Genomic DNA, 57,289 nt, shown 5'->3' on the forward strand with positions numbered 1-57,289 from the left:
GCTACCACACCCCCCGCGAAATGTTCGCTACCCTCCTCATCGACGACCTACACCGCGTTGCGACCACCCCCTGATCTCGCCGGCCGACATCCTCCCCACTTCGGGTCGAGGGGGTCAGCGGGCGGGGAGTTGGCCTTGGGTCAGGGGGGTGAGGGCGTGGGCGGTGGCGCCGAGGGGAGTGGCGGTGTGCGGGAAGGTCGACGCGGCGATGGTGCAGCCGCCGGCGTCGGGGGCGATGGTGGCCTCGCGGAGTGCCTTGTCGATGGCCGGCTGGAGGTGGCCGGCGAGGAGCCGCTGCAGATGGTGCTCCGGACGTACATCGTCCAGCAGCAGCCGCTGCCGACCGGCGCCGGTGGAGTGGCGAGCGGCGTCGGCCTGGGCATGGCTCCCGCGCCCGGTCTGGCCATCAAGATGGCGATCGTGGTGATCGCGATCGTGCCGGTCCTCCTGGTCTACCCGTTCATTCAGCGGCACTTCACGAAGGGCGTCATCATCGGCGCAGTGAAAGGCTGAGCTCATGACGCGACTTTGGTACGGCGGCGACTACAACCCGGAGCAGTGGGATCCGGCGGTGTGGAAGGAGGACGTCGACCTGATGCGTCAGGCCGGCGTGAACCTGGTGACCGTCGGGGTGTTCTCCTGGTCGAGCCTGGAACCGTCCCCGGGCCGATACGAGTTCAGCTGGCTCGACCGCGTACTCGACGTGCTGCACGACGGCGGTGTGAGCGTGGATCTGGCCACACCCACCGCGTCGCCACCGCCGTGGTTCAGCCGGCTCCATCCGGAGGCGTTGCCGGTCACGGCTGACGGCGTACGACTGACGCATGGCAGCCGGGACACGTACTGCGCCTGTGCGCCGGCGTATCGGGAGGCTGCTCGGGGAATCACGCGGGCGCTGGCCGAGCGGTATCACGATCACCCGGCCCTGGCGATGTGGCATGTGCACAACGAATACGGAACGACGTGTCACTGCTCGCTGGCCGCGGAGCGTTTCCGCACGTGGTTGCGCGAGCGGTACGGCTCGCTCGACCGGTTGAACGAGGCGTGGACGACGGCGTTCTGGAGTCAGGGGTACGCCGAGTGGGAGGACATCCAGCCGCCGCGGAAGACGCAGTACCTGGTGAATCCGACGCAGTTCCTCGACTACCGGCGGTTCTGGTCCGACGAGTTGCTGGCGGCGTATCTCGAGCAGAAGGCCGAGCTGCGGAAGGTCTCGGAGTTGCCCGTCACGACGAACTTCGTCTTCGGCGGCTGGGTGCCGGTGAACCATGCGCGGTGGGCGGCGGAGGTCGATGTCGTTGCCATCGACCACTATCCGGATCAGGTCGGACTCGGCGCGGAGGAGCAGACCGCGTTCGGCGCCGATCTGGCCCGATCCTGGGCCGGCGGGAAGCCGTGGCTGCTGATGGAGCAGGCGGCGGGGACGCTCAACGACGGGCATCGGCTGCACCCGAAGGAGCCTGGGCGGATGGCGCGGCACAGCCTGTCCCATATCGCCCGTGGTTCGCAGGGTGCGCTGTCCTTCCAGTGGCGGGCGTCTCGCGGCGGGGCGGAGATGTACCACTCGGCGATGGTTCCGCATGCCGGTGCGGACAGCAGGATGTTCCGGGAGGTCGTGGAGCTCGGATCGGTGCTGCCTCGGCTTACCGAAGCGGCTCAGAGTGAGGTCGTCGCGGACGTCGCGATCCTGTGGGATGTCGAGTGCTGGTGGGCGATGCAAGGAACGCATCTGCCGTCGTCGTCGCTCGACTACCTGACCGCGGTGCGGACTGCACACCGGCAGTTCTGGCGCGCCGGGGTGACGGTCGATTTCGCGTCACCTGCCGCGGATCTCTCGTCCTACAAGATGGTTGTCGTCCCCACTCTGTACGTGGTGAGTGACGAGGCGGCAGCGAATCTGGCCGCGTATGCGGAGCGTGGCGGCCGGCTGGTCGTCGGGTACTTCAGCGGGATCGTGGATCCGGATCTGCGGGTCCGGCTCGGCGGGTATCCGGGCGCGTTCACGGAACTGCTCGGAGTGCGGGTCGAGGAGTTCCATCCGTTGCCGGCCGACGGCGAGGTCGCGTTGTCGTCCGGCGGGCGCGGGCGGCTCTGGAGCGAGGACGTGCAGGCGGTATCGGCCGAGGTGGTCGATCGGTACGCCGGCGGAGTCCTGGACGGGAAGCCGGCGGTCACGCGTCGCGACGTCGGCGCGGGATCGGCCTGGTACGTGTCGACCGAGCTGGATGACGAGACCGCCGCGAGATTGCTGGGCTTGTCGGAGTCGCCGGTGGAGATCGTTCGGAGACGGTCCGGCGACACCACGTGGAGCTTCCTGTTCAACCACGGTGACACGGAGGTCGTCGTACCGGCTGATGGGAGCGAGCTGGTCGTCGGCGAGCTGCCGCTGCGGCCTGGTGGTTATGCGGTCGTGCGGTCGGTCTGACGGGCCGGGCAGGTGCTCCCGCGCGCGGTGAGCGTGGGCGGGAGCAGGGTCAGCTCGGGTACGTCGCCGCCCGCGAGCTTGGTGATCAGCGACTCGACCGCCTGATCGCCGATCCGCTCCGCCGGAATGGTGACCGACGACAGCTGCGGTACCTGTCGCTCGGCCACGTCGTCCGCGCAGATCGCCACCAGCGACATGTCCTCGGGCACCCGGCGGCCGAGCCGGCGCAGGACGTCGAGGAGCGGGCCGATGATCGGCTCGTTCTGGACCACGAGTCCGGTGATGTCCGGGTGGTCGTGGAGGAGCTGCTCGACCGTGTGGAGGACCGCGTCGAAGGTGTGCTCACAGGGCGTCTCGACCCCGAACACCCCGCGCCGCTCGGCCGCCTCCGCGAACCCGGTCAGCGTGCGTTGCGCGAAGCCGGTCTGCCGTTCGTACACGGCGGACGGCGTCCCGAGCAGCGCCAGCGACCGGTGGCCGAGGTCGGCGAGATGCTCGACGCAATGCGCGCCCGCGGCAACGAAGTCCAGGTCGATGCAGGTCAGCCCGTCGGCGTCGTCCGGGTAGCCGATCAGCACCGAGGGCATCGGCAACTCACGCAGCACCTGGACGCGCTCGTCGTGCAACTCGACGTCCATCACCACGAGGGCGTCCACGAGCGAACTCTGCGCGACCCGATCGAGTCCGTCCGGACCCTCGTCGGCGGTGAGCAGCAGTACGTCGTGGTCGTACCGGCGGGCCGTGGTCACGACCGCGGTGGCGAACTGCATCATCACCGGGACATGCATCCCGGTGCGCAGCGGGATCACCAGGGCGAGCACGTTGGACCGTTGGCTGGCCAGCGCCCGGGCGCTCGCGTTCGGCCGGTAGCCGAGCGCTCGGACGCTGCGCTGTACGCGGTCGCGGGTGTCGGTCGAGATCGACCGCTTCCCGCTGAGCACATAGGAGACCGTGCTGGTCGCGACCCCGGCATGGCGGGCGACGTCCGCGATCGTGACCATCGTCGTTCCCTTCGTGTGGTTCCCCCTTTCTACCGCAGTCGAAGCGCTTCGACTAGCCCGCGCTTTCGACACGCACGAGGCGTTTCACACCTAGCCCAGCCGGATGATCCGCGCCGACGGCTCGGGCAGGCCGGTTCCGACCGTGAGCTTGTCGCCGGACCAGGTGTAGGCCCAGCCGTCGGTAGCGCTCGGGAAGAGCGGCGTGATGGATGCCTCGGGGAGGGAGAGGGTGATCTCGGCCGGGCCGGCGACGCGATGCCACAGGCCGATGTAGTTGCCGAGTCCGAGGACGACCCATTCGTCCTCCCAGTCCGGCAACCCGAGCGGCCAGTGCGGGACGAGGGTTTCGAGATCGTCGAGTACGACGCGATGCGCGGCGACCGCGGATCGGACCAGCTCGCGCTCGGAGTCCGTCATCTGGTTGAGGTGGCCGGAGAGGTAGAGGCGGCCGAGGATGCCGTTCGCCAGGGCGAGCGTGAACTCCTCCCGCGTGGTGCCAGTGATCGGGTAGGCCCAGTGGCCGGCCTGTTCAGGCAGGACGGCGGCCGGCGCGGCCGCGGTGATCGTTGGGTAGAGCAACGGGTGTTGCTGGTCCGAGGTGGATTGCAGGTGCAGCCGGGACAGCATCGCGTAGTCCATCCGCATCGCGCCGGACGCGCAGTTCTCGATCAACAGGTCGGGGTGCCGGGTCTGGACCGCGTCGAGCCAGTCGAGCAGTGCCCGTTGGTGTTCGAGAAGTCCGTGGCCGAGCGACGTACCGCCTTTGTCCGTGCCAGGGCCGGTCATCGTGTTGTTGTCGAACTTGAAGAAGCCGACGCCGAAGTCGGTGATCAGCCGGTCGACCGTGTCGTCGAGGTGCTGGCGGGCCAGTGGGTTGCGCAGGTCGAGCAGGTAGCGGCCGTGTTCGGCGACGCGGATGCCGTGCCGGGTGAGGAACGCGTCGTCCGGGAGTTCACGGGCGATCGGTGCGTCGACGCCGATCACCTCCGGCTCGAGCCAGAGGCCGGGCACCATGCCGCGCTGGTGGATCCGCTCGATCACCTCGCCGAACCCGTTGGGGAAGCGCGTGGTCGACGGCTGCCAGGCGCCGACCGTGCTCCACCAGTCGCCCTCGGCGTACCAGCCGGCGTCGATACAGAAGTAGTCCGCGCCGACCTCGGCCGCCGCGTCGATGAGCGGGAGCAACTTCTCCGTCGTCGGGTCGCCCATCAAGGTGTTCATGTAGTCGTTGAAGATGACCGGCATCCGGTCGTCGACCGGCCGCCGCTTCCGCAGCGCGCGACGCTGGCGGGTGAGTGCGGCGAACGTACTGTCGCGATCGGTCCCGGCGACGAGCGAGACCGGCACCGTCGTGAACGGCTCGTCCGCGGTCAGTCGCACGTTCCACTGGTGCTCTTGGTCGGTCGGGCCGCTCAGCAGCAGGTAGCCGCCGCGCCGGTTCTCGCCGAGCTCGTAGTGCCACGGGCCGTTGTGCTCGATCTGCCAGCCGAGCGCGTACGACGTCCCGACCAGGACCCCCACGGGCAGTCGCTCACCACTCGACCACGACCCGGTGCTGGTCACGGCGTGCCGGCTCTTCGAGACGGGGTAATGCGGGTCGCGAACGATCTGCGGTACGCCGCCCGAGCGTAAGGACCGCACAGACCAGCGGTTCTCGGCCATCCAGTCGTGGGCCGCGGAATAGAGGTCGGCGTCGACGGACTCCAGGCCGACGACCAGGGACGACAGGAAGTCCAGCACAAGTTCGCCCGGTCGGGTCAGCGAGGCCTCGGACCACGCGCGGACCCCGGCTCGTGCCTCGAAGACGCTGGTCACGCGGAGCCCGGTGTCGGCGTCCTCCTGCACGATGCGCAGCGTGGAGCCGGTGTCCTCGTGGCTCACATACCGGAGGCGTTTGCCGAGGATCGTGTCGACATGGCGGTTGGTGCCGGGGGAGCGCCCGTACCCGATGGCCGAGACCTCCACCAGCGGTTGCGGTGTCTCAGCTGAGGCTCCGGTGGTCAGCCGCACCGGTCCGTCGTCGATGGTGAACGTCAGGGTCAGCTCGGGCGTGCTCCACTCGAGGTGCATCGATAAACCTTAGCTGGCTGGCCGCGATCCCGAGTAGCACCAGCCCGAGTCCGACCACCTGTCGGACAGTGAGCACCTCGCCCGACACGAGGACGCCGAGCAGTACGCCGGTCACCGGGTTGAGCAGCCCGATCAGCCCCACGGTCGCGGCGCTCAGGTGACGCAGGCCGGTGAACCACGCCGTGAACGCGAGCGCGGTCGCGACCAGTCCGACGTACGCGAAACCGGCGAGCGCCGGTCCGTCCAGGCTCGGCGGGGTTCCCTCGAAGATGACCGCGAACGGGACGAGCACCAGACCGCCCGCGATCAGTTGCCAGGACGTTGTCGCGAGCGGACCGTCGGCCCGGCCCCACTTCTTCGCCAGGACGTATCCGCAGGAAGACATCGTCAAAGCGGCGACCGAAGCCGCGACTCCGCGCAGATCGACCGCCTGCGATCCCGCACCGAGCAGGAGGCAGACGCCGGCGATCCCGGCCGCGGCCCCGGTGAGCACCTGCATGGTCGGTCGCTCGGAGAGCAGTCCCCAGGCGAACAACGCCATGGTCAGCGGCGACGCGGACATGATCGTCGACGCCAGGCTGACCGGCAGCAGTTGTGAGGCGAGGTAGATGAGCGCGAAGAACGCGCCCATATTGCAGACGCCGAGCAGCAGGGACCGCCACCACCACACTCCGCGCGGAAGGCGCCGGGCCAGGCAGAGCAGAAGTACGCCGGCGGGCAGTGCGCGCAACACGGCGCCGTACAGCGGATAGCCGGTCGGCAGGTACTCGTGGGTGACGAAGTAGTTCGTGCCCCAGGCCACCGGTGCGATCGCGGTGACGAGTGCCCAGCGGAAGGTATTTTCCATGGAAACTACTATATCTTCCCAGGAAGATATAGTGAACGGCGTGACCGATGATCATGTGGCGAGGATCCAGGCGGAGTGGCGGAGCGAGCGGCCGGATGTCGACACCGGCCCGCAAGGCGTGATCGGCCGGCTGCACCGGATCGCGAACCACCTGACCGGTGAGCTGACCCTGCTCTATGCGAAGTACGGACTCTCGGAAGGCGAGTTCGACGTCCTCGCGGCGCTGCGTCGCGCAGGTGCGCCGTACGAGCGGGCTCCGGGGGAGATCGCGCTGCACACGATGGTGACCACCGGCGCGGTCACCAAGCGCGTCGACCGGCTCGAGCAGGCCGGGCTGGTCCAGCGGCGCCGCAGCGATGCGGATGGCCGGGGTCGCGTCGTCCGCCTCACCCCGGCCGGACGTCGGTTGTTCGACCAGGCCTTCACCGCCCACATGGCCAACGAGGAACGCCTGCTGGCCCCGCTCGACCCGGCCCAACGTGCTCAGCTCGAGGAGCTTCTCACCACGTGGCTCGGGGACCTCGAGCCGCCGAGCTGAGGAGTTCCGCTCCGGTTGTTCGGAGAGTCGTCGCCGCCTTACGGTCCGATCCGAACAGGCGCGATTTTGTGGTCTAGATAACAATTCTGGCTGGCGATGCAACCTCTGCGGCGGTTCGGGACATCTATGGAGTAGCTGGGGGGTGCTTGCCGGGCAAGCGATCCAGCCGAACACAGGGCTGCCGGTCGCGGTGGTCTGCCGACCGAGGGGAAATGACTGACGTGCAGGACTTTTCCGGCACCGACATCGCGGTGATCGTGCCGTGTTACAACGAGGCCGCAGCGGTCGGGAAGGTCGTGTCCGAACTCCAGGCGTCGTTGCCGACGGCCAATATCTACGTCTACGACAACAACTCCACGGACAACACCGCCACGATCGCGGCGGCGGCCGGCGCGATCGTTCGGCACGTGGCGCGCAAGGGGAAGGGCAACGTGGTCCGCCGGGCCTTCGCCGACGTCGAGGCCGATGTCTACCTGCTGATCGACGGGGACGACACCTACGAGGCGGCGCGGGCGGCCGAGCTCGTCCGCGTCCTGCTGTCCGGTCCGTACGACCAGGTCATCGGCGTCCGGAAGCACTCGAACGTCGCCGCCTACCGGCCCGGCCACACCCTCGGCAATCGCGTGCTGACCGGTGCCGCCGGCGCGTTGTTCGGCCGGGAGATCACCGACATGCTGAGCGGTTATCGCGCGTTCTCGCGCCGGTACGTGAAGTCGTTCCCGGCGCTGTCGCAGGAGTTCGAGATCGAGACCGAGCTGACCATCCACTCGCTGCACCTGCGGGTGCCGGTGGCCGAGATCCCGGTCGGCTACAAGGAACGGCCCAGCGGCGGGGAGAGCAAGCTCCGCACCTACCGCGACGGCGTGCGCATCCTCCGGTGGATCCTCAGCTTGACCCGGCTCGAGCGGCCCACGCTGTTCCACGGCGCGCTGGCCACACTGCTCGGCGTGGTGGCGCTGATCCTCGGCGTGCCCGTCGTACTGGAGTATCTCGACACCGGCCTGGTGCCGAGGTTCCCGACCGCCATCCTGGCCTCGTCGATCGGGCTGGTCGCCATCCTGATGCTGGTGCTCGGCTATCTGCTCGACGCGGTCGGCCGCAGCCGGCAGGAGGCCGCCCGGCTGACCTACCTCAGGCACCCGGCGCCGGCCGTCACCGCAGAGGTACGACTGCCGATCGAGTCGCCACAGGTTGTTCGCCGATGAGGCTTGCCCCGACTTTCGGCCGTCGGCACTGGCCGGTCCCGGTCGCCGCCGCGGCAGCCGGAGCGACATTCGTGGCGAGCGGAATCATCCGCGGCACGTACCCGTTCGGCGAAGGTCACCGGAGCACCAACGACCTCGGTCAGCAGTTCGTGCCGATGTACGCACACTTTCGCGACATCGTCACCGGTCAGGCGCCCGGCGATCTGCTCTTCAACTGGTCGAGCGGCTTCGGCGTGCCGTTCCTCGGCGACCTGATGGCGTACGTCGGTTCGACGCTGTCCTGGATCGCACTCGTGCTGCCCCGCGATCGGATCGACCTGGCGCTGTTCCTGGTCGCCGTGGCCGCGATCGCGCTCGGCGCCGGCGCGATGACGGCGTACCTGCGCCGGCTGCGTCCGACCGGACCTGCCTGGCTGGCCGTAGCGGGCGGCGTCTCGTACGGCGCTTGTGCCTGGTCGATCGACGACGCGGCGTACATGACGGTGTGGCTGAACGGCATGGTCGCGTTCCCGGTGATCTGCCTGCTCTGCGAATGGATCCTGCGGCGCCGGTCGGCCACGTCGTTGCTGGTGACGCCGTTCGTCGTCGCGCTGCTGTGGACGTCGCACTTCTACACGGTGTACATGGCAACCATCGGCGCGGGCATCGTCGTCGTGGCCCGCATCCTGTCGTACGACGCTTTGGTGTCCTGGCGCGATCGTCTGATCGCCGCAGTGCGCTGCATAGTTGCCGTGGGCCTCGGTATCGGGCTGGCGGCTCCGTTGCTGGTGCCCACGTTCCAGGCGATCCGCGCCGCCCGGCCGAGCCCGAAGACAACGTTCCAACCGCACGACGCGGTCGAGTTCCTGTCCCGGCTGCTCCCTGGTAGCGAGGGCGTCGGAAGCAGCCCGGGACTCGCAGTCGGCACGCTGATGCTGCTGCTCGCGCTGAGCTTCCCGCTCAACCGGGCGATCGCGGTCCGCGAGCGGGCCGTGTGGTCCGTACTGGTGGCGTTGACGCTGCTCAGCATGCAGGTCCGGTTCACCCACGAGGTCTGGCACGGATTCGACTCGCCGAACGGTAGCCCGTTCCGCCAGGCGTTCGTCGTCGCCGGGATGCTGGTGATCATCGGCTGGATGTCGGCCGCGTCCGGACTGCGATCCGTGGTGAGCGTCGCCGTACCGGTCGGGCTTGTCCTGGTCTTGTACGCCGTGACCTGGAACGTCCGCTACATCACCGGCACCACGCACATCGCCGTACCGATCCTGACTGCCGTTGCCGTGCTGGCGTGGCTGGCGACCCGCCGGCCGGCGCCGGACTGGGTCCGTCGCGGGGCGGTGGCGTTGCTGGTTGGCGCCGTACTGGTCGAGGTGACTATGTCGGCGGTCGCGATCGACGTGGCGCGCGGGAAGATCCTGAGTGCGGCCGCGCCCTGGGGGGAGGAGCACGACGGGCTTCGCTCGCTGGTGATGTCCGCCGACGACTGGCCGCTGCATCGGGCGGCGCCCGGGGCGGAGGTGTCGGTGAACGATCCCATGTTGATCGGCGGCCAGGGACCGCAGTACTACTCGAGCACCATCCCGGACGACATCTCGCGGGAGCTGGTCGGACTCGGGTTCGGGTACAGCTCCTACGGGCGAGCCACGGTGGATCCGCAGAACCCGGTGGTCGACGCGGTGTTCTCCGTCCACGCCCGCGTGGTGGTCGACTCCGGGGTGGACGACGCCGCGAGGCCGCCACGACTCGCGACGAACGATGGTGTGGCGCCGCTGGTCACCGTGCGGTCGATCAAGGCGTGGACTTCGTCGGACCCGGCGCCGTACGGGTTGCAGGAGAGCGCGCTCGGTGCCGACGTCTACACCGTCCCGGCGCTGAAGCCCCAGCAAGTGCCGGGAGTGAGTGTGTCCGACCGGCAGGGGAACCTGTTGATCGTTCCGGTTGCCGGAGCCGCGAAGCCGGTCGAGGCGCGATTCGTCGCCACGTGCCGTCCCGGGGCGGAGGCCTATCTCGCGGCGCCTACCTTCGTCGGTGAAGTGCTCGTCGACGGGTCCGGCTGGCAGACGGTGCTGGATCCGAAGGCGAAGCGGCCGGGGGTGTACTCCGGTGCACCGATGCGACGGCTCGGGACGGTCGGCGCGGACGGCGTCGTCGAGTTGGCGGTGCGGGTCCGGGGACCGGCACGGCTGCCGGCTTCGGCCGTCGGTTGCCTGGATCATGGGCTGCTCACCGCGGCCGTGGGGCGACTGAACGCGAGTAAGCCGGCCGCGGTGAGCGTCGGCGGCCACAGTCTCGACATCCGCCTGAATCCGGGAGCCGCCGGGACGGTGGTGATCGGTGTGATCCGTATTCAGGGGTGGCGATGCTCGGTCGACGGCGGGGCTGCTCGCTCACCGAGCGTGCGCGCCGGCCTGATGGCGGTGCCGGTCGGTGCAGGCGCTTCGGACGTGTCGTGCGTCTACCGGCCGGTCGGCACACGCATGGGCCTGGCCGTGGGTGCGATCGCTCTCATGGGCCTGGTCCTGATCGCGGGTGCACTGCTGCTCACTCGCCGCCGCGCGGGTGGGCGGATCGCGGCCCACGGATGACGGCGCGCGGGGGCTGCTTCCGGACTGGTCCAGCAACGGGTGGGTAACCTCTCCTGGTCGCCAGGTGAGCCGATAGGAGATGATGCCCACCGTGACCGGACCACGTACCCAGGACGCGCAGGACCGGCAGACGCCATCGGAGGTCGATCCGGCCGTCGCCGGGCTGACCGTTGGGCTCGGTGGGCCGATCGGGCGGTTCGCCCGGCTCAGTTCGTCCTGGTGGACGCCGCTGCGGATCGCGCTCGCGGTGTGCACGATCACCTTCGGTCTCGGCGTACTGCAGAAGGCGCCGTGCATGGAGGCCGGGTGGGACCGGCAGAGCTGGCGGCCGTTCAAGGCGCTGTGCTATTCCGACATCGGGTTCCTCTACCAGGAGCGCGGGTTCGCCGAGGGCAACCGGCCGTTCCTGGACACCGGCAACTACCCCGTGCTCGAGTACCCGGTGCTCACCGGCGGATTCATGGAGGTCGCGGCGCAGCTCACCTGGCTGATCACCGGTGACCCGAAGAAGGACCTGACCGTCGAGCAGAAGCGCGACACGGCCGGCGTGTTCTTCGTGGTGAACGTGGTGCTGTTGTTCCTCTGTGCGCTGCTCGTCGTCGGCCTGACGGTCGCCACTGCACGTGGGGTCGAGTCGCGTCCGGGTGCGGCGCGTGGCCAGCCGCTGGACGCCCTGTACGTCGCCGCCGCGCCGGTACTGGCGTTGACGTCGACGATCAACTGGGACTTGTTCGCGGTCGCACTCACGGCCGGGGCGATGTACGCGTGGTCACGCGGCAGACCGATCTGGTTCGGCATCTTGCTCGGGCTCGGGACGGCGGCGAAGTTCTACCCGTTCCTGCTGCTCGGGCCACTGCTGATCGTGTGCATCCGGGGCCGCAAGCTGTGGCCGTGGTTCCAGGCAGCGGTGGCCGCGGCGGTCGCGTGGGGTCTGGTGAACGCGCCGATCTACCTGCTGGCGAAGAACGAGTGGATGTCGTTCTGGACGTTCAACGACCAGCGGGAGAGCGACTACGGCTCGATCTGGTACGTGCTGAAGCTGGCCAAGCACGAGGTCGCGGACGTCAACCAGCTGAACATCGTGATCTTCGCCGGACTCTGCCTGTCGATCGCGATCCTCGGGTTGATGGCGCCGCGCCCACCGCGCTTCGCGCAGTTGGCGTTCCTCGTGGTCGCGGCGTTCCTGCTGATCAACAAGGTGTACTCACCGCAGTACGTGTTGTGGCTGCTGCCGCTGGTGGCGCTCGCGCGTCCACGGTTGCGGGACTGGCTGATCTGGCAGGCGTGCGAGTGCTTCTACTGGATGCTGGTCTGGATGCATCTGGCCCAATTCCTGGCACCGGGCAATCCGGAGATCCCGGACCGGATCTACTGGTTCTCGGTGATCGTGCGGATGGCCGGCACACTCTGGCTGATGCTGATGGTCGCGCGCGACATCCTGCTGCCGGAGAACGATCCGGTCCGCCAGGGTGATCTGGTCGACGATCCGAGTGACGGGGTCAGCCCCGGCGCCCGGGCCCGGCTCGCGCCTGCCTAGAGCATCAGCTTCGCGACATCCAGGTTGCCGCCGCTGACGACAGCGGCGGTGACGCCTTCCGGTCGAAGGCCCTGGATGAGTGCGGCGAAGGGTGCGGCGGCCGCCGGTTCGAGGGCGAGCTTGGTGCGCGACATGACCAGTCGCGTCGCCTCCAGCAGCGCGTCCTCACTCACGCGTAGGACGCTGTCGACGTACTGCTGGATGAGCGGGAAGTTGCGCGTGCCGCAGACCGGCGCGGCGAGCCCATCGGCGATCGATCGGGCCGTCGGGAGCTTCTGCGGTGACCCGGCCGCGAGGCTGCGGCTGACCACGTCGGCCTGCTCGGGCTCGATGCCGATCACGCGGATCTCCGGCTTCACCAGCTTGACCGCCAGCGCGACGCCTGAGATCAGCCCGCCGCCTCCCACAGGGACGAGCACGGTGTCGATGTCGGGGCGATCCTCCAGCAGCTCCAGCCCGAGGCTGCCGTGGCCGGTGATCACGTCCTCGTCGTCGAACGGGTGGACGCCGGTCAGCTTCCGCTCGTCCCGGATCCGCTCGTACTGGGCCATCAGGTCGCCCTCGACCAGCTCGACAGTGGCGCCGTACCCGCGGGCCGCGTCGATCTTGGCCGGTACGGCGGTCCTGGCCATCACCACGGTCGCCGGGACACCGGCGTCCCGCGCGGCCCACGCAAGCGCGCCGGCCGCGTTCCCCGCCGAGACGGTGATCACCCCGCGCTGCCGCTCCTCGGCACTCAACCGGAGCAGCTTGGTCAGCAAGCCGCGCACCTTGAAGCTGCCGGTCTTCTGGAACAGCTCGGCCTTCAGCACGAACTCGCCGCCGAAGCGTTCGTCCAGCGCGGTCGAGGTGAGGACCGGCGTCCGGTGAATCCGGCCCTTCAGCTGGTCAGCGGCCTGGCGAATGTCCTCGAGGGTCGGCATACCGCCGACCCTATCGGTCGCTCAGATCCGGGCAGCCACCGCGGAAGCGAGCTTGTGAGTGGCTTCGGGGGACTGGGGGAAGAACAGGTAGGGCTCGATGAGTTCGAGCTCCATCAGGAGGAAACGGCCGTTCACGACCAGGCCGTCGACGCGGGCGTAGAGCGGGTGGACGCCGGCCGTGGTGAGGACCGTGCGCGCACTCTCCAGCACGGCGGGCGGCGGGTCGGCCGGGGTCGCGACGCCGCCGAACATCAGCTGGACCCGGTAGTCGCCGGCCACCGGGCGCTGCACGACCGCGTGGCTGAACTCACCGTCGATGAAGACCAGGGACCACTCGCCGTCGGTCTGGACCTCGGGCTGGAACGGCTGGACCAGGTAGACGGTGTCCGGAAGCTCGTCGATCGCCTGGTCGAGCTCAGCAGACCCGGCGATGCCGCGGATCGTGTGCGTGGCGCCCGCGCCCACGGTCGGCTTGACGACGATCTCCTGGCCGTTGAGGCCGGTGACGACCTCGCGCAGGCCCGCGCCGGCGCCGATCTGGGACGGCACGATCGCCACGCCACGCTCGCGCAGTTCGAGCAGGTAGCGCTTGTCGCCGTTCCAGCGGACCAGGTCGGAGTCGTTGAACACCGGTACGCCGGCCTTGTCGAGCTGGGCGAGCCACTCGGTGAAGTCGTCGTACCGCTGGTGGTAGTCCCACACCGAGCGCAGCAGGATCGCGTCGTACGCGGACCAGTCGACCGACGGGTCCGTCCAGACCTCGGCCACCGGGTCGAGGCCCGCGGCGCGGAGGGCGTCGACGAGCGGGAGGTCGTGTTCGTGCAATTCAGCCTGTTCGGCCGACGTCGCGAGGGCGATGCGTTTCGTCACGCCGATCAGTGTTGGCAGGCAGTGGGCGCGGCGTCAAACGGCTTTGGTGATCAGCCCGATGACGGAGCGTGATGGCGGTGACAACGATGACGGCGGCGATGAGGTGAATCAGGCCCTGCCGGGTGTCGTGCCCGAAGCTCGCATAGGCCAGGTACGACGCCAGCGGTACGGCGATCCACTCGGGCCGGCGGGCGAGCACCGCCAGCGCGATCAGGGGGAGGCCGTACCACGGGTAGGTGGGGGTGGCGACGAGGAGTGCGGCGCCGTACAGCCAGCAGCAGGTCACGGCGATCGGCTCGTGTTTGGACCGTTGGAAGGCGAGTACAGCGAGGGCGACCGCGAGTACCGCCGCGGCGAGCTGACGGACCTCAGGAGGCAACAGGAGCGCGAGAATCGCCGATCGGGAGCTGCCGTCGTCGAAGCCTTCCTGGGTCAGATAGCCGGGCAGGAAGCCGAGCACCAAGGTGCCGGCGGCAACCAGGTAGGGGACGTACGAAGCGACGAAGGTGCCAACGGCAACTACCGGGCGCCGGTTGCGGAATGCGGGAAGCAGGAGGAGGGGGAGGAGCTTGACGCTCGCGGCGGCGCCGAGGAGAACCGCGGCCAGCTTCGGCCTTCGGTTCGTGGCGATGACGGCGGCTGCGATCAGGAGGGCGGCGAGGACGTCGACGTGTGCGGCGTTGCCGGCTTCGAGGGCGACGATCGGTGACCAACCCCACAATGCGGCCGAGCGGGGATTGTCTACTGCCAGTAGCCAGGTGAGTACGACGGCGAGCAATGCGGCGGCGATTTGCAGGCCGAGGGCGCCCCCGGACCACGGCGTGACCAGCGCGACCGCGGCGAAGTACGCCTGCGCGACCGGCGGATAGATGGTCGGCACCCGCGGCCGGTTGATCCGTGTCCTCGGGTCGTCGGCCGACAACGCTGTGAGCGCAGCCGGATCCTTCGGGACCCGGGGCGGCCCCGTCACTCCCGACCGCTCGTCCGGCGACAACCCCGGGAACAACACGGGATCCCGGAGCCGCGCCAACGCGTCATCCAACGGCACATGCGAGTACGGCGAACTGCCGGACAACTGCACGCGCCCGTCCCACGCGTACCGGTAGGCGTCCGTGCTGGTGATCGGCGCCTGCATCAGCCCAGGCACCTGGCAGATAGCCGCAACCACCACGACGCCGAGCACAGTCAGCCTCTTGGCCCACCACACCACCCCCACCACGAGCAGGCTGCCCACCACCAACACCACATTCGGCCAGTGGCCCCTCGCCGCCGCGATCACAGCCCAGCAGCTACCGATCGCCACGCCAGCCCCCAAGACCGTCCGCCCCCACCGCCCCGTCCGCCCCCACCGCCCGTACGCCCCCGCTGACCCGTCCGCCCCCACCGCCCGCTCCGCCGACCCGTCCGCCCCCGCTGACCCGTCCGCCCCCACCGCCCGCTGCGCCGACCCGTCCGCCCCCGCTGACCCGTCCGCCCCCACCTCCGCTTCGGCCCCTGCCCTCCGCGAATCTCATCGGATATCCCCTGAGTTTGCCGGTTCTCCCCTCGTATACCGGGGGGAGAACCGGCCATTCGAGGGGATGACCCCTCGAATGGCCGGGAGGCGGGCCGGGTGCGGCGGGCGTCGGTGCGACGGGGGGCGGTGCGACGGGGGTCGGTGCGACGGGGGTCGGCGCGGCGAAGTGTGAAGCGGCGGTGGATGGCGCGGCCAAGGGTGAAGCGGCGAGGGGTGGTTGGGCGTTGCATCAGGTGGTCCGGGCGGGGGTGGTGCGGCGGAGGGTCAGGAAGGCTCGGTGGCCGGCTCGCCAGTCCTCGGTGGCTTGGAGGTGGGCGGCGGAGGCGTGCCGGAGGACGGCGTGCGTACCAACTCTTGCCCAGGGCAACGGTATGGAACGGCGGTCGGTGGAGCTGCGCAGGATGATCGGGGCGGAGTCGTCGAGGTCGTCGTCCGGGTCGACCTCGACCAGCACCAGCCCGTCGGGGCGGACGAGCTCGGCACAACGCCGGAGGAGGTCGGCCGGATCGCCGCCGATGCCGATGTTGCCGTCCATCAGCAGCACACTGCCCCACCGCCCCTCGCCCGGCAGGCGATCCTGCACCGGCCGCCGGAGCGCCGCCGCACCACGAGCAGTGGTCAGCGACACCGCCCGCGGCGAGACATCCACGCCGAGCGCCGGAATCCCTCGCTCAGCCAACGCGGTCACGATCCGTCCCGGTCCACAGCCCACGTCGAGGACGGGCCCTTCGCACCGGCTCAGCGCAAGTCGGTCGATCTCGTCTGCCGGCGACTGCCACCGATCCAGTTCCGACAGCGACGGCACGGTCCGCCCATCGATGCCGGTAGCAACGACTCTCGCCGTACCCCCGAGCGCCTCCTCGAACAGCAGTCCCGGATGGGCCGCGTGCTGCAACCGCCGATAGAGCCTCGAGACTCGCAACGACGGATACGCGGCCGCGAGGTGCGCCGCGTCGTGCGGCGTGTCCATGTCTCGCAAGGTCGGCAACAGCAACACCCGCAGCCCGAGCATCCTGAGCCGCCGCAGCTGGTCGATACCGGTGTGATCGGTCGACATCGGTACGCCGATCAACGCACGCCGATCGGGCACCCGCAACCCGAGGCACCAATACCCGCCGTCATCGGTCAGCCCGAGTACGGCGTCATGCCCGGACCACCGGAATCCCAGCAGCCCCGGCGTGACCTGCGGCGTGTCCATGCCGACCAGCAGCATCGGCGTACCGTCGAAGGCGTCCTCGAACGCGGCCGCCAGCCGCTCGTCCAGCCCGCCCCCGCGCTGCCCGATCACCACGAAACCGTCTGGAAGCCATGGCCCAGGATCGCCCTCGAGCGCGAGAACCCGGCGTGACGCCGGCGCCGAGCGAACGGCGCTCAGCGTGTCCACCAGCGACGCCCGCGCCAGCGCGGCAGCCTCCCCGGCGGTGAACTCGGTCTGAAGCGGCGTCTTCACCCGGCCCGGCACCGGCTCCTTCGCGATGACGATCAGCGTCCCGCGAGTCATCGCGCCAGCACCTTCGACATGTCGAGTACGGCCCGTGCCGCGCCGAGCGGCGTACCCGTGACCTTGGAGCGACCGGAGCGCGGCAGGTAGTCGACGTCGACCTCGGCGATCCGCCAACCGGCGTCGGCGGCGCGTACGACGGTCTCCAGTGGATACCCGGAGCGCCGGTCCAACAGACCGAGGCCGAGAAGTGCTTCCCGCCGCGCCGCCTGCATCGGACCGAGGTCGTGCAGGCGCACTCCCGTTCGGCGTTTGATCCGCCGGGACAACTCGGCGTTCGCCAACCGGAGATGCCACGGCCAAACGGCCCGCGAAACGGGTCGACGACGGCCGACCATGAGATCGACACGGCCGGCCAGCACAGGCGCGGTGACGCGGACCAGTTGCCGCGGATCGAGCGACGCGTCGGCATCCATGAACGCGACCACCTCGGCCTCTGCCGCCTCCAGGCCCGCATGACACGCAGCGCCGTACCCACGCGGCTCGCACCGTACGACGATCGCGCCCAGGCCGGCGGCGACCTCCGCCGATCCATCGGTGGAACCGTTGTCGACGACAACGGCCCGGACGCCGGCCGGCAGCCGTTCGAGCGCCCAGGGCAGGGCCGCGGCCTCGTTCAGGCATGGGAGGACGAGATCGACTGACACTCTTCGACCGTAGGGACGATCGGGTGGCGCCGGAGGCCGAACGTGGCTACGGCTCTCTTACGGCGTTCGCCGTCGCGGGCCGGACCGGGATGGGCTGCGGCCGGACGATCTAGGCTCTGACCGTGGCTACTCGTGTACTCGTGGTCGACGACGACCCGACCGTGTCCAACGTCGTCTCGGCGTACCTGACCAAGGCGGGTTACGACGCCCGCGTGGTGGCGGACGGGGTCGCGGCGGTCGAGGTCTGGCAGCAGTGGAAGCCGTCGGTCGTCGTACTGGACGTGATGTTGCCCGGTCTGTCCGGGCTCGAGGTGCTGCGCCGGATGCGCGCGGCCGACGACGGCGCCGCGGTGATCATGCTGTCCGCGCGGGGCGAGGAGGAGGACCGGCTGGTCGGGCTGGAGGTCGGCGCGGACGATTATGTGGTCAAGCCGTTCAGCCCGCGCGAGCTCACGCTGCGGGTGCAGGCGATGCTGCGTCGCGAGGAGCGGCTGGCCGGCCTCGACCTGACACCGACCAAGATCAGCGCCGGGCCGATCATGATCGACACGGCGGCGCGGCTTGCGTACCTGAACGGGGACGAGTTGGCGCTGACGCATCGGGAGTTCGATCTGCTGGCGTTCCTGGTGTCGCATCCGGGCAAGGCGTACACGAAGGCCGAACTGCTCCGCCGCGTCTGGGGCTGGGACTTCGGCGACTCGTCGACCGTCACCGTGCACGTTCGCCGGCTGCGGGAGAAGATCGAGGTCGATCCGTCCGATCCCCGGTTGGTCCTCACGGTCCCGCGGACGGGCTACCGATTCGTCGGGGACGCCGAATGAGCAAGGACATGGTCACGATCCTGGCGCTCACCACGCTGTGGACGCTGGTCGTCGCGGCCGTCGGGGCGGCGATCCTCTGGCAGTTCCGCCGCCGGTCGTTGCGGATCACGATTCTCGTCGCCGCGCTGGCTCCGATGGCGGCCGCGCTGGCCGCGGTGCTGCAGAGCGTGCGGGCGATGTTCATCTCCGAGCACGACTCGTGGGTGGTGCTGTGGACGCTGGCGTTCGCGGCATTGCTCGGGCTGGGGATGTCAGTGCTGCTCGGGCACTGGATCAGCACGGGCTCGCGGGATGTTGGCCGCCGGTTGCGTCAGCTGGGTACGTCGTACGAGCCGACGGCCGAGCTCACTGGCGCCGTACCGGCCGAACTCGCGGAGCTGACGGACGAGCTGGAGATGACGCGTCGCAAACTCGCCGCGTCGCACGAACGGGAGCGCGCGCTGGAGGCCAGCCGGCGGGAGCTGGTCGCGTTCATGTCGCACGACCTGCGGACGCCGCTGGCCGGATTGCGGGCCGTGTCCGAGGGACTCGAGGACGGCGTGATCGACGACGTACCCGGTGCTCTGCGGCAGATGCGGGCGACGGTCGACCGGATGACCGGTTTGGTCGATGACTTGTTCGAGCTGTCCCGGTTGTCGGCGGCGCCTCCGCCGCGGCACCGGTCCGCGGTTAGTCTGCGCGAGCTGGCGGAGGACGTGGCGGGGGAGAACAGTGAGCATGCCCGTTCGTCCGGGGTTCGGCTGGCCGTGTCGACGCCGACAGACGACGATCGGCTCGCCGTCCAGGGCGATCCGGACGAGCTGACCCGCGCGGTCACCAACCTGGTCGGCAACGCGATCCGCCACACCGCACCCGGTGGAACCGTCACCCTGGCCGTCGACCGCGAGCCCGATGGCCGCGTCCGCCTCGCGGTCACGGACGGCTGCGGCGGGATCCCCACCGACGATCTCGACCGGGTCTTCGACATCGGCTGGCGCGGCGACGAACAGCGGACGCCGGCCGACGCGGTGGGTTCGAGCGGCGGCGGGCTGGGGCTCGCGATCGCTCGCGGCGTCGTCGAATCGCACGACGGCAAGATCGCCGTCAGCAACATCGACGGCGGCTGCGCCTTCCAGATCGACCTACCCGCGAGCGTTTGAGAGCAGGTCCGCGAGGTCGGTGGTGAGGTCGCAGGCCGGCTTCCAGCCCAGTTCGTTGTGGAGGCGGTCCGAGGACGCCGTGATGTGGCGGACGTCGCCCAGACGGTACTGGCCGGTGACGACCGGCGCCGGGCCGTCGTACGCGCGCGAGAGTTCGGCGGCGACGTCGCCGATGGTGTGGATGGTGCCGCCGCCGACGTTGTACGCCGCGAACGAGGGCTGGTGGGGGAGCGCCTCGCTGGGCGGGCCGAACGGGGTGTCGATCTCGACGGTCTGTGCGTCGGACAGGAACGTGTAGAGACCGGAACCGCCGATCACGCCGATGTCAGCCATGATCCCAACGCTAGTGTCGCCGGGCGCGGCGACTACCGGATTCGCCCGGACCGTCAGCGCTCCGTAATCGATGATCGAATGGTGCCGTGAAGGTGTCTTGGGCGCTGCTCGCGATCGGCGTGGTATTCCTGTTGTTCGGCGCGTACGCGAGCTGGACCGCCGGCCGCCTGGACCGCCTGCACCACCGGGTCGAGATCGCCCGGGCTTCCCTGGAGACCGAGCTCGCCCGACGCTCCGCCCTGGTCGCCGAGCTGGCCGGCACCGGCATCCTCGACGCGGCGTCGTCCCTGCTCCTGCTCGACGCGGCTCATCGGGCCCGGACCGCGTCGCTGGAGACGCGTGAGCAGGCCGAGTCGGCGTTGACCCGTGCGATCCATGCCACCGGCACCGACAAGGAACCGTGGGCCGGCGAACTGAGCCTGGCGATGCGGCGGGTCCAGTTGGCTCGGCGTTTCCACAACGACATCCTGGTGTCGACGCGGGACCTGCGGCAGCGCCGGCTGGTGAGCTGGTTCCGGCTGGCCGGCCACGCGCCGATGCCGGGCACGATCGAACTGGAGGACGGCAGTTGACCTTCGCGGAGGAGGCCGAGCGGTACCGCCACGAGCTGCGGGTGCACTGCTACCGGATGCTCGGCTCGTACGACGACGCCGAGGACATGGTCCAGGAGACGTTCCTGCGGGCGTGGCGCCGGCGCGACGACTTCGAGGGCCGATCGTCGTTGCGGGCGTGGCTCTACCGCATCGCCACCAACGCCTGCATCGACGACGTACGCCGCCCGCAGCGAGTCCTCCCGCACCAACTCGAACCGGCGTCCTTCCCCGCCACCGCCCTCCCACCGCGCGACGACGTGCCCTGGCTCCAGCCGTTCCCCGACGTACTGCTGGACCGCGCGGAGGAGCCGGATGCCGTTGTGATCCGCCGCGAGACGATCGAGCTCGCGTTCCTGATCGCGATCCAGCACCTTCCACCCCGGCAGCGCGCCGTCCTGATCTTCCGCGATGTCCTCGGCTGGCCCGCCAGTGACACCGCGTCGGTCATGGAGCTGACCGTTGCCGCCGTCAACTCCGCCCTCCAGCGAGCCCGGCCCGTGCTCGGCGAACACCTTCCGTCGCACCGGTCGGAGTGGTCGGCGACTCCGTCTGCTGATGAGCACGACCTGCTGCAGAAGTACATAGCCGCCTGGGACGCGGGTGATCCCGCGGCGCTCGCAGCCCTCATGCACGAGGACGTCCGCATCACGATGCCGCCGTACCCGTTCTGGTTCGAGGGCCGGGCCGCGGCCGAACGCGTGCTCGCCGCCAACCTCGACCCGGCCGGGAACGCCTACCGTGGCACCTGGCGTTTCCTGCCGACCGCGATCAATCGCCAGCCCGCGCTCGCCGCCTATCTGCGCGGCCCGGGCGAGACCGTTTACAGCCCGTTCTCCGTCGACGTCTTCCGCGTCGAAACGAACCTGATCGCCGAAATGACCGCCTTCGAGATCACCGAGTTCTCCCGGCTCGGCCTGCCCGGGCACTACTTGGCGTCGGCGTAGGTCTCGACGGTGGCGGTGGTGAAAGCGAAGTTCGTGGGGGTCGGACCGAAGGTGAGGGTGCCGGCCAGGGTGCTGGCGGACTGGATCGCTTCGGTGACCACCGCGGCTTCGTCGGCCGGACAGTGGACGATGACTTCGTCGTGCTGGAAGAAGACGAGCTCGGCCTTGAGATCGGCCAGTGACTGGCGCAGGGCGGCGAGCATCAGCAAGGCCCAGTCGGCGGCGCTGCCCTGGACCACGAAGTTGCGCGTGAAGCGGCCTCGGGCGCGGGCGTGGCGAGCGTCGGTCTGGGGCTCGTCTGCTGGTGGTCCTTCCAGCATCGCGGCGTCCAGGGGAGTGCCGGACGGTGGGCAGGTCCGGCCCAGATAGGTGCGGACGAGCCGTCCTTCCTCACCGGCGCGCGCGGCGTCGTCGACATACGCAACCGCCAACGGGAATCGCTTCCGCAGCATGGCGAGGTTCTTGAGGCCGTCGCCGGAGGTCTGGCCGTAGATGGCGCCCAGTACGGCGACCTTGGCGGTGGCGCGGTCACCCGAGAACGCCTTGTCCGAGACAGCCTTGTAAAGGTCGCCGGGATCGCTCGCCACCTCCATCAGAGCGGGGTCGCGCGAGATGGCGGCGAGAATCCGGGGCTCCAGTTGGGACGCGTCGGCGACCACCAGACGCCAACCAGGATCGGCGACGACGGCACGGCGAATGACCTTCGGGATCTGCAGACCGCCACCGCCGTTGGTGATCCAGCGACCGGAGACCGTGCCGCCCGGAACGAAGCCAGGCCGGAACCGGCCGTCATGGACCCAGTCGTGCAGCCAGGACCAGCCGTTCGCGGTGTAGATGCGATAGAGCTTCTTGTACTCGACCAGTGGCGCGACCGCCGGATGGTCGATCGTCTCGAGCTCCCAGCGGCGGGTCGACTTCAGCTGATGCCCAGCCTGTTTGAACGCCTTCAGTACGTCGGCCGGCAGATCCGGTCGCACCCGCCGCCCGAACGCCGCCGACACCTCGTCGGCGAGCTCGGTCAGCCGCCGCGGCTCCCCGGTCCCGCCGAACCGATCGCCGAGCAGCTCCGTCAGTACGGCGCGATGCGCCGACTCGCTCCACGGCAGGCCGGCGCGATCCATCTCGGCCGCGATCAGCATCCCCGACGACTCCGAGGCCGTGAGCAACCGCATCCGGTCCGGATGCTCCGTGAGACCGTGCCGCCTGAGCTGGTCGGCGTACACCCTCAGGAGAGCGTCGAAGGCGACGGACTCGGCAGCGATCTCGAACAACGACGACTGCTCACCCGGTACGACGCCCCGCAGTGGCGGATCCGGCGGCGCAGGCTGACCACTCAACCGTGCCCAGGCGGCCGCCACCGATCGTGGCTCACCCAGCCGGCCCTCGTGCCCGAGCAACAGACCTTCGCTGTTCTCGATGTCGTAGCAGCGTTCCACCCGGACGCCGCTCGCCAGCAACCGCGGATAGATCTCCGCCGACGACCGCCACACCCACCGCGTCACCTGCGGACGCGAAGCCACCGCGGCCGCCAGGTCCGGCTCGTGCACCACCTCACCGGCAGGTTGCCCGTCCGGATGCAGCGCGACGAGCACCGCCCCGCCACCCTCCTCCGGCGCGATCGCCCACCGCTCGTCCATACCCCGAATCCTCACACTCCCCGCCGACATTTCCCCCAGCCCCCACTTTGTGCACCGGATCCGCATTTTCATCGCCCGCCGGTGCGGATCTGGTGCACAGAGTCGGCCGGAGACGGAGTGCCGGGCGTGGGTGGCTGTGGGGATCAGGCCAGTGGTGGGAGACTGGACTTATGTGGCGGGAGAGTGACCTGGACGGGGCGGACGGGACGAAGACCGAGCAGGTCGAGGCTCTCGTACTGCGCCGGATCGAGCGGGGTGACCTGTCGATCGGTTCGCGGCTCCCCTCGGAGCGGGTGCTGGCCGAGCGACTCGGGTTGAGCCGCGTGACCGTCGTACGGGCGCTGGACCACCTGCGGGCGGACGGCGTACTGGAGACGAAGCGCGGCTCCGGCACGGTCGTCCGGCCGATCGACCGCCTCCTGGACCCGATCGCGCCCGCGTCGACCGTCACCGCGGGGGACCAGCCGGTGCTCGACCTGCGCTTCGCGACGACCGCGGCACCGCACGACGTCGCCGAGGTGGCTGCGCAGATCGTCGAGGACGGCCTGCCGCAGGCCATGGGTGGCGACGGCCCGCCGCCGGGTGGGTCGATCGAGCTGCGTACGGCGCTCGCCGAGCGACTGACCATGGAGGGCGTACCGACCGAGCCGGACCAGTTGACGCTGACCGTAGGCGCAGCAGCCGGCCTGAACGCCGCACTGGCCGGACTGGACCTCGGACCGGGTGTCGCGATCACCGAGACACCGACGTACCCGGCTGCCTTCGACCTGCTCCGCAAACACCGCCTGGACGTCGCCGGCTGGCCCGCCGGCGTCTGGGACACGGATCAGCTCACTCACCTCTGCCGACGGCACCGGCCCAAGGTCATCTACCTGCAGGCGGACAACCACAACCCGACCGGGCTCAGCCTCCCGGCGGACCGTCGTACGGCGGTAGTCGAGATCGCCAGGCGGTACGGCGCTGCCCTGATCAGTGACGAGACCATGCGACCGCTCTGGCTGGCCAGCGGGGAGCAAGCCGAACCGCTGAGTCGCTACCCGCGCACTGTGAGTGTTGGATCGCTCTCGAAGACGGTGTGGGGCGGACTGCGCGTCGGCTGGGTCCGCACTGGCAAGCAGCTCAGACGACGCATCAACACCGCCGCACAGCTCAGCGTGGCGTCACCCAGTGCACTGGACGACCTCTTGGCCCAAGCGATCGTCCATCGGCTCGACAAGGTGATCAGCCGGCGCCGGACCCGGCTGCGCGCTAACCTCGCGGCGCTGGAGACGGGCCTCAGGACGCTCGACGGTGTGGCGTGGCCGACGCCCACCGGCGGGATGACGCTGTGGCTCGAGCTGACCGAAACCAGAGCGCGCCGAGTGCTGGAGGCAGCCCGTGGACACGGCCTGCTGCTGGGCGCCGGCGACCTGTTCACACCCGAGGGCACCGACCGAAGACACATCCGGATCCCGTTCACCGCACCGCCCGCGACGCTGCGGCTGGTGGTCGCCCGGCTGGGGGAAGCACTGGCTCAGTCCACTTGATCCGAGGTGGACTGAGGATCGGTGCCGTCGTCGACCTAATCTGGACAGTGAGCCCCACGACCAGGAGGAATGCAGTGACGGAGAACCAGACCCCTCAGACCGGTACCGCGAAGGTCAAGCGCGGCATGGCGGAGATGCTCAAGGGCGGCGTGATCATGGACGTCGTCACCGCGGAGCAGGCCAAGATCGCCGAAGACGCCGGTGCGGTCGCCGTGATGGCGCTGGAGCGGGTTCCGGCCGACATCCGCGCGCAGGGCGGCGTCTCCCGGATGAGCGACCCGGACATGATCGACTCGATCATCGGCGCCGTCTCGATCCCGGTGATGGCCAAGGCCCGGATCGGTCACTTCGTCGAGGCGCAGGTGCTGCAGAGCCTCGGTGTGGACTACATCGACGAGTCCGAGGTCCTGACCCCGGCCGACTACGCGAACCACATCGACAAGTGGAACTTCACCGTTCCCTTCGTCTGTGGCACGACCAACCTGGGCGAGGCGCTGCGCCGGATCACCGAGGGCGCGGCGATGATCCGCTCCAAGGGCGAGGCCGGCACCGGTGACGTGTCCAACGCGACCACCCACATGCGCCAGATCCGCCAGGAGATCCGCAAGCTGCAGAACCTCCCCGAGGACGAGCTGTACGTCGCCGCCAAGGAGCTGCAGGCGCCGTACGAGCTGGTCAAGGAGGTCGCGCAGGCCGGCAAGCTCCCGGTGGTGCTGTTCACCGCCGGCGGGATCGCCACCCCGGCCGACGCCGCGATGATGATGCAGCTCGGCGCCGAGGGCGTGTTCGTCGGCTCCGGCATCTTCAAGTCCGGCAACCCGGCCCAGCGCGCCGAGGCGATCGTCAAGGCCACCACCTTCTACGACGACCCCGACGTACTCGCCAAGGTCTCCCGCGGTCTGGGCGAGGCCATGGTCGGTATCAACGTCGACGAGATCCCGCAGCCGCACCGGCTCGCCGAGCGCGGCTGGTGACGACACCGGAAGGTCTGCTGGCGGTGGACGAACGGACCGCCCGGGAGCTGCGGGGACTGGCCCGCGTCCTGGTGCGGTCCGGGTACGCCGACCACGCCGCCGTCACGGCCGCGTTGACGGAGGCCGTCCAGGAGGACGCGCCGTCGATGGATGCGGCCGCCCTGGTGCCGCTGCTGATCGGCGAGGCCTTCATGGATCTCCAGGCCGAGGCCGCCGAGTGGCCGGCGACCACGGATCCTGACCGGCTCGACGCCGTACTGGCCGAGCTGGAGTCCCGCGGCCTCGTGGTGGTCCGCTACACGGCTGACCACCACGCTGCCAGGCGGGTGCTCGAGGCGGCCGCGGATCCGAAGGGCCTGGTGTTCTTCACCGACACCGACGTCTGGCACGCGGTCGACTTCGGCATGCTCGAGCTCAAGCTCTGGCACCCCGACACCGCCAACGTTGCGCCCGGTGAGCCGCTCCTGGACGACGTGCTGGCGCTGCTGCACCAATACGACCTGCCCGCGGTCTTCGACGAGGGCCGCATCGAGGTGACCCTCACCTGGCAACGAAGGGTGACGCTATGACCGTGATCGGTGTGTTTGCGTTGCAGGGGAACGTGCGTGAGCACGTGGCGATGCTGACCGAGGTCGGCGTCGAGGCCCGGCCGGTACGGCGTCCGTCCGAGCTGGAGCAGGTGGACGCGCTGGTGCTCCCGGGTGGCGAGTCGACCACGATGGACAAGCTGGCCCGGGCGTTCGAGCTGTTCGAGCCGCTGCAGAAGCGGATCGCGGACGGGATGCCGGTGTTCGGCACCTGCGCCGGGATGATCATGCTCGCGAACGACATCACCGGCGGGATCGAGGGCCAGGAGACGCTCGGCGGACTCGACGTGACGGTCCGCCGGAACGCGTTCGGGCGGCAGGTGGACTCGTTCGAGGCGGACCTGGACTTCCCGGATCTGGGAGCAGGGTTCGACACGCCGTACCACGCGGTGTTCATCCGGGCACCGTGGGTGGAGCGGGTCGGTCGGGACGTGGAGGTACTCTCGACGGTGAGGTCGGGCCCCGCCGCGGGTAGGATCGTCGCGGTTCGCCACGATCGGCTGCTGGCCACGTCGTTCCATCCGGAGATGACCGGGGACGCCAGGCTGCACGGCTACTTCGCCGAGCTGGTCCGCAGCCTCTGAGTCAGTTGCAGCGGTAAGAAGGGTTGGGTTCGCCATGTCAGGCCACTCCAAGTGGGCCACCACGAAGCACAAGAAGGCCGTCATCGACGCGAGGCGCGGCAAGCTCTTCGCGAAGCTGATCAAGAACATCGAGGTGGCCGCCCGGATGGGCGGTGGCGACCCTGGCGGGAACCCGACCCTGTACGACGCCATCCAGAAGGCGAAGAAGACCTCGGTCCCGAACGACAACATCGACCGCGCGATCAAGCGTGGTTCCGGCGCCGAGGCCGGTGGCGCGGAGTACCAGACGATCATGTACGAGGGCTACGGCCCGAACGGCGTCGCGATGCTGGTCGAGTGCCTGACCGACAACCGCAACCGGGCCGCTGCCGACGTCCGTACGGCGATGACCCGCAACGGCGGCTCGCTGGCCGACCCGAACTCGGTCGCGTACCTGTTCAACCGCAAGGGCGTCATCGTCGTCGCCAAGGACCAGGACGGGAAGTCGCTGTCCGAGGACGACGTGATGGAGGCCGTGCTCGAGGCCGGTGCCGACGAGGTGAACGACCTCGGCGAGTCCTGGGAGGTCGTCACCGAGGCCACCGACATGGTCGCGGCCCGGACGGCGCTGCAGGACGCGGGCATCGACTACGACTCCGCCGACGTCCAGTTCGTCCCGTCCATGACGGTCGAGCTGGACGCCGACGGCGCCGCCAAGATCTTCCGCCTGATCGACGCCCTCGAAGACAGCGACGACGTCCAGAACGTCTACGCGAACTTCGACGTCTCCGACGAAATCATGGCCGAGGTCGGCTGAGTCACGGATTGACGATCTGGTTGCCTGCCAGGGCGAGGGTTTGGATGGCGGCCAGGCCGTAGAGGGCTGTGGTGTTGGTGGAGACCCACTTGGCGGCCTGGGTCGGGTTGAGGGTCGAGGTCACCTGCTCGGACGACCAGGGGAGGTTCGGGCCGTAGCCGTCGCCGGTGTAGAACTCCTTCCAGGCCCGCGCGGCCAGGTCGTCCCGGTTCAGGCGTACGGCGGCGTACGCGGTGAGTCGCGAGTGGCCCTGGCGGAGGATGAGGTTGCCGAAGTACGCACCGCACTCCTCGGTCTGCTCGGCGCGGGTGGCGTTGAAGAGGCGGCAGTACTGCAACCACGCCGCCTCGAACGCCGGTAGGTCCACCAGGTCGATCAGTTCGGCGCAGATCTCCACCTGCCCGAACATCGCGCTGAGGTGCGACACGCTGACCGTCTTCTCCGTCACCGGTGCGAACCGTCCGGTGTCCAGGTCGTACAGACCGCTACCGGTGACGAAGCCGTTCGGCATCGCGCCGATCGTCTCCATCGTGCCGAGAAGCTTGCTGTGGGCAACGTCGGCCTTCGGGCCCTGCCGCTCCCACTCGGTCAGCCATGCGGCCGCCAGACCACTCCAGTCGGTACCGAGGCCGATGGACAGCGCATGCGGGTCCGGCTCGTACGGCTCGGTCCTGATCTTCCGTAGCGGATCCAGCACCAGGAACGTCCGGTCGGAGTCGACCAGCTCCGACAGCAGGTCGCCAGTACGCTCGTCGGCCGTCAGGTAGTAGTAGAACCGCCGGTAGATCGCCGTACTGATCCGCTGCTGCTTCGCACTGTCCGCCCAGTGCTGTACGCCGTGTCGCGTCCCCAGCCCGGCCCACTGCCCGAGGTGATAGACGTCGACCTCACCAGTGTGTCGCGTCATGGCCTCGGCGAACCGGAAGATGTCGGCCCGGCCGGTCCGCAGGAACGAGTACCAGAGCCAGAGATCCGGCGACAGCTCCGAGTTGTCCCACGCGTACCCACCCACGTCGTACCGCCATACCAGCCGGTCCTCGTCGAACGTGTGCATAATGTCGCCGTAGTCCCAGAACCCGTACCAGTGCCGCGACTCGACCTGACCCCGGTAGAAGTCGAACAGGAAGTCCAGATGATCCTCGATCGACTTCTTCGCCGGCACAGACCGATCCACCGGCGTGACCAGCCCACCAAAGACCCGCGTGTTGACGATCTGGCCCACCGGGTTGATCAACTGCGGTGGTGTCCGCACCTGGTCAGCCATGTCACCCAGTCGAGCAGCCGTCGGAGTCGCCGCCAGCGCCCAGAACGTCAGCTCGGACGTCCGAGCGATCCGGTACGGCGTGCCGAAGGCGGGCTCGTAGTCCTCATAAGTGATCTCGAGCGCGTCCAACTGCTTCGGGTAGGTGTCCTCGCCCATCCCGTCGTGGTAGAACCGCGTGTCCATGGCACCGGCCTCCGGCGACCACAGCCACACGGTGACCTCGGCCTCCTCGGTCGCGGCTCCACGGATGTCCAGCTGGGTGGGGTGGCGCTGCCAGAAGTCCCTTAAACCAAAGGCGAACCCGCCACTCACGCCACCGACGTACCCGAGCCCGGATGCGCGCCCGCCCTGATCGACCGAGACCCAGCCGAACCCCTTCTTGGTCCGCTTCTTCACCGTGAAGCCGTCGGCGTTCAGCTGACTCAGCGAATAGTCACCCCACTCGGGGATCCATTGCAGCCGCGTCGTCACCCGCTGGTCCCACGTGGCCGGATCAGGCAGCTTCGTCCCAGCGATCTGCGCTGCACGTACGGCGGCACCGGGGTCGCGCCGCAACCCGGTGATCCCCTTCACCGCCTCGGACACCATGCCATGACCCTCGCCGACGAACCGCACGTGACGGTCGTACGCCGCATCCCGCAACGGCACCCGGAAGCGCACACCGAGCCCGGCGATGTAGTCCTTCTGCCCATCGCGGTCGTAGACGAACGTGTGCACCATCCGCACGTTCTCCGCCCCGGCCACGAAGTACAGCCGCACCGAGAACGGCAACCAGGTCTTGCCCTTCCGCGACTTGTGCCGGCCCTCGATCCGCACCACCGCGCGGACCGGTCCCGCCTGCTCCACGGTGACGCGCGTGATGTCGCTCTCGTAGCGTTCCCGGACGCTGCCGCCTTCCTCGTCCTCGGCGATCTTGTCCTGCTTCAGGTTGACGAGCTCGCCCTTCCGGGCGATCAGCACGTCACCACGCCAGATCTGGCTGACCAGCTCCGAGCCGCTCTTGCGGATCCGGGTCTTGATCACGCCGGTGTCGACGTCGACGTACGTCTTCTCGCTCTTGACGGTGACCGGTTGCGCGGGCGCGGCCGCCGTACCCGGGCCGAGTGTGTACGACTCGGCCGGTGCGTCGACCGCGATCGCATGCGCACTCCACTTGAGGGAGCCGTCCGGCCAGCACGCGGTCGGCCAGCTCTGCACAGGTACGGCGCTGCCGTCGGCGGCTGTGAGTGCGAACGACTGGTTCGCGGGTACGGTGCCTTTCGGCCACGGCGTACCCCAGGTCGTCACGGCTGCTGTGCTCGGCTTGCCTTCCAGCCAGCTGAGCTTCACCTCCGGTACGTCGGCCACTGCTTTGGTGCCGGTGTCGAGCAGGGACGCTGCAGGTACGGCGGCCATACCTGCTAGGACGGTGCGTCGGGAGACCTCCATGCCTTTCCATTCCTTTCTGGGACAGCTCATCGCGTCCGGGCTCTGTCAGGTCGGTGTTCGGGGATCAGGGACAAGTTCTGGATCGCTGCCAGCGCGTACTGCGACGCGCTGTTGGTGCTGACGAACGCGGCCTCGTCGACCGGCATCAGTGCGCCGTCGATCGCGGTGGTCCGCCACTCCGTTTGGCGTTGCAGGGCGTTGCGGTTGCGCTGGTCGCCTTCGTCGACGAAGAACTTGTGCCAGGCCAGTCGGGCCAGCTCCGCGTCCCCGCTGCGGCTGGCGGCGTACGCGGCGAGCCGGCTGTGGGCCTGGACGAGTGAGATGCCTTGGAGCGGTTGACCGACCTCGGCGGCCTGCTGCTCGGGCGGCAGCAGGTAGAGCCGGCAGTAGTCCAGCCACGCCTTCTCGAACCCGGGTACGTCGAGGTCCAGGTCGATGAGCTCCGAACAGATCTCGGGCAGCCCGAAGAGCGACGACAGGTGTGATACCGCGATGGAGCGTCGGCTCGTGTCGAACCGCCCTGTGGACAGGTCCAGCCGCGCGTTACCGGTGAGGAATCCGTAGTGGAGTGCTGCGATGTCGGCCATCGTCCCGACCAGCCGGGCTCGGGCTCGCTCGTCCCCATGCCGCTCCCACCGCGTGAGCCACGCCGCGGCGAGCGCGCCCCAGTCGACGCCCAGCTCGACAGACAGCGCATGCGGGTCGGGGGAGTAGACGTCAGGTCGCACCTTGCGCTGGGGATCGACGACCAGGAACATCTCCTCGATGGTCGCCAACTCGTCCATCAGGTCGCCGGTCCGCTCATCCGCGGTGAGGTAGTAGTAGAAGCGCCGATAGATCGCGTTGGAGATGCGCACCTGCTTGCAGCTGCACCCCCAGTGCTGCACGTTGTGCCGCGAGCCCAGACCCTTCCACCGGCCCAAGTGATGTACGTCGACCTCGCTGGTGTGCCGGGTCATCGCCTCGGCGAATCGGAACACGTCCGCCCGACCGGTCCGCAGGTACTGGTACCAGAGCCATAGATCCGGCGAGAGCTCCGAGTTGTCCCACGCATAGCCACCGACGTCGTACCGCCACGTGTGCCGGTCCCGGTCGTAGGTGTGCATGACGTCGCCGTAGTCCCAGAACCCGTACCAGCGCCGTTGCTCTCGCTGTCCGACGTAGTACTGGAAGAGGAAGTTCAGCCGCGCCTCGATGTCCTGGTGGTCGGCGGTGGGCAGACTCCAGCTGCCGAAGACACCTGTCTCCAACAGCCGTGCTGGAGCGACGGCGAGTAGACCGGGGGAGTTCAGCAGCGCTGCGTGCTCGGCCAGGTCGTCAGCGGCCGGAGTGGTGTCGTGTACTCGCAGTGTCAGCTCATGGGTACGCGCGATGCCGTGAGCGTTGCCGAAGCCCGGTTCGTAGTCCTCGTAGGTGATCTCGAGTCCTTCGAGCTGCTCGGCGTGCGTGTCCTGGTCCATGCCGTCGTGCCAGTAACGCACGTCCATGGCCGGTGCACTGGGCGACCACATCCAGACCGTCGCGGTGGCGAGGTCGGTGGCCGCGTTGCGGATGTCCAGGCGGGTCGGGTGGAGCTTCCAGAAGTCGCGGAGTCCGAAGCCCAGTCCGCCGCTGACACCACCGACGTACCCATAGCCAGGCGATCTGGTCCCGGCCGGGATCGTCACCCACGCGTGGTCCGCGCCGGTGCGCTTGCGCAGCGTGAAGCCGTCGGCGCTGCTCTGGTCGAGCGTGTAGTCGGTCCACTGCGGGATGAGGTGCAGGCGGTCCGACACCTCGGGGTTGGGGATCTCCTCGACCGCATGGCCGGCCACCTGCTCACGTCGTACGTCTTCACCTGGATCGCGGCGCAGACCGGTCAGACCGCGGACTGCCTCGGTGAGGAAGCCGGACGGGCCGGCCAGGCGGATGTGGCGGTTGTGGGGTTCGTCGCGCATGACCACGTCAGCGCTGAGTCCCAGCCCGGCCAGGAAGTCCCGGTCGGGATCGCCGTCCCAGATGAAGCTGTGCACGACGCGTACGTCGGTCGCACCGGCGTAGAAGTAGAGCCGGACGGAGAACGGCAGCCAGTCACCGTGTTTGCCTTCCAGCCTGACCACCGCGCGGACCGGTCCGTCCTGCTCGACAATGAGATTGTCGACAGTCGCCGTGGTCTGTTGCCGGTGACGACCCAGATCCTCGTCCGGCGCGTCTTGTCGCACGCTGACCAGACGGACCTCGCTCACGACCTCCTGGTCGCCGTAAGCGATCGACGCGATCAGCGACGGCTTGCGCAGCGTCCATGTGACCTCGCCGGTCGTCACCCGGACTTCAGCACCCGCCCGCGTCACTTGGACCGGCCGGATCGGCGCCGTCGGCGCGCCGGTGACGAGCTCGTACGACGACTCCGGGTGCTCGGACGGGCCGATCGCGTGGGCGGACCACTTGATCGAGCCGTCCGGCCAGGTCGCGGTCGTCCAGCTCTGCACCGGCGTACCGTCGGCGATCGCGAACCGGGTGCCCTCGGCAACCGTGCCGCGCGGCCACGGGACGCCCCAGGAAACGCCTTGCCGGCAAGGAGTTTCCAGCCATTGCAGGGTTGTCATTCTTTCACCGATCCGATCAGGACGCCTTTGGCGAAGTGCTTCTGCAGGAACGGGTAGAAGAGCAGGATCGGCAGTGTCGCCACCACCACGACCGCGAACTTCAGGCCCTGCTCCGGGAACGTGACGGTCTCCAGTTGCTGCAGCACGTTCGCCGAGTCGGCGTTCGCCGCCGTGAGCTGGCGGACGATCATCTGCAGCGTCCACTTGTGGCTGTCGTCGATGTAGAGCAAGGGCGACATGTAGTCGTTCCAGATCCCGACCGCGTAGAACAGCGAGAACGTCGCGATGATCGGCTTCGACAACGGCAGCACGATCCGCAGGAACACGTTCAGCTCGTTGCAGCCGTCGATCCGGGCCGCCTCCTCGAGCGCCTCGGGCAACTCCTGGAAGAAGCTCTTCACCACGATCAGGTAGAACGGGTTGATCGCCAGCGGCAGGATCAGCGCCCAGTAGCTGTCCAGCAGACCCAGATTCCGCACCACCAGGTACGTCGGGATCATGCCGCCGCTGAACACCAGCGTGAAGATGACCAGATTCAGTATGAGCGCCCGACCCGGCAGGAACCGCTTCGCCAACGGGTAGGCCATGGTCAGCGTGAGCACCAACTGGACGACCGTGCCGACCGCGGTCACGCCGATCGTGGTCAGCAACGCCCGCACGAACGTGTCGGTGGAGAAGATGTAGTGGTAGGTGTCCGTGACGAACTTGTGCGGCCACAGGAAGAACGGCCGCGAGCTGATCTCGGACTCGGTCGCGAACGACCCGGCCAGGACATACAGCAGCGGCAGGACCGTGACCAGCGACAGAGCGGTCAGCACGACGGCATTCAGTACGTCGAACGCGCGGCTGCCGCGGGAGTCGTAGTACCGGACGGAGTGGTTGGTTGCCATGGTCACAGCCCCTTCAGAACAGGCCTCGCTGGCCCAGACGCTTGGCCAGGAAGTTGGAGCCGAAGATCAGCACGACACCGACGAAGCCCTTGAACAGGCCGACCGCGGTCGCGTAGCTGAACGAACCCTGCGTGATGCCGACGTAGTAGACGAACGTGTCGAACACGTCGGCGACGTCGCGGTTGAGCGAAGTGGTCATCAGCCAGATCTGCTCGAACCCGGAGTCCATCAGATGACCGGACGTCAGGATCGCCATCACCACGATCGTCGGCCGGATCGCCGGCAGCGTGATGTGCCAGAACTGCCGCCACCGGCCGGCGCCGTCCACCCGGGCCGCCTCGTACAGCTGTGAGTCCACCCCGGCCAGTGCGGCCAGGTAGATGATCGTGCCCCAGCCGGTCTGCTTCCACAGCAACTGCAGCACGATCAACGGCCGGAACCACGCGGCCTGCGCGACGTAGTCCGTCTTCTGCCCGCCGATCAGGCTGTGGATCCAGTTCGCGATCACGCCGAAGTCGACCGAGAACAGCAGGTACGTCAGCGACGCGACGATCGTCCACGACAGGAAGTGCGGGATGTAGATCAGTGACTGCACGGACCGTTTCAGCACCCGGACGCGCAGCTCGTTCAGCATCAGCGCGACGACGATCGGCGCCGGGAAGACGAACACGATCGTGAGCAGCGCGAGCAGCAGGGTGTTGAACATCAGCCGGCCGAAGTCCGGCCCGGTGAACAGCTCCTGGAAGTGCTTCAGCCCGACCCACTCACTGCCTGAGTAGCCCAGGAACGGCACGTAGTCCTTGAACGCGATGGTCAGGCCGTACATCGGCAGGTACTTGAAGACGACGAAGTACGCCAGACCAGGTAGCAGCAACAGGTACAGCCACCGGTACCGCAGCAGATCCCTCCACAACGGCACCGCGCGCGTACGGCGTTTGCGCTTCGGAGGGGAGGCCTGCCGCGGAGCACTCGCGGCAGGCTGCACCACCTCCGGCACCAGATCGGTGGCCATGGATCAGCCGCCGGCCTTGGCTGCCAGGTCGTTGACCTCCTGGACGATCTGCGTGCCGCCACCGTCGTACCAGCGCTTGATCTGCGCCTTCAGCTGGTCCTCGGTGATCGCACCGGACAGGTACTTGATCCGGGCGTCCGGGATGATCGTGTCCAGGGTCTGGCCCTTCGCCACCGCGGTCGGCGCGATCACGCTGAGGGCCGGGTTGAAGACCGCGGTCTTCAGGTCCTCGTTCATCAGCACGTCGAACTTCTCCCGCATCGCCCGGCTGGCCGCGTCGTTCGGCCGCGGCGCGTACGCACCGAGCCCGACCGAGGCCCGGGTGCCGAGCTGGATGAAGGCCTTGTCCACGTCGTTCTGGATCGCCTTGACCTTCGGGTCGTCGGCGTTGATCGGCACGGCGTACTGACCGTCGGCCTTGAAGTTGCGGCCCTCGATCCCGTTGGTGAGCAGGATCGAGCCCTCCTTGGACTCGAGCTTGTCGAGCGTCTGCAGCACCTGGTCGAGCTGCTCCTCGGTCCGGATGTGCTGCTTGGAGATCGCCATCACCATGTTGTAGCCGGTGAACGGGTAGGAGAACTTCTGCCCGTCGGAGCGCTTCAGGTTCCCGACCAGGGTGACCTTGTCGAAGTCCTTCGGGTTCTTCTCCTTGAACAGGTCGAGCAGCTGGGTGGCCCGCACGTTCACGTCGATGATCATGCCGCCCTTGCCCTGCACGAACGGGTCGTTCCAGTTCGCGCTGTCCAGGGTGGCGAAGTCCGGGTTGACCAGGCCTTCCTGCACCCACTTGCGCAGCCACTCGTTGGCAGTCAGGAACTCGGGGGTGTCGAAGCCCGGCACCAGTTTGCCGTCGCGCTCACCCCACCCGTTCGGAGCGCCGAACCAGGTCTCGATGACGTCGTACGGGCTGGCGCTGGCGTAGTTGCCGGGCCACTTCGGGATGATCAGGCCGTAGGTGTCCTTCTTGCCGTTGCCGTCCGGGTCCTGCTCGGTGAACGCCTTGGCGATCGTGTAGAGGTCGTCGACGGTCTGCGGTTCCTTCAGGCCGAGCTTGGCCAGCCAGTCCTTGCGGATCACGATGCCGGACCGCAGCAGCGGGCGGACCCGGTAGATGCCGTAGGTCTTGCCGTTGGTCATCGAGTTCTTCGCGGTCTGCTCGTTGGCCGGCTTGAGGTTCGGGTACTTGTCGAGCTTGCCGGTCAGGTCCCAGAACGCGCCCGCCTCGGCGGCCTTGACGAACGAGGGGCTCTTCTCGTTCGCGACCATCACGTCCGGGATCTTGTCCGAGGCGAGCGTGACGTTCGACTTGTCGCCGTACTCGGCGTTCGGCACCCAGGTGATCTTGAGCTTCTTGCCGATCAGCTTCTCGACGGCCTGCTGCAGCTCGCCGCCCGGGTCGGGCGCGGTGCCGAACAGCGGCGCCATCACGGTGAGCTCGCTACTGGCCGCCTGGCCTTCTTTGCTGTCGCCGCCGCCACCGGAGCAGGCGGAGGCGAGCAGTGCCGTCGACAGGGCGACGGTGACGGCGAGGCGCCGTCGGGAGAGGATGGTCATGAGTTCCCTTTCAGGTGCAGGCGCGCCTCGTTCTCGGCGAAGAAGCGCAGGCAGAGCCAGGTGTTGAGCTGGATCCAGCCGCCGCCGGCCAGCACGATCCCGAGCACCGGGAACTTGGCTGACACGTAGGCGATGGACACCGCGACGAAGAGCAGGACCAGCGACGACGCCGGCCGCGCGAGGGCGACCAACGATGCCTTGGGCAACAACTCGCGGACCCGGAGGTCGTAGTGCACGGCCATCGGGAGCAGGTAGGCGGCGATCACCCCGAGGGCGACCAGCGCGACGAGGCTGATCAGCCGGGGGAGTGACGCCTTCGCGCCCAGCGACGCGAAGTACAGGTAGTTGCCGATCAGGAGGACGGCGGCCGCGACGAGCGGCAGCACCACGAGCGAGCCGCGGCGGAACTCCCGGCGGACCGCGGTGCGGAAGGCAGGCAGAGCATGAAACGATTCACCGGAGGACCTGCGTCTGGCCAGGGAATACGCTGCGAGCGTGGCCGGGCCGATACCCAGCGCGACACCGCCGAGCAGGGTGCAGAGGATCCAGAGCGCGTTCAGCTTGATCGCCCAGACGACCTCATCTGTTGCGTTGTAGAGCTTGATGGACCAGCCACTCATGCTGCCTGCCTAGGTCTTTCGGGCGAAAAGTGATGTGACCATATAGTTGAATCGTCTCAACGTCAACGCTTTGGAAAGCGTTTGTCAGGGAGCGGTCACGGGGAGCCGGATCGAGTGCTGGGAGAAGCCGCTCAGGCCGGGCGAATCCGCAGATTCGCGTACTCGCCGATCAGCGGCGCCATCTGCCGGAAGCCGATCTTGCCGCCGGTCAGCGGCTGGTCGTCGTACCACTGGAAGCTGATCAGCTCGTTGACTGCGAACGTGATCAGGCCGCGGTCGACGGAAAGCCTCAGTTTGTAAGGACCTTGGGCGTCCTCGACGCCCGGAATGGGATCGGCGCCCTGCGCGACGAGGTGGAAGCCGTGGCTCTTGCGCAGGTTGCAGGTGTGGAAGGCGCGCTCGGCCGGCCAGCGGCGGCGGAAGTACGAGACGTGGTAGGTGTCCAGATCGCCGTGGTGGTACTGCTCGTACGGGCCGGTGCGTGGACTCAGGTCGAAGAGATCCTCGCCGCCGCGGCCCTTCGCGTGGAAGAACAAGATGCACAGGCCCGGCTCGCGGATGGGCCAGAAGTCCCACTCCACGGTGATATCCGGCGGGAAGTCGTCGGGACACCAGAGCACCAGGTTGGCGTCCTGGCCGTCCTCGGCCGGGCGCACGCTCTCCAGGCGAAGCCGGCCGAGCGGGAACGAGACGGCGCCGTCGCCTTCCATCCGGAAGCCGGCGAGATCGTCCGGCGATGCCAGTGGGTTCTCGTAGAGCATCAGCGGCGGGTGTAGTCGCTGGACTCGCGGACGATCAGATCCGGCTGGAAGATGACCTGCCGATGACGATGCCGGTCGGCCGCCTCGACCTCCTCCTGCAGCAGTTCCATCGCCGACCGGCCGAGCAACTCGGCCGGCTGCCGCACCGACGACAGCGGTACGGCGGCTGCCCGCGCGAAGTCGATGTCGTCGTACCCGACGATCGCCATGTCCTCCGGCACTCGCAGGCCGGCCACGGACATCGCCTGCAGGAAGCCCAACGCGAGCAGGTCATTCGCAAGGAAGGCCGCCGTCGGGCGTGATCGCGCGGGCAACGCGGCGATCTGCTCGCCGATCGCGCGGCCCTCGACCACGCCCATCACGTCGACCTCGTAGTACTGGAGATCGACGGTGTCCGCCGCTGCGACGGTTGCGGTGATGCCGGCCATCCGGTCGGACACCTGCTGCATGGTAAAAGGCCCACCGATAAAGGCGATCCGCCGATGGCCGGCTTCGATCAGATGGTTTCCGGCGAGGCGCCCGCCGAGTTGGTCGTCGACGCTCACCGAACACAGTCCGCGGTCCGCGGCACGGTCCACCAGGACGACCGGCGTACCGCGGGCGACCAGCGCGGTCAGGCGGGGATCGGTGCTGTCGAAGGGCGTTATCAGTATGCCGAGGACGCGCTGCTGCTCGAGCTGGTCGAGGTGATGGCCTTCGCGCACCGGGTCTGTCTTGCTGTTGCAGAGCATCACGACGGTGTCGTGCTCATAGGCCAGCGCTTCGGCACCTTCGGCGAGGTCGGTGAAGAACGGGTTCGCGACGTCGAGCACAACTAGTCCGACAGTCCGGCTCCGCCCCGCCCGCAGGTGCCGGGCCGCCTCGTTCCGCACGAACCCGAGCGCCCGAATGCTGTCCTGCACCCGCTGCCTCGTCGCCGGCGCAACGATCCATGGCCGATTGAGCACATTGCTGACAGTGCCCACCGAAACCCCGGCCCGATGCGCAACCTCCTTGATGCTGGGCGTCGCCATCGTCCCCCGTCCAGCAGCCGTCACCGTCCGCCGCAGTCTATCCAGCCCTCCATTGAATCGTCTAAATACGGTCCGCGGCCCGCTTTCGCGGCGACTGATTCCGACCACCTTCGGCCGCAGGGCCACGACAACGTGCCTCAGGCCCGCCGAACTATGCGCCGAACCCGAACGCCCTCATTCGCGCCAGGTCGGCTGAACCGTGAGCCCTCAACTGTCGCCAACTCCTCAGCATCTCGGCCATGACGTCGTCGTATATCCACTCACCGTCGCCATTTCGGTGTGATGTTTCCCCTTGTGGATAAGGGTTTTCGGGGCCTCGTCGGATTTGCCGCGGCCCGATAGCGATGCGTAGAATCGCACACATGTTCGAAGGAGATCTGGCGACGCTGCCGACGGCCGACCTGCTGGCCTCGGCCGCCGAACACGACGCCGAGGCCCGGCGGGTCGACGCGCGGCGCCTCCTGCACGCCCAGATCTACGCCGACCGCTACCACCCCTCCGCCCACCCAGGCCGACCCGGCCGCCGGTCCTGCGACGGCCGCGAACGCGCGGTGGTGCTGGGTGGCGACGGCTGCCCGGAGATCCTGGAGTTCGCGATCGCCGAGTTCGCGGTCATGCTCGGCATCTCACCCCGGGTCGCGGCGAACTACATCGGCCAAGCCGTGGCGTTGCGGCACCGGTTCCCCTTCACCTGGGCCAGAGTCCAGGCCGGCGAGGCGACCGCGTGGAAGGCGTGCCGGATCGTCGCCGACTGCGCGAAACTGACCCAGGACGCCGCCGCCTACGTCGACCAGCGCATCGCGCCATTGGTGGACTCGATCACCCCGTACCGGCTGAACAAGATCATCACCGCCGCCAAACTGCACGCCGACCCCGACCTGGCCCGGGCCGAGGCCGACGAGCAGGCCCGCGAACGCGGCGTGTTCATCGGCCGCTCGGACACACACGGCACCAAAACCCTGTACATCAAAGCCGCCGCCGGCGCAGTCATCCGCAACAAGGCCACCCTCGACGCGATCGCCGAGGCCTTGAAGACCTTCGGCGACACCCGCCCCGTCCAGCACCGCCGCGCCGACGCGGTCGGCATCATCGCCGACCCCCGCTACACCCAAGAACTCCTCACCCAAGCCCGCACCCACCACCTCACCAACACCCCAGCCAGCACCGGCACCGCGGACACGACCGGCGCCGCGGACGCCACCGCGGGTGCCACCGAGCCAGGCGCCACCGTTCCGAGCACCAGCGCTCCGGGTGCCGCGGAAGGCGGGACCGCTCGGGGCAGCACCGCTCCGGACACCGCCGCTCCCGACAGCTTGGACCCGGAGGTAGACCCGCACGAGGACCGGGCGAGCGTCTGCGACGAACCCGGCCCGGACGACGAGGCCGACCGCGACGCGCCCCACCCGAGTGGCAGTGATCTGCCCGACCCCCTCGACACCCCCGACACCGTGCCGATCGAACCCTTCGACCCCTCCGACCCTGGCCTACACCTCGACCACCCCGACGACGGTGAACCCCTGGACGCCGCCGCCCACCGCGCGCTGCACGCGCGCCTGGCCAAGATCAAACTCGACGCCTACACCCACCCCAGCACTCCAACCGGCACTGACCGCACGGGCGGCGCCAGCGGCAGTGGACGGGTGCGTCCGGGCCAGACCGAGGTCTATGTCCATCTCACCGACCACACCCTGGCCACCGGGACCGGCGTCCTGCGCGCCGAGGGCATCGGGCCGCTGCTCGCCGACCAACTAGCCGACCTCATCGGTTACGGGCCGTACACCGTGAAGCCGGTCATCGACGTCAACGACGCTGTCAGCGTCGACGCCTACGAGATCCCCGACCGGATCCGCGAGCGCGTCAAACTCACCCACGCCGTCGAACTCTTCCCCTACGGCACCCAAGAAACCCACCGCGGCATGGACCTGGACCACCTCCAGCCCTACGACCCGCTCGGTCCACCGGGTCAGACCAGCACCACCAACCTCGCGCCGTTGGGCCGCTTCGGCCACCGGGTCAAGACCCACGCCCACGGGTGGACCGTCCACCGCATCGACCACCAGACCCTGGAATGGACCACACCCCACGGCTTCACCTTCCACGTGGCCCCCACCGGCACCATCAGAGTCAACCGTCCCCGAAGCGAATACCCGACCTAACCACCCTGCTCGTTCCGGCGCTTGACGGTTGCCTGTGTTCGACACCGCACGACTACGCCGACACTCCCGGCCATCTCGGCGTGTGAAGAGATACCGCCAGCCGCTGAAAGTCGCCGCCTCTGGGAGGTCGCCCGTCTCTGGGGAAGCTCGCTGCCTCTCGGCGGCCGTTCCCCGGGTGCCTTCGGCGGCGCACGTACGGCAACGGTGGCGGCGCGCACTGGTAACACCTCGGAGCCTACGGCGAAGGCGAACCCGTCGCGGTCAACGCAGACCCCGAGCAGCAGACGGTGCACGGGCGCGGCCGGCCGGTGCATCGTCCTCTGGTGGTTGCTCTGGTCCTGACAGACGCAGGTGTGGCGGATGGGTCGCATCCTTCGTCTGCACCAAGGCAACAAGGAGCCCCACCATAATCGCCGAGGACGTCGACCGGTCACATGGTGCAAACGATCGGGTTAGCGAGGTTGGTCGGCTGCACCACCGCTCAGGGTGCGAACCAAGCGTGCAGCTGGATTCGTCCTGCGGGTCATCGGCAAGCAGATGGTGATGTGGTCGAGCCGGCCTGCTGCGGTCCAGCCTCATCCTGCTGCGCCTCTGGGCGACCCTCGCAGATCAGATCCAGTTCCCCATGGCTGCGTCGCCGCGGGCAGTGGTCTCGCCGATTGCGTCCGGTCGTGTTGGCGCTGCGCGACTGCCGCCGGAGGCGGCCGAAAGACTGGCGCCGCGAGGGGGTGTCCTTTAGGCAGGTTCTCTCGACGGGTAAGTGACTCATGGGTAACATCACCGTATGGCGAGTCAGGTGTTGGGGATGTGGGAGCGGTTGCGGGTGGTGCCCGGTGGGGAGCGGGTGTTTTCGCGGGCGTTCACGTGGCGGGCGCCGTACTTCCGGTCGATCCGGCCGCGGTTCGTGCAGGTGAGTCCGAACTATGCGGCGCTGGTGCTGCCGAAGCGTCGGGCGGTGCAGAACCACATCGGGACCGTGCATGCGATTGCCGTGTGCAACGGTTTGGAGGCGGCCATGGGGGCGTTGGCGGAGGCGACGGTTCCGCGCGGCAAGCGGTGGCTGCCGAAGGGGATGGAGGTCGCCTACCTGGCGAAGTCCACGTCCAACCTGACCTGCTCCGCCGAGACGGATCCGGGTGCTTGGAGCGCGGGTCCCGACGTACCCGTGAAGGTCAAGGCCACTCGCGACGACGGCACCGTGGTTGTGGAAGGCATGATCCACCTGTGGGTGACGGACCGGCCCGCGTCGTAGGGTCGACGGCGTGACTGATGCGCTGCGGTTGGTGGACATCACCGAGGACCACCTCGAGGACGTGTTGCGGGTCCGGAGGCAGTCGTTCGGGGCGTTGGGGTCGGGGGCCCGGGACGAGTGGTGGAAGTACGCCGTCAAGTTCCTCGAGGACGGCCGGTACGTCGGGGTCGCCGACGGGGACGAGGTGGTCGCGGCGGCTCGGTTCTGGGACTTCGAGCAATGGTGGGGCGGTCGGCGGGTCCCGATGGCGGGTGTGGCCGGTGTGGTGGTGGCACCGGAGTACCGCGGGCGTGGTGTCGGCAGCAAGTTGATGCGTGGGGTGCTGCGGCGCGCGGCCGAGAAGGGCTTCCCGCTGTCTGGGCTGTATCCGGCGACCACGGTGATCTATCGGCACCTCGGCTACGAGTTCGGCGGTTCGCGGTACAAGTTCTCCTTCCAGTCCGCGGATCTGCGCCGGCTCGGCGGCAAGGACGTCAGTATCCGGAGGGCCGGTCCCGGCGACGCCGAGCGGTTCCGTGAGGTGGCGAGTCAGGTGAACGAGTCCCGGCGGGCGAACGGTCCGCTGATCTGGCCGCTCGACGAGATCGAGGAGTGGCTCGCGGACGAGGACAACACCGCGTTCCTCGCCGAGGACGGCTTCGTTCTCTACAACTGGGCAGGCGACGAGGAGTTGGGGATCGAGGAGTTGATCGCCGGCTCGGAGCGGACCGCCCGGGCGTTGTGGGCGACCGTCGGTTCGGGGTCGTCGACCGCCAAGACGGTGCATGCCTACCTTTCGCCGGCCGATCCGATCCACTTCATGGTCGAGACCGAGGCCGCGAAGTCGGCCGAGATCCAGCGGTGGATGCTGCGGCTGCTCGATGCCCCGGCGGCGATCGCGGCCCGCGGGTTCGCGGCGGGCGCCGTACTGGAGTTGGACGTGCGCATCGAGGATCCCGACGTACCGGAGAACAGCGGGGACTGGCATCTGTCGGTGGCTGACGGATCGGGGCAGCTGACGAAGGCGCAGTCGTCTGGTGACGCAATCGGGGTCGGACCGCGTGGATTGGCTGCTTTGTACGCCGGTACGTCGCTCGCCGCGCTGCGGGGAGCGGGATTGCTTCAGGGCGGATCGGTGGCCGCGGATCTCGCCATCGAGGCTGCCTTCGCCGGGCCGACGCCGTACATGCTCGACTACTTCTGATCCGGCGCGTCGATTTCCGGCTGTCCGGGACCGCCGACTAGGGTTGTCGAACAAACGTTCGGAGGTGGTCCATGCGCGTGCTCGGCGTCGACCCGGGGCTCACCCGGTGCGGCCTCGGCATCGTCGAGGGCACCCCGGGCAAGCCGCCGACGCTGGTCGCCGTCGGGGTGATCCGGACGCCGGCGGACCTGGATGTGGCCAAGCGGCTGGTCCGGATCGAGGCCGAGCTGGAGGAGTGGATCACCGAGCATCGGCCGGATGCGGTCGCGGTCGAGCGGGTGTTCGCGCAGCAGAACGTCCGCACGGTGATGGGTACCGCGCAGGCGTCCGGAGTCGCCATGGTCGTCGCGGCCCGGCGCGGTCTGCCGGTTGCGTTGCATACGCCCAGTGAGGTCAAGGCCGCCGTCACCGGATCGGGCCGCGCGGGCAAGGAGCAGGTGACCACGATGGTCACCCGGATTCTCAAGCTGGCCGAGCGTCCGACGCCCGCTGACGCAGCCGATGCGCTGGCGCTGGCGATCTGTCACGTCTGGCGTGGTGGCGTGACGAGCAAGTTGCAGGAAGCGGCCGCGAGCCGAACGAACCTCGAGGCCCTGGCGCAGGCGCAGTCCCGCCTGCAGCTGGCCAGGTTGCGGGCCGCGGTGGCAGCACAGGAAGGCAGGAGATGATCGCGTTCGTGCGGGGGCCGGTGGCGGCCATCGGAGTGGACAGTGCCGTGATCGAGGTCGGGGGAGTGGGCCTGCAGGTGTTCTGCCATCCCGGCACGCTGGCGGGGCTGCGGCCGGGGCAGGAGGCCCGGGTCGCGACCTCGATGGTCGTGCGGGAGGACTCGCTGACGTTGTACGGGTTCTCGGACGACGACGAGAAGGACCTGTTCGAGCTGCTGCAGACGGCGTCCGGCGTCGGGCCGAAGCTGGCGCAGGCAGCGCTGGCCGTGCTGAGCCCGGACCAGCTGCGACAGGCCGTTGCGACCGAGAATCTCGCCGTACTGGTGAAAGTTCCCGGCATCGGCAAGAAGGGCGCGCAGCGGATCGTGCTGGAGCTGAAGGACAAGATCGGCGCGCCGTCGAAGACGGTCACCGGCCGCCCGCTACAGGCACAGGAGGCCTGGCGTGACCAGGTGCACGCCGGTCTGGTCGGCCTCGGTTGGTCAGCGCGGGACGCGGAGGACGCCGTGACCGCGGTCTCGCCGCTCGCCGCCGACAGCCCGAACCCGTCCGTCCCCGACCTGCTCCGCGCCGCGCTGCGCGTGCTCTCGAAGGCGTAATCCATGGAGGACAACGTCCGGCCGCTCGTGTCCGCGGACGCGGTGGATCTCGAGGAGCGCAAGATCGAGTCCGCGCTGCGGCCGCGCACTTTGGCCGAGTTCGGCGGGCAGCGCCGGGTCAGCGAGCAGCTCGAGCTGGTCCTGCACGCCGCCCGCGGACGCAACCGGGCTCCGGATCACGTCCTGCTGTCCGGCCCGCCCGGGCTCGGCAAGACCACGCTGGCGATGATCATCGCCAGCGAGCTGTCCGCGCCACTGCGAGTGACCAGTGGTCCGGCGATCCAGCACGCCGGCGACCTGGCCGCGATCCTGTCCGGGCTGAGCGAGGGCGAAGTGCTGTTCCTCGACGAGATCCACCGGATGTCGCGGCCCGCCGAAGAGCTGCTCTACATGGCGATGGAGGACTTTCGGGTCGACGTGATCGTCGGCAAGGGGCCGGGCGCGACCGCGATCCCGCTGGAGATCCCGCCGTTCACGCTGGTCGGCGCGACCACGCGCGCCGGGTTGCTGCCGGGGCCGCTGCGGGACCGGTTCGGGTTCACCGGTCACCTGGAGTTCTACGAGGCCGCCGAGCTGGAGAAGATCGTGAACCGGTCGGCCGCGCTGCTCGAGGTCGACATCACCCCGGAGGCCGCGGCAGAGATCGCGTCCCGGTCCCGCGGTACGCCGCGGATCGCGAACCGGCTGCTTCGCCGGGTCCGCGACTACGCGGAGGTACGGGCCGATGGCATCGTGACGCTCGCGCTGTCGAAAGCGGCGCTGGAGCTGTACGAGGTGGACAAGATGGGTCTGGACCGGCTCGACCGGTCCGTTCTGGACGCGCTGTGCCGCCGATTCGGCGGGGGACCGGTGGGTCTTTCCACGTTGGCGGTTGCGGTCGGCGAAGAACGTGAGACCGTGGAGGAAGTGGCCGAGCCATTCCTGGTCCGGTCCGGTTATCTGGCCCGTACGCCGCGCGGCCGCGTCGCCACGCCCGCGGCCTGGCGGCACATCGGGCTCAAGGTCCCGAAGGGCGCCACCTTCGCGGACACCCTGTTCGACACCGACGACGACTGAAAGAGTTCGACCCAGACTGACACCGAGGGAACGTCCGTGGGTGCCGGTACGTAGACACTGCGTAGCGAGTAACTCAAACGTGACCCGGTGTCATGAGGTACTTGTTGCCGCTCAGGGTTAGACTCCCCGATGGCCTGACCTCAGGCCATTCCGCTGCGACCTGCGCGCTTGAGCAGAGCGTGCCGGACGACCGTACTCCCGATCGACGAAGGATTCTGAGACCCGATGCAACTCCTCGCCGTACCGATGGCCTCTTCCGGCGGCTCCGGCATCACGCTGCTGCTGCCGCTGATCCTGATTGTCGGGATGATCTGGTTCATGAGCCGCACGCAGCGTAAGCAGCGCAGCCGGCAGGCAGAGACGGTGGCCGCGCTCACCCCCGGCACCAAGGTGATCACCACCAGCGGTCTGGTCGGCATCGTCGAAGAGACCGACGACGAGTACGTGACCCTGGAGATCTCCGAGGGCGTGCTGGTCCAGGTGGTCAAGGCCGCGGTCGGCCGGGTCATCCCCGACGAGGACGCCGCCGACGAGGTGGACGAGCCGGTGATCGACGAGGCCGCCAAGGACACCGTCGACGTACCGCACGCCGGCAAGGACAAGGCCGACGGCAAGGTGCAGGACGCGCCGAAGCTGCCGCCGACGCACACCGAGAACTGATTTCCGTCCCAACGGCCTGCGGCGCGACGCCCGGCGTCCACTCGACGTTGCGGCGCGCCCAGAAGCACAAAGGTTGAATCTGACGTGGCAACGACGACGACATCCAGGCCCTGGCGGAACTTGATCGCCCTGGCGGTCATCGTGGTCCTGCTGTTCGGGATCATGGCGCTGACCAACACCTGGAAGCCCAAGCTCGGCCTGGACCTGCGCGGTGGCACCACCATCACGCTGACCGCGAAGCCGGTCGCCGGCAGCGGCTCGGTGACCGCCGATCAGCTGAACGAGGCGAAGAACATCATCTCTCAGCGGGTCAACGGCGCGGGTGTCGCGGAGGCCGACATCACCACCTCCGGCGGAAACCACATCAACGTGGCCGTCCCGGGCGCCACGCAGGACGCGCTGGTGAAGCAGGTCGGCCAGACCGCGCTGCTCTACTTCCGGATCGTGTACGACGCCCAGGCGCTCGCGCCGGCGGCGACACCGACGCCGACTCCGTCCACGACGCCGAAGCCGAGCACGACGCCGAAGCCCAGTACGACGGTGAAGCCCAGCACCACGGTCAAGCCGAGCACCACCCCGAAGGGCCGGGCCTGGACCAGTGCGCTCGGTGAGGCCACGCCGACTCCGAAGCCGAGCACCACGCCGACCGCGAAGCCGAGTACGCCGGCCGCCGTACCGTCGGCGCCCGCGACGAACACCGGCGACCCGTTGACCTACACCCCGGACGCGGCGACGCAGGCGGCGTTCGCGGCGTTCAAGTGCGGTGACCCGCAGACCCAGGACCCGAACCTGCCGCAGTTCTCCTGTGACCGCAACCAGCAGTACAAGTACCTGCTCGGCCCGGCGATCCTGAAGGGCACCGACCTGGCCGACGCCACCGCGGGCATCCCGCAGGGCGGCTTCCAGTGGCAGGTGAACCTGAAGTTCACCGGTGAGGGCGGCGACAAGTTCCTCAAGGCCACCACGAACATCTCCCAGCGCGGCCAGGGCCAGAACCTGTTCGCGATCGTGCTCGACGGGGTGACGATCTCGACGCCGAGCGTGGAGAACCCGATCCCGGGCGGCCAGGCGCAGATCACCGGCACGTTCAGCGAGGCCGAGGCGCGCGACCTGGCGAACGTGCTGAAGTACGGCGCCCTGCCGGTCTCGTTCGACATCTCCTCGGTCGAGACCGTGTCGCCGCAGCTCGGTGGCGACCAGCTGACCGCGGGCATCTGGGCCGGCATCATCGGCCTCATCCTGGTCGTCCTGTTCTGCTTCCTGTACTACCGGGGGCTCGGGATCGTCGTGGTGGCGTCGCTGGGGATCGCGGGCATCCTGGTGTACCAGCTCGTCTGTCTGCTCGGCCATGCGATCGGGTTCACCCTGACCCTGGCCGGCATCGCCGGTCTGATCGTGGCGGTCGGTATCACCGCGGACTCGTTCATCATCTACTTCGAACGACTCCGCGACGAGGTGCGTGAGGGCCGCAGCCTGCGCTCCTCGGTGGAGACCGGGTGGGCCCGGGCCAAGCACACGATCATCGCGGCCGACTCGATCTCGCTGCTCGCCGCGGCGGTGCTCTACGTCCTGGCGATCGGCAGTGTGAAGGGCTTCGCGTTCACGCTCGGCCTGACCACGCTGCTCGACCTGCTGATCGTGTTCATGTTCACCAAGCCGCTGGTCACGCTGCTGGCCCGGACCGACTTCTTCGGTCACGGCCACAAGCTGTCCGGTCTGGATCCCGAACATCTCGGTGTCGAGCGGCTGCCGGGCCAGACGAAACCGTCGGCCCGGCCTGCCAAGCCGTCGTCGAGGCCCAAGCCGGTTGGAGGGGAGGTCTGATGTCGAAGCTCGGACAGCTGGGTGCCAAGCTGCACCGCGGTGAGGTCTCGTACGACTTCATCGGTCATCGCAAGCTCTGGTTCGGCATCTCCCTGGCCCTGATCGTCGTGTCGCTGGTCGGCCTGTTCGCCCGCGGCCTGGCGCTCGGCATCGAGTTCAAGGGCGGCGTCGAGTACCAGGCGAACGTCAAGGTCACCGGTAGCACCGTCGACGACTTCACGAACGTGGTGCGGGCGACCAATGCCAAGGATCTCGGCGACCCGGTCGTGACCACCATCGGCTCCGACAAGGTGCGGGTGCAGACCAAGCCGCTGGCGCAGGACGACATCGCGAAGGTCCGGGCCGCAATCGCCAAGCAGGCCGGGATCCCGATCGAGCAGGTGACCTCACAGCAGATCGGCGCGTCCTGGGGCAAGCAGATCGCGGACAAGGCGATCTGGGCGCTGGTTGTGTTCCTCGGCCTGGTGTTCCTGGTGATCTGGGCCTACTTCCGAGAACCCAAGGCCTCGGCGGCCGCGATCATCGCGCTGATCCACGACGTGACCATCACGGTCGGCGTCTATGCGCTGGTCGGCTTCGACGTCACACCGGCGACGGTGATCGGCGTACTGACGATCCTCGGTTACTCCCTGTACGACACCGTCGTCGTGTTCGACAAGATCCGGGAGAACACCCGGGGCATCACCGGGAACAACCGCTACACCTATTCCGAGGCGACCAACCTGGCCGTCAACCAGACCGTCGTACGGTCGATCAACACCACGGTGACCGCGTTGCTGCCGATCGCCTCGATCCTGGTCGTCGGCACCGTGGTGCTGGGGACCGGGCCGCTCAAGGACCTGTCGCTGGCGCTGTTCGTGGGTGTCGCGGTCGGTGCGTACTCGTCGATCTTCATCGCGCCGGCGCTGCTCGCGACCTTCAAGGAACGCGAGCCGGGCATGCAGGCGCTGAACCGCCGGGTCATGGCCAGGCGGGCCCAGGCGGCGAGCGCGGCTGCTCCGGTCGCGGTGGCGACCGCTGGTGCTGGTGCGGCCGCCGCGCGGTCCGTCCAGCAGGACACGCCGCGCAAGAAGGACCGGCCGGCAGGTACGGCGCCGACGCCGGCGGCACGCCCGATGAAGGCGACAGCGGCCGGCCGGCCGCAGCCGACGCGCAAGCCGCGGTCGAAGCGCGGTAAGTGATGCGGTCGCTCGAGCAGGTCCTGTCCGACGGCATCCGCGACATCCCGGACTACCCGCAGGCGGGGGTGGTGTTCAAGGACATCACCCCGCTGCTGGCCGACCACAGCGGGTTCGCCCAGGTGGTCGAGGCGCTGGCCGCCTCCGGGAAGGACGACGACGGGAACCCGGTGGTCGACAAGGTGGTCGGGATCGAGGCGCGCGGGTTCATCCTGGCCGCCCCGGTCGCGCTCGCCCTCGGCGCCGGGTTCGTGCCGGTGCGGAAGAAGGGCAAGTTGCCGGCTGCGACGTACGAGGAGTCGTACGCGCTGGAGTACGGCGAGGCGACCATCGAGGTGCACCAGGACGCGTTCGCGCCGGGGGAGCGGGTGCTCGTGATCGACGACGTCCTCGCCACCGGCGGCACGGTCGAGGCGTGTCTGCGGCTGATCCGACGCTGCGGCGCGGAGGTGCTGGGGACGACGGTTCTGCTCGAACTTTCCTTCCTGCCGGGCCGCAAACGCCTCGCCGACGAGCAGTTGACCGCCCTCGTCACGGTGTGAGTCAGTTGTCCTACCCGGCGTGTTGTCCACAGGGTGTTTCTGCCTCGCTGGCCGTCGCCCCCTAGACTGGTGGTCTGTCGGCGGAGGGACACAACGTGGGCGAAGACCCGGCGATGACATCGGCGGTGCCGAATGTGGTACCGCAGGAGCCCCCGCGCGCGCCCACACCCGTGCGCCCGGCGCCCGTGTCGCCGCCTGCCGCCCAACCGCCCCGGATCGCACCCGCCCGCGTTCGCGCCCGGCTCGCCCGCCTCGGCGGCACCAGGCACCCGAACCGCGCGCCGATGCTCGAGCCGCTGTTCCGGGTCGTCCGTGCGACCCACCCGAAGGCCGACCTCGGCATGATCGAGCGTGCCTACCGGACCGCGGAGAAGTACCACACCGGCCAGCTCCGCAAGAGCGGCGACGCGTACATCACGCACCCGCTCGCGGTCGCCACCATCCTGGCCGAGCTCGGTATGACGGCGCCGACCCTGTGCGCCGCGCTCCTGCACGACACCGTCGAGGACACGCCGTACACGGTCGCGGACCTGACTCGAGACTTCGGCGAAGAGATCGCCATGCTGGTCGACGGCGTCACCAAGCTCGACAAGGTCAAGTACGGCGAGTCCGCGCAGGCCGAGACCATCCGCAAGATGGTCGTCGCGATGGCCAAGGACATCCGGGTGCTGGTGATCAAGCTCGCCGACCGGCTGCACAACATGCGCACGCTCGGCTTCCTGCGGCAGGAGAAGCAGGAGCGGATCGCCCGCGAGACCCTCGAGATCTACGCTCCGCTGGCTCACCGGCTGGGCATGAACACGATCAAGTGGGAGCTCGAGGACCTGTCCTTCTCGACCCTGCACCCGAAGGTGTACGACGAGATCGTCCGGCTGGTCGCCGAGCGCGCGCCGTCCCGGGACGAATACCTCGCCTCGGTCATCGACCAGGTGCACGAGGACCTGCGCGGAGCCAAGGTGAAGGCGACCGTCACCGGCCGGCCGAAGCACTACTACTCGATCTACCAGAAGATGATCGTCCGCGGTCGCGAGTTCGGCGACATCTACGACCTGGTCGGCATCCGCGTGCTGGTCGAGTCGGTCCGGGACTGCTACGCCGCGCTCGGGATACTGCACGCGCGGTGGAACCCGGTGCCCGGCCGGTTCAAGGACTACATCGCGATGCCGAAGTTCAACATGTACCAGTCGCTGCACACCACCGTGATCGGGCCGCAGGGCAAGCCGGTGGAGCTGCAGATCCGGTCGTTCTCGATGCACCGCCGGGCGGAGTACGGCATCGCCGCGCACTGGAAGTACAAAGAGGACCCGACGACCGCCGCGCCGGACGTGGCCGGTGCGCCGACCACCGAGATCGGCGGGCCGAACGAGATGCCCTGGGTGCGGCAGCTCGTCGACTGGCAGCGGGAGACCTCCGACCCGTCGGAGTTCCTCGACTCACTGCGGTTCGAGATCAACAACTCCGAGGTCTACGTCTTCACCCCGCGCGGTGACGTGATGTCGCTGCCGACGGGGTCGTCGCCGGTCGACTTCGCGTACGCGATCCACACCGAGGTCGGGCACCGCTGCATCGGCGCCCGGGTGAACGGCCGGCTCGTGCCGCTCGAGAGCACCCTCGAGAACGGTGACGTCGTCGAGGTCTTCACCTCCAAGGCGCAGGGCGCCGGTCCGTCGCGCGACTGGCTGACGTTCGTCAAGAGCCCCCGCGCACGGAACAAGATCAAGCACTGGTTCTCCAAGGAGCGCCGCGACGAGGCGATCGAGCACGGCAAGGACGCGATCGCCAAGCAGCTCCGCAAGGAGGGCCTGCCGCTGCAGCGTCTGCTCTCGCACGAGACGCTCACCGCGGTGGCCAACTCGCTGCGCTACCCGGACGTCACCGGTCTGTACGCCGCGGTCGGCGAGAGCCACGTCAGCGCACAGGCCGTCGTACGGCGTCTGATCGAGACGTACGGCGGTGAGGAGGGCGCGGCCGAGGATCTGTCCGAGGGCGTGCGGCTGCCGGCCAGTCGTGAGCGCCGGAAGCGGACGGCTCGCGGCGACGCCGGTGTCATCGTCAAGGGCGCGACGGACGTGCTGTCGAAGCTGGCCCGGTGTTGTACGCCGGTACCGGGCGACGAGATCATCGGCTGGATCACGCGGGGCGCCGGGGTTTCGGTGCACCGGGCGGACTGCGCCAACGTCGAGAACCTGCAGACCCAGCCGGAGCGCATCGTCGAGGTCGAGTGGGCCCCGACCGCTCAGTCGGTCTTCCTGGTCGCGATCCAGGTCGAGGCACTGGACCGGGCCCGCCTGCTCTCGGACATCACCCGGGTGCTGTCCGACTACCACGTGAACATCCTGTCCGCGGCCCTCACCACCACCCGCGACCGTATCGCCAAGTCCCGCTTCACCTTCGAAATGGGCGACCCCACCCACCTCGGCCATGTCCTGAAGGCCGTCCGCTCCGTCGAAGGCGTCTTCGACGTCTACCGCGTCACGCAATAATCCGGTCGACACCACCTCCGGTGCTCGGCAAGCTGGTCCGATGCCCTTTCCTGATGAGATCCACGCGTCGATTTCAGTTGTCGACTATCAGCCGGGGTGGCCGGACGAGTTCGAGCTGATCGCCGGGAAGCTGGCTGCGGCGCTGGGGCATCGGGCGGTGGCAGTGGATCATGTCGGATCCACCTCGGTGCCCGGTCTGCCGGCCAAGGACTGCATCGACGTGCAGGTGCGGACTGCCGACCTGGACGGCGATGGGCTGGTCGAAACGATGGAAGGGCTGGGCTTCCGGTTGAGGACGGAGCCGTGGAACGTCCTCGAGGTCTCCAGCGGTACGGAGAGCCGCAAGCGGGTCTTCGCACTACCTGCGGGCCGACGAGGCGGCGCGGGTCGGGTGGGGAGCGTTCAAGCAGCGGCTGGCGGTCAGCGTGACCGACTGGGCGGACTACGGGCAGATCAAGGCACCGGCGACGCAGGTGCTGATCGCGGGCGCCGAGCGGTGGGCGCGGGAGACCGGCTGGTCGCCCAGCTGACCTGGTTGCGTTTGAGGGCCGGGGGAGACTGCGAGTATGAGCTCGTCAGGTCGGCTTGGACGTCGCGGACTGTTGGTAGCGGGTGCTGGGTTGGTCGCCGGGTGTAGTGGATCTTCGGCTGATAGTGGGCCGAGCAGTTCGGTCGCCTCGAGTCCGGCGGGGACGCCGAGTGCACCGGGTACGTCGGGCACGTCGACGGTGCCGAGTCCGTCGAGAGCGCCTAGTGCGCCGGCCTCTACCCCCACGGTCGCGCTGCCTTCGGTGCGGGCGTGGACACCTGGATCCGGGGAGATCCAGCCTGAGGCCAAGGCGGTGGCGGTGGCGGCTGTGGTGAAGTTGCTGCGGCCGGCTGGGACGCGGTCGGTGGTCGAGGTGATCGACGCTCAGTACGGCGGGATCCTGAGTGACTCGGCGAGCGTGCTGGTGCCGTGCCGGGTGTACACGATCAGCGGTGGGCGTGTCGTCAGTGGCGGTACGACGGTCGACGTACGGCTGAGCAAGTCGCGGGGGAGCTGGCGGGTGACGGCGACGCATCCGGCCCAGCCTGGAGCGGCGGCCGCGCGGTTGTCGGCGGCGGCGCGGCAGGTGCTGGCGAGTGATCGGATCTCGTTGCCGCCGGCATCCGCGGCCGACATCCGGTCCGGGCAGGTGCATGACAGCGTGCTCACCACGATGCTGCAGCTCGCCACGACGTACCGGATCGGGATCAGTGTGATCCGCTCCGGTCATCCACTGGATGTCTTCGGCACCAACCGGCCGAGCGATCACCCGCGCGGGCGGGCGTTCGACACCTGGCAGATCGACGGTCACCCGGTCGTTGCCCCGAGCACCTCACGGTCGCTGATCACGTCGTACATGCGGGCGGCGGAGTCGCTCGGCTCGTACAACGTCGGCGGCCCGTACCAGCTGTCCGGTGCGGCGTTCTTCTCCGACCAGACCCACCACGACCACGTGCACGCCGGCTTCCAGACCTGAGCGTCAGTCCCACTCCCACGCGATGCCGACCGTGCCCGGATCGGTGGACGGCTCCACGACGTGCGCCCGGCCATCGGGAGTGAGCATCAGGTCGCGCCGTACGAGGTCGGCCCCACTGGTGTGGCGACGGCGGAACTCGTGCACCCGGACCGGCAGAGCCGCCCGGTCGAACTGCACCTCGAGCACGTAATGGGCCCCGCCCCACTCGTTGAACCGCTGATAGTCCATCGCCGGCAGGCCGGTCCGGTCCTCGATCTCGTAGTGCACGACCGCGGTGTCGCCGACCGCGAGCATGCGGTCGAGCAGGAGTTCGCCGAGCATCGCGCCAGTGTCAGGATGGCGTGCGATCCGGCCGGTCCGGCAGCCGCTCACCGCGCGCAAGGCGATTTGGTCGACGTTGCAGCCCGGCTCGCCTTGGGCAGCGATGATCAGGCGATCCACCGGTTGTACGGCGACGACGCTCTGGGTCACCCGTTTGAGGTGGCCGCTCCGGTCGGGGCCGAGGTGGAGCTCCTCGAGCACGGTCACGTTGCGGAGGCGACCGTGGGCGTCGCGACGGAGCCGATCGAGCAGTTCGGTGAGAGCGACGGCGTAGTCGACGACGGCGTACGGGTGCGCGGAGCAGGCCGGCTCGCTGCGGGCGGGCGGGATGCGGACCGTCAGCCAGCCGGTGGGGAGCTGCAAGAGCTCCTCGAGCGCGGTGATGACGGCCAGCGAGTCGTCGCGCGGGATGCGCCGGCCACTCTGCCACGTGCTGAGCGTGGCGACCCCGACCTGCAGGCCGCGGTCGGCGAGGTGGGTGCGGATCCGGTTCAGGGCGAGGCCGCGGCGCGCGATCGCCTGCCGCAGCGCCTCGGCGAACGACGTCTCAGGAGTCACAGCCGGCACCGACGATTCGATCATGGTGGCGCTCCTAGGGAATGGCGGTCCGCGGCTCAGTGTAAACATTCACAGCACAGTCCGGCACCGGCTTGTCACCCGCTGTTCACGGCGGTTTCGCGTTCACAGCGGACGGTGGCGCCGTACGGCGGTTCTTGCCGGAGCCTGGCCGGGTCCCGACGATGGACATCCACCACCCATCGAAGGAGGCTCCATGAGCAGGCTCCGCCCCCGCCGCTCCTGGTCATTGCTGCTGGCAACGATCCTCGGACTGGCCACGCTGGCACCGCTCGCGCCGCCGGCGTCGGCCGCGCCCGCCAGCTACTACCTGAACGTCACCGGGCAGTCCCAGCAGAAGTCGAACTGGTGCTGGGCGGCGAGCGGCAACAGCATCGCGGCGTTCTACGGACGCGCGTACTCGCAGAACCAGTTCTGCAACCTGGCCTTCGGCAACAGTCAGAACGCGACCTGCCCGAACAACCAGGCCACGCTGGCGAACGACCAGCAGGCGTTCCGCTCGATCGGGATCAGCGCCGGCAGCTACGTCTCGTCCACGCTCAGCTTCAGCACCCTCGTCACCGAGATCGCGGCCGGGCGCCCGGTGATGACGCGGATCGGCTGGACGTCGGGCGGCGGTCACATGATGGACATCATCGGGTACGACTCCTCCGACTCCACGATCGAGTTCTACAACCCCTGGCCGGACGACCCGCGTTACAACTACTCGACCTACAACTGGTACCGGTCGAACTCCCAGTTCACCTGGACCCACTCCCTGTACCGGATCGGAGCCTGACCATGCCCCGTCCCAAGAACATCCTGCTTCGCTCGGCCGCCGTACTGGCCGTCGGTCTCGGACTGCTGATGACGTTGGCCGGTGGTGCGAATGCGGCGACCCCGCAACCGGTCTCCGCCAGTGAGTTGTCCAAGGCAACCACTGCGGCCCAGTCACCGACCGCCCTCCGCCTGCTCGGCAAACTCGCCACCACAAGCTCCGCGAAGACTGCGGGCAAACTCACCGTCGCACCCGACACCCACGCGATCTACGCCCTCAATCCGGCCTTCGTCCGCGACGCCTCGGAGCCCGTGGCAACCTTCTGGTACGCCGCAACTAGCGCCACCCAAGGCGATCAGTCGCTGACCGTCTTCACCGCCCCCGACGCGGCGACCGGCACGTGGCAACCGGTGAATGTGGCCAGCGGCAACACCGAAGCCCGCATGAGCACCGCAGCCCGTGGCGCCCTGATCTTCACCGAACCCCAGATCGGCGCCTGGTACGCCCTCACCGGCACCCAGATCCGTCCCCTCAACCCCGCCGCCACCAAGTCCATCGGCACCGCCCCCATCACCGTCGCCGCCTACCAGGACCTCGTCTCCACCCGCTACTCCAACAAACTCCCCGGCACCCACTACTCCGACCAAGGCACCGCCGGCGGCTACGACACCACCGCCACCACACCCACGGACACCTACAACGACCTGATCCTCCCGCTCACAGCCGCCACCGCACTCCTCCTGGCCCTCGCCATCGGCGTCATCCACCACCGCCGCAGCAAGCCCACCACCGCGAGCTAACCCCTCGAACCCCCGTTCGCCGCGCCAGCCCCTCGGTCCGGCGAACGGGGTCGTCGGCTACCAGCGGCGGGGGAGCAGGGGATGTTGGCAGAGGAAGGCACCGACCGCGAGTTCCAGTGCGGGATAGGAACCCCACAGGTCAGGCCGCCGCACCGAGATCACGTGCCAGCCGAGCGCGTCCAGCTCGGTGCGGCGAGTTTCGTCGCGGTGTTGCTGTTTTGCAGTCGAATGCCACTGGTCGCTGTCGTATTCGAGCCCCAGGCGGCGGCCATCCACAGCGCGGTCGGGGTAGCCGAGGTCTAGGCGGTAGGTGCGGGACGGGCCGTCTACGCGGATCTGAAGGTCCGGGCGGCCGAAGCCGGCATCCAGTAGGCGCAACCGCAGCCAGGACTCGGCGGGGGAGGCCGCGCGGTGGTCAGCGTGGCGGAGGATCTGGTGAGCCTGGGTGTTGCCGTCCTCGGGGAAGTAGGCCGCTGAGGCGGTTCTGAGTTCTTCGAGGGTGACCACGCGGGAGTGGAGCAGCGCGTCGACTGCCGACAGTGCGAACGGGCGCTCGAGGTGCGTCGCGAGTTCGATAGCTGTCGCGGCCGGGGACGTGACCTTCAGGCCGCGGAGCTCGACGGTTTGCCGGGGTTGGAAGGTCCACTGCGGACGCAGGGTCGGGTCGGGGCTGAGAGCAGTCGTATCGATCCCGTGGAGCCATGCAGCAGCCCGACCACACACCACGGCCTCTGGCGGGACAACCAGGCGCAGCGCGTCGGCCCGAAGGTCGGGTGAGTCGAGTACGCGGATGTCGACGTACACGCCCCGGATGATTTGGCGGATCTCACCGCGGGCCAGCAGCCAGTGGAGTTTGCGGCCGACCTGGTGGGCACGGAAGGGGATTCCACAGAAGTAGTACGGGAGTTCGGCAGGAAGCATCCCAGCAGGATGATCGATATCCGCCTAAGGCTGCTGGGGGTTATCCACAGGGTTAGCTGAAGTCGGTGAGGGCGTTTTGGGCTTGGGTGAGCCATTCGCGGCG

General features: G+C 68.8%; 50 protein-coding genes and 1 pseudogene (1 of these 51 cut by a window edge). 30 read left to right on the forward strand and 21 right to left on the reverse strand.

Going from position 1 to position 57,289, the window contains the following annotated elements:
• The first annotated feature begins 186 nt into the window (after nt 1-186).
• Nucleotides 187-513: a hypothetical protein gene (locus tag ACXC9Q_RS07870; RefSeq protein ID WP_457055816.1), complete on the forward strand. Its 327-nt coding sequence runs from the start codon at nt 187-189 to the stop codon at nt 511-513.
• 4 nt (nt 514-517) lie between these two features.
• Nucleotides 518-2,425, forward strand: a complete 1,908-nt coding sequence (locus ACXC9Q_RS07875; RefSeq protein WP_457055817.1) for a beta-galactosidase — start codon at nt 518-520, stop codon at nt 2,423-2,425.
• Here the strand turns inward: ACXC9Q_RS07875 and ACXC9Q_RS07880 are convergent.
• The 3 genes from ACXC9Q_RS07880 to ACXC9Q_RS07890 all read right to left on the reverse strand — a co-directional run bounded on the left by ACXC9Q_RS07880 (nt 2,401) and on the right by ACXC9Q_RS07890 (nt 6,343).
• Complete coding sequence (locus ACXC9Q_RS07880; RefSeq protein WP_457055818.1) at nt 2,401-3,426, reverse strand: LacI family DNA-binding transcriptional regulator; 1,026 nt, start codon at nt 3,424-3,426, stop codon at nt 2,401-2,403. The two genes, ACXC9Q_RS07875 and ACXC9Q_RS07880, sit on opposite strands and share 25 nt — an antisense overlap.
• A 90-nt stretch (nt 3,427-3,516) precedes the next feature.
• Nucleotides 3,517-5,496, reverse strand: coding sequence for a glycoside hydrolase family 36 protein (locus ACXC9Q_RS07885; protein ID WP_457055819.1), 1,980 nt, complete (start codon nt 5,494-5,496; stop codon nt 3,517-3,519).
• A complete protein-coding gene (locus ACXC9Q_RS07890) occupies nt 5,408-6,343 on the reverse strand; it encodes a DMT family transporter (protein ID WP_457055820.1) in 936 nt (311 codons plus the stop codon). Before ACXC9Q_RS07890 ends, ACXC9Q_RS07885 begins: the two co-directional genes overlap by 89 nt.
• A 40-nt stretch (nt 6,344-6,383) precedes the next feature.
• On the opposite strand from ACXC9Q_RS07890, the gene ACXC9Q_RS07895 reads away from it, so the two are divergent.
• The 4 genes from ACXC9Q_RS07895 (at nt 6,384) to ACXC9Q_RS07910 (ending at nt 12,187) form a co-directional block, all read left to right on the forward strand.
• A complete protein-coding gene (locus tag ACXC9Q_RS07895) occupies nt 6,384-6,881 on the forward strand; it encodes a MarR family winged helix-turn-helix transcriptional regulator (RefSeq protein ID WP_457055821.1) in 498 nt (165 codons plus the stop codon).
• Nucleotides 6,882-7,093: 212 nt separating this feature from the next.
• On the forward strand, nt 7,094-8,086 hold the full coding sequence (locus ACXC9Q_RS07900; protein ID WP_457055822.1) for a glycosyltransferase: 993 nt from the start codon (nt 7,094-7,096) through the stop codon (nt 8,084-8,086).
• Nucleotides 8,083-10,650 carry a YfhO family protein gene (locus tag ACXC9Q_RS07905; RefSeq protein WP_457055823.1) on the forward strand — a complete coding sequence of 856 codons (2,568 nt, stop codon included), beginning with the start codon at nt 8,083-8,085 and terminating at the stop codon, nt 10,648-10,650. The genes ACXC9Q_RS07900 and ACXC9Q_RS07905 overlap by 4 nt, the downstream gene beginning before the upstream one ends.
• Nucleotides 10,651-10,732: 82 nt before the next feature.
• The gene (locus ACXC9Q_RS07910) at nt 10,733-12,187 is read left to right on the forward strand and encodes a glycosyltransferase family 87 protein (protein ID WP_457055893.1); all 1,455 of its coding nucleotides are present in this window, start codon (nt 10,733-10,735) and stop codon (nt 12,185-12,187) included.
• Here the strand turns inward: ACXC9Q_RS07910 and ACXC9Q_RS07915 are convergent.
• The 5 genes from ACXC9Q_RS07915 to ACXC9Q_RS07935 all read right to left on the reverse strand — a co-directional run bounded on the left by ACXC9Q_RS07915 (nt 12,184) and on the right by ACXC9Q_RS07935 (nt 17,644).
• Nucleotides 12,184-13,110, reverse strand: coding sequence for a threonine ammonia-lyase (locus ACXC9Q_RS07915; RefSeq protein ID WP_457055824.1), 927 nt, complete (start codon nt 13,108-13,110; stop codon nt 12,184-12,186). The two genes, ACXC9Q_RS07910 and ACXC9Q_RS07915, sit on opposite strands and share 4 nt — an antisense overlap.
• A gap of 21 nt (nt 13,111-13,131) precedes the next feature.
• On the reverse strand, nt 13,132-13,980 hold the full coding sequence (locus tag ACXC9Q_RS07920) for an ATP-grasp domain-containing protein (RefSeq protein ID WP_457055825.1): 849 nt from the start codon (nt 13,978-13,980) through the stop codon (nt 13,132-13,134).
• Nucleotides 13,937-15,214, reverse strand: a complete 1,278-nt coding sequence (locus ACXC9Q_RS07925) for a glycosyltransferase 87 family protein (RefSeq protein ID WP_457055826.1) — start codon at nt 15,212-15,214, stop codon at nt 13,937-13,939. The genes ACXC9Q_RS07920 and ACXC9Q_RS07925 overlap by 44 nt, the downstream gene beginning before the upstream one ends.
• Nucleotides 15,215-15,725: 511 nt before the next feature.
• Entirely contained in the window at nt 15,726-16,997 is a 1,272-nt protein-coding gene (locus ACXC9Q_RS07930) for a DUF2064 domain-containing protein (RefSeq protein ID WP_457055827.1), read from the reverse strand.
• Nucleotides 16,994-17,644, reverse strand: coding sequence for a glycosyltransferase family 2 protein (locus ACXC9Q_RS07935; RefSeq protein WP_457055828.1), 651 nt, complete (start codon nt 17,642-17,644; stop codon nt 16,994-16,996). The genes ACXC9Q_RS07930 and ACXC9Q_RS07935 overlap by 4 nt, the downstream gene beginning before the upstream one ends.
• Before the next feature lie 122 nt (nt 17,645-17,766).
• On the opposite strand from ACXC9Q_RS07935, the gene ACXC9Q_RS07940 reads away from it, so the two are divergent.
• Nucleotides 17,767-18,465 carry a response regulator transcription factor gene (locus tag ACXC9Q_RS07940; RefSeq protein ID WP_328519939.1) on the forward strand — a complete coding sequence of 233 codons (699 nt, stop codon included), beginning with the start codon at nt 17,767-17,769 and terminating at the stop codon, nt 18,463-18,465.
• Complete coding sequence (locus ACXC9Q_RS07945; protein ID WP_457055829.1) at nt 18,462-19,604, forward strand: sensor histidine kinase; 1,143 nt, start codon at nt 18,462-18,464, stop codon at nt 19,602-19,604. Before ACXC9Q_RS07940 ends, ACXC9Q_RS07945 begins: the two co-directional genes overlap by 4 nt.
• Here the strand turns inward: ACXC9Q_RS07945 and ACXC9Q_RS07950 are convergent.
• The gene (locus tag ACXC9Q_RS07950) at nt 19,587-19,937 is read right to left on the reverse strand and encodes a hypothetical protein (RefSeq protein ID WP_457055830.1); all 351 of its coding nucleotides are present in this window, start codon (nt 19,935-19,937) and stop codon (nt 19,587-19,589) included. The two genes, ACXC9Q_RS07945 and ACXC9Q_RS07950, sit on opposite strands and share 18 nt — an antisense overlap.
• A gap of 86 nt (nt 19,938-20,023) precedes the next feature.
• On the opposite strand from ACXC9Q_RS07950, the gene ACXC9Q_RS07955 reads away from it, so the two are divergent.
• Complete coding sequence (locus ACXC9Q_RS07955) at nt 20,024-20,509, forward strand: hypothetical protein (RefSeq protein WP_457055831.1); 486 nt, start codon at nt 20,024-20,026, stop codon at nt 20,507-20,509.
• Complete coding sequence (locus ACXC9Q_RS07960) at nt 20,506-21,474, forward strand: RNA polymerase subunit sigma-70 (protein ID WP_457055832.1); 969 nt, start codon at nt 20,506-20,508, stop codon at nt 21,472-21,474. The genes ACXC9Q_RS07955 and ACXC9Q_RS07960 overlap by 4 nt, the downstream gene beginning before the upstream one ends.
• On the opposite strand, the gene ACXC9Q_RS07965 is transcribed toward ACXC9Q_RS07960, so the two are convergent.
• Nucleotides 21,456-23,111, reverse strand: coding sequence for a bifunctional 3'-5' exonuclease/DNA polymerase (locus ACXC9Q_RS07965; protein ID WP_457055833.1), 1,656 nt, complete (start codon nt 23,109-23,111; stop codon nt 21,456-21,458). The genes ACXC9Q_RS07960 and ACXC9Q_RS07965 overlap by 19 nt on opposite strands.
• Nucleotides 23,112-23,281: 170 nt before the next feature.
• Here ACXC9Q_RS07965 and ACXC9Q_RS07970 point away from each other — a divergent pair, with 170 nt between their 5' ends.
• From ACXC9Q_RS07970 to ACXC9Q_RS07990, 5 genes are all read left to right on the forward strand, one after another.
• Nucleotides 23,282-24,637 (forward strand): aminotransferase-like domain-containing protein, encoded by a 1,356-nt coding sequence (locus tag ACXC9Q_RS07970; RefSeq protein ID WP_457055834.1) that lies wholly within the window; start codon nt 23,282-23,284, stop codon nt 24,635-24,637.
• A 74-nt stretch (nt 24,638-24,711) separates the two neighbouring features.
• Nucleotides 24,712-25,611 carry a pyridoxal 5'-phosphate synthase lyase subunit PdxS gene (gene pdxS, locus ACXC9Q_RS07975; RefSeq protein WP_457055835.1) on the forward strand — a complete coding sequence of 300 codons (900 nt, stop codon included), beginning with the start codon at nt 24,712-24,714 and terminating at the stop codon, nt 25,609-25,611.
• Nucleotides 25,608-26,180 (forward strand): DUF6891 domain-containing protein, encoded by a 573-nt coding sequence (locus ACXC9Q_RS07980; RefSeq protein WP_457055836.1) that lies wholly within the window; start codon nt 25,608-25,610, stop codon nt 26,178-26,180. Before pdxS ends, ACXC9Q_RS07980 begins: the two co-directional genes overlap by 4 nt.
• Entirely contained in the window at nt 26,177-26,782 is a 606-nt protein-coding gene (gene pdxT, locus ACXC9Q_RS07985) for a pyridoxal 5'-phosphate synthase glutaminase subunit PdxT (protein WP_457055837.1), read from the forward strand. The genes ACXC9Q_RS07980 and pdxT overlap by 4 nt, the downstream gene beginning before the upstream one ends.
• 34 nt (nt 26,783-26,816) lie before the next feature.
• Nucleotides 26,817-27,578, forward strand: coding sequence for a YebC/PmpR family DNA-binding transcriptional regulator (locus ACXC9Q_RS07990; RefSeq protein ID WP_328519949.1), 762 nt, complete (start codon nt 26,817-26,819; stop codon nt 27,576-27,578).
• A 1-nt stretch (nt 27,579) separates the two neighbouring features.
• On the opposite strand, the gene ACXC9Q_RS07995 is transcribed toward ACXC9Q_RS07990, so the two are convergent.
• The 8 genes from ACXC9Q_RS07995 to ACXC9Q_RS08030 all read right to left on the reverse strand — a co-directional run bounded on the left by ACXC9Q_RS07995 (nt 27,580) and on the right by ACXC9Q_RS08030 (nt 38,729).
• Nucleotides 27,580-30,270 (reverse strand): exo-rhamnogalacturonan lyase family protein, encoded by a 2,691-nt coding sequence (locus ACXC9Q_RS07995; protein WP_457055838.1) that lies wholly within the window; start codon nt 30,268-30,270, stop codon nt 27,580-27,582.
• Between the two features lie 26 nt (nt 30,271-30,296).
• Nucleotides 30,297-32,855 carry an exo-rhamnogalacturonan lyase family protein gene (locus ACXC9Q_RS08000; protein ID WP_457055839.1) on the reverse strand — a complete coding sequence of 853 codons (2,559 nt, stop codon included), beginning with the start codon at nt 32,853-32,855 and terminating at the stop codon, nt 30,297-30,299.
• Nucleotides 32,852-33,745 carry a carbohydrate ABC transporter permease gene (locus ACXC9Q_RS08005; RefSeq protein WP_457055840.1) on the reverse strand — a complete coding sequence of 298 codons (894 nt, stop codon included), beginning with the start codon at nt 33,743-33,745 and terminating at the stop codon, nt 32,852-32,854. Before ACXC9Q_RS08005 ends, ACXC9Q_RS08000 begins: the two co-directional genes overlap by 4 nt.
• A 13-nt stretch (nt 33,746-33,758) precedes the next feature.
• Nucleotides 33,759-34,757 (reverse strand): ABC transporter permease subunit, encoded by a 999-nt coding sequence (locus ACXC9Q_RS08010; protein WP_457055841.1) that lies wholly within the window; start codon nt 34,755-34,757, stop codon nt 33,759-33,761.
• 3 nt (nt 34,758-34,760) lie between these two features.
• Nucleotides 34,761-36,311, reverse strand: a complete 1,551-nt coding sequence (locus ACXC9Q_RS08015; protein ID WP_457055842.1) for an extracellular solute-binding protein — start codon at nt 36,309-36,311, stop codon at nt 34,761-34,763.
• Nucleotides 36,308-36,931 (reverse strand): YesL family protein, encoded by a 624-nt coding sequence (locus ACXC9Q_RS08020; RefSeq protein ID WP_457055843.1) that lies wholly within the window; start codon nt 36,929-36,931, stop codon nt 36,308-36,310. The genes ACXC9Q_RS08015 and ACXC9Q_RS08020 overlap by 4 nt, the downstream gene beginning before the upstream one ends.
• 131 nt (nt 36,932-37,062) lie before the next feature.
• Nucleotides 37,063-37,692 carry a DUF1961 family protein gene (locus ACXC9Q_RS08025; RefSeq protein WP_457055844.1) on the reverse strand — a complete coding sequence of 210 codons (630 nt, stop codon included), beginning with the start codon at nt 37,690-37,692 and terminating at the stop codon, nt 37,063-37,065.
• Nucleotides 37,692-38,729, reverse strand: coding sequence for a LacI family DNA-binding transcriptional regulator (locus ACXC9Q_RS08030; protein ID WP_457055845.1), 1,038 nt, complete (start codon nt 38,727-38,729; stop codon nt 37,692-37,694). The genes ACXC9Q_RS08025 and ACXC9Q_RS08030 overlap by 1 nt, the downstream gene beginning before the upstream one ends.
• A gap of 338 nt (nt 38,730-39,067) precedes the next feature.
• On the opposite strand from ACXC9Q_RS08030, the gene ACXC9Q_RS08035 reads away from it, so the two are divergent.
• From ACXC9Q_RS08035 to ACXC9Q_RS08095, 13 genes and pseudogenes are all read left to right on the forward strand, one after another.
• Nucleotides 39,068-40,861, forward strand: coding sequence for a DUF222 domain-containing protein (locus tag ACXC9Q_RS08035; protein WP_457055846.1), 1,794 nt, complete (start codon nt 39,068-39,070; stop codon nt 40,859-40,861).
• A 784-nt stretch (nt 40,862-41,645) separates the two neighbouring features.
• A complete protein-coding gene (locus ACXC9Q_RS08040; protein WP_457055847.1) occupies nt 41,646-42,113 on the forward strand; it encodes a hotdog fold domain-containing protein in 468 nt (155 codons plus the stop codon).
• Nucleotides 42,114-42,123: 10 nt separating this feature from the next.
• Nucleotides 42,124-43,296: a GNAT family N-acetyltransferase gene (locus tag ACXC9Q_RS08045; protein WP_457055848.1), complete on the forward strand. Its 1,173-nt coding sequence runs from the start codon at nt 42,124-42,126 to the stop codon at nt 43,294-43,296.
• Nucleotides 43,297-43,367: 71 nt separating this feature from the next.
• Nucleotides 43,368-43,964, forward strand: coding sequence for a crossover junction endodeoxyribonuclease RuvC (gene ruvC, locus ACXC9Q_RS08050; protein WP_457055849.1), 597 nt, complete (start codon nt 43,368-43,370; stop codon nt 43,962-43,964).
• Nucleotides 43,961-44,563 (forward strand): Holliday junction branch migration protein RuvA, encoded by a 603-nt coding sequence (gene ruvA / locus ACXC9Q_RS08055; RefSeq protein ID WP_457055850.1) that lies wholly within the window; start codon nt 43,961-43,963, stop codon nt 44,561-44,563. Before ruvC ends, ruvA begins: the two co-directional genes overlap by 4 nt.
• 3 nt (nt 44,564-44,566) lie before the next feature.
• The gene (ruvB, locus tag ACXC9Q_RS08060) at nt 44,567-45,619 is read left to right on the forward strand and encodes a Holliday junction branch migration DNA helicase RuvB (RefSeq protein WP_405067440.1); all 1,053 of its coding nucleotides are present in this window, start codon (nt 44,567-44,569) and stop codon (nt 45,617-45,619) included.
• Nucleotides 45,620-45,844: 225 nt separating this feature from the next.
• Nucleotides 45,845-46,279 carry a preprotein translocase subunit YajC gene (yajC, locus tag ACXC9Q_RS08065; RefSeq protein WP_457055851.1) on the forward strand — a complete coding sequence of 145 codons (435 nt, stop codon included), beginning with the start codon at nt 45,845-45,847 and terminating at the stop codon, nt 46,277-46,279.
• An 84-nt stretch (nt 46,280-46,363) separates the two neighbouring features.
• Nucleotides 46,364-48,103, forward strand: a complete 1,740-nt coding sequence (secD, locus tag ACXC9Q_RS08070) for a protein translocase subunit SecD (protein ID WP_457055852.1) — start codon at nt 46,364-46,366, stop codon at nt 48,101-48,103.
• Nucleotides 48,103-49,284 carry a protein translocase subunit SecF gene (secF, locus tag ACXC9Q_RS08075; RefSeq protein WP_457055853.1) on the forward strand — a complete coding sequence of 394 codons (1,182 nt, stop codon included), beginning with the start codon at nt 48,103-48,105 and terminating at the stop codon, nt 49,282-49,284. The genes secD and secF overlap by 1 nt, the downstream gene beginning before the upstream one ends.
• Nucleotides 49,284-49,823, forward strand: coding sequence for an adenine phosphoribosyltransferase (locus tag ACXC9Q_RS08080; RefSeq protein WP_457055894.1), 540 nt, complete (start codon nt 49,284-49,286; stop codon nt 49,821-49,823). Before secF ends, ACXC9Q_RS08080 begins: the two co-directional genes overlap by 1 nt.
• 284 nt (nt 49,824-50,107) lie before the next feature.
• Nucleotides 50,108-52,306 carry a RelA/SpoT family protein gene (locus ACXC9Q_RS08085; protein ID WP_457055895.1) on the forward strand — a complete coding sequence of 733 codons (2,199 nt, stop codon included), beginning with the start codon at nt 50,108-50,110 and terminating at the stop codon, nt 52,304-52,306.
• Nucleotides 52,307-52,346: 40 nt separating this feature from the next.
• A pseudogene (locus tag ACXC9Q_RS08090) lies at nt 52,347-52,598 on the forward strand (GrpB family protein); the annotation flags it as partial.
• A gap of 556 nt (nt 52,599-53,154) precedes the next feature.
• Nucleotides 53,155-53,811: a hypothetical protein gene (locus tag ACXC9Q_RS08095; RefSeq protein WP_457055854.1), complete on the forward strand. Its 657-nt coding sequence runs from the start codon at nt 53,155-53,157 to the stop codon at nt 53,809-53,811.
• 3 nt (nt 53,812-53,814) lie between these two features.
• On the opposite strand, the gene ACXC9Q_RS08100 is transcribed toward ACXC9Q_RS08095, so the two are convergent.
• Nucleotides 53,815-54,714, reverse strand: coding sequence for a hypothetical protein (locus ACXC9Q_RS08100; RefSeq protein ID WP_457055855.1), 900 nt, complete (start codon nt 54,712-54,714; stop codon nt 53,815-53,817).
• Between the two features lie 190 nt (nt 54,715-54,904).
• Here ACXC9Q_RS08100 and ACXC9Q_RS08105 point away from each other — a divergent pair, with 190 nt between their 5' ends.
• Nucleotides 54,905-55,486 (forward strand): papain-like cysteine protease family protein, encoded by a 582-nt coding sequence (locus ACXC9Q_RS08105; RefSeq protein ID WP_457055856.1) that lies wholly within the window; start codon nt 54,905-54,907, stop codon nt 55,484-55,486.
• 2 nt (nt 55,487-55,488) lie between these two features.
• Nucleotides 55,489-56,265, forward strand: a complete 777-nt coding sequence (locus ACXC9Q_RS08110) for a hypothetical protein (protein WP_457055857.1) — start codon at nt 55,489-55,491, stop codon at nt 56,263-56,265.
• 57 nt (nt 56,266-56,322) lie between these two features.
• Here ACXC9Q_RS08110 and ACXC9Q_RS08115 read toward each other — a convergent pair whose 3' ends face one another.
• Together ACXC9Q_RS08115 and ACXC9Q_RS08120 are read right to left on the reverse strand one after the other, a co-directional pair.
• A complete protein-coding gene (locus ACXC9Q_RS08115) occupies nt 56,323-57,186 on the reverse strand; it encodes a hypothetical protein (RefSeq protein WP_457055858.1) in 864 nt (287 codons plus the stop codon).
• Nucleotides 57,187-57,238: 52 nt separating this feature from the next.
• Nucleotides 57,239-57,289: the end of a DUF349 domain-containing protein gene (locus ACXC9Q_RS08120; protein ID WP_457055859.1), read on the reverse strand. 1,176 nt of this gene lie beyond the right edge of the window; only the last 51 of its 1,227 coding nucleotides appear in the window; its start codon lies off the right edge, out of view; its stop codon occupies nt 57,239-57,241.

Source organism: Kribbella sp. CWNU-51 (assembly GCF_054073265.1).

Bases quoted from the DNA above. Each gene is read 5' to 3' on its own strand.
- ACXC9Q_RS07875 (WP_457055817.1), top strand. From the start codon at position 518: ATGACGCGACTTTGGTACGGCGGCGACTACAACCCGGAGCAGTGGGAT.
- ACXC9Q_RS07880 (WP_457055818.1), bottom strand. From the start codon at position 3,426: ATGGTCACGATCGCGGACGTCGCCCGCCATGCCGGGGTCGCGACCAGC.
- ACXC9Q_RS07885 (WP_457055819.1), bottom strand. From the start codon at position 5,496: ATGCACCTCGAGTGGAGCACGCCCGAGCTGACCCTGACGTTCACCATC.
- ACXC9Q_RS07890 (WP_457055820.1), bottom strand. From the start codon at position 6,343: ATGGAAAATACCTTCCGCTGGGCACTCGTCACCGCGATCGCACCGGTG.
- ACXC9Q_RS07900 (WP_457055822.1), top strand. From the start codon at position 7,094: ATGACTGACGTGCAGGACTTTTCCGGCACCGACATCGCGGTGATCGTG.
- ACXC9Q_RS07905 (WP_457055823.1), top strand. From the start codon at position 8,083: ATGAGGCTTGCCCCGACTTTCGGCCGTCGGCACTGGCCGGTCCCGGTC.
- ACXC9Q_RS07910 (WP_457055893.1), top strand. From the start codon at position 10,733: ATGCCCACCGTGACCGGACCACGTACCCAGGACGCGCAGGACCGGCAG.
- ACXC9Q_RS07915 (WP_457055824.1), bottom strand. From the start codon at position 13,110: ATGCCGACCCTCGAGGACATTCGCCAGGCCGCTGACCAGCTGAAGGGC.
- ACXC9Q_RS07930 (WP_457055827.1), bottom strand. From the start codon at position 16,997: ATGACTCGCGGGACGCTGATCGTCATCGCGAAGGAGCCGGTGCCGGGC.
- ACXC9Q_RS07945 (WP_457055829.1), top strand. From the start codon at position 18,462: ATGAGCAAGGACATGGTCACGATCCTGGCGCTCACCACGCTGTGGACG.
- ACXC9Q_RS07950 (WP_457055830.1), bottom strand. From the start codon at position 19,937: ATGGCTGACATCGGCGTGATCGGCGGTTCCGGTCTCTACACGTTCCTG.
- ACXC9Q_RS07965 (WP_457055833.1), bottom strand. From the start codon at position 23,111: ATGGACGAGCGGTGGGCGATCGCGCCGGAGGAGGGTGGCGGGGCGGTG.
- ACXC9Q_RS07970 (WP_457055834.1), top strand. From the start codon at position 23,282: ATGTGGCGGGAGAGTGACCTGGACGGGGCGGACGGGACGAAGACCGAG.
- pdxT (WP_457055837.1), top strand. From the start codon at position 26,177: ATGACCGTGATCGGTGTGTTTGCGTTGCAGGGGAACGTGCGTGAGCAC.
- ACXC9Q_RS07990 (WP_328519949.1), top strand. From the start codon at position 26,817: ATGTCAGGCCACTCCAAGTGGGCCACCACGAAGCACAAGAAGGCCGTC.
- ACXC9Q_RS07995 (WP_457055838.1), bottom strand. From the start codon at position 30,270: ATGGAGGTCTCCCGACGCACCGTCCTAGCAGGTATGGCCGCCGTACCT.
- ACXC9Q_RS08000 (WP_457055839.1), bottom strand. From the start codon at position 32,855: ATGACAACCCTGCAATGGCTGGAAACTCCTTGCCGGCAAGGCGTTTCC.
- ACXC9Q_RS08005 (WP_457055840.1), bottom strand. From the start codon at position 33,745: ATGGCAACCAACCACTCCGTCCGGTACTACGACTCCCGCGGCAGCCGC.
- ACXC9Q_RS08010 (WP_457055841.1), bottom strand. From the start codon at position 34,757: ATGGCCACCGATCTGGTGCCGGAGGTGGTGCAGCCTGCCGCGAGTGCT.
- ACXC9Q_RS08015 (WP_457055842.1), bottom strand. From the start codon at position 36,311: ATGACCATCCTCTCCCGACGGCGCCTCGCCGTCACCGTCGCCCTGTCG.
- ACXC9Q_RS08020 (WP_457055843.1), bottom strand. From the start codon at position 36,931: ATGAGTGGCTGGTCCATCAAGCTCTACAACGCAACAGATGAGGTCGTC.
- ACXC9Q_RS08025 (WP_457055844.1), bottom strand. From the start codon at position 37,692: ATGCTCTACGAGAACCCACTGGCATCGCCGGACGATCTCGCCGGCTTC.
- ACXC9Q_RS08035 (WP_457055846.1), top strand. From the start codon at position 39,068: ATGTTCGAAGGAGATCTGGCGACGCTGCCGACGGCCGACCTGCTGGCC.
- ACXC9Q_RS08040 (WP_457055847.1), top strand. From the start codon at position 41,646: ATGGCGAGTCAGGTGTTGGGGATGTGGGAGCGGTTGCGGGTGGTGCCC.
- ruvC (WP_457055849.1), top strand. From the start codon at position 43,368: ATGCGCGTGCTCGGCGTCGACCCGGGGCTCACCCGGTGCGGCCTCGGC.
- ruvA (WP_457055850.1), top strand. From the start codon at position 43,961: ATGATCGCGTTCGTGCGGGGGCCGGTGGCGGCCATCGGAGTGGACAGT.
- ruvB (WP_405067440.1), top strand. From the start codon at position 44,567: ATGGAGGACAACGTCCGGCCGCTCGTGTCCGCGGACGCGGTGGATCTC.
- yajC (WP_457055851.1), top strand. From the start codon at position 45,845: ATGCAACTCCTCGCCGTACCGATGGCCTCTTCCGGCGGCTCCGGCATC.
- secF (WP_457055853.1), top strand. From the start codon at position 48,103: ATGTCGAAGCTCGGACAGCTGGGTGCCAAGCTGCACCGCGGTGAGGTC.
- ACXC9Q_RS08080 (WP_457055894.1), top strand. From the start codon at position 49,284: ATGCGGTCGCTCGAGCAGGTCCTGTCCGACGGCATCCGCGACATCCCG.
- ACXC9Q_RS08085 (WP_457055895.1), top strand. From the start codon at position 50,108: ATGCTCGAGCCGCTGTTCCGGGTCGTCCGTGCGACCCACCCGAAGGCC.
- ACXC9Q_RS08100 (WP_457055855.1), bottom strand. From the start codon at position 54,714: ATGATCGAATCGTCGGTGCCGGCTGTGACTCCTGAGACGTCGTTCGCC.
- ACXC9Q_RS08105 (WP_457055856.1), top strand. From the start codon at position 54,905: ATGAGCAGGCTCCGCCCCCGCCGCTCCTGGTCATTGCTGCTGGCAACG.
- ACXC9Q_RS08110 (WP_457055857.1), top strand. From the start codon at position 55,489: ATGCCCCGTCCCAAGAACATCCTGCTTCGCTCGGCCGCCGTACTGGCC.
- ACXC9Q_RS08115 (WP_457055858.1), bottom strand. From the start codon at position 57,186: ATGCTTCCTGCCGAACTCCCGTACTACTTCTGTGGAATCCCCTTCCGT.